51 protein-coding genes and 2 tRNA genes (2 of these 53 running past the window's edge) are annotated in these 56,820 nt (G+C 58.4%); 30 read left to right on the top strand and 23 right to left on the bottom strand.

What is annotated here, in order from left to right:
* The 4 genes from I2E69_RS12070 to I2E69_RS12055 all read left to right on the top strand — a co-directional run.
* Nucleotides 1–2,478, top strand: the 3' portion of a protein-coding gene (locus tag I2E69_RS12070) for a SusC/RagA family TonB-linked outer membrane protein (protein WP_195461473.1). It extends 693 nt beyond the left edge of the window; the window shows 2,478 of its 3,171 coding nt (coding positions 694–3,171); the start codon falls outside the window, past its left edge; the stop codon is at nucleotides 2,476–2,478.
* A 13-nt stretch (nucleotides 2,479–2,491) separates the two neighbouring features.
* A complete protein-coding gene (locus I2E69_RS12065) occupies nucleotides 2,492–4,069 on the top strand; it encodes a RagB/SusD family nutrient uptake outer membrane protein (RefSeq protein ID WP_195461472.1) in 1,578 nt (525 codons plus the stop codon).
* A gap of 191 nt (nucleotides 4,070–4,260) precedes the next feature.
* Nucleotides 4,261–4,333 (top strand) — tRNA-Phe (locus I2E69_RS12060).
* 640 nt (nucleotides 4,334–4,973) lie between these two features.
* Nucleotides 4,974–5,204, top strand: a complete 231-nt coding sequence (locus I2E69_RS12055; RefSeq protein WP_195461471.1) for a helix-turn-helix transcriptional regulator — start codon at nucleotides 4,974–4,976, stop codon at nucleotides 5,202–5,204.
* A 48-nt stretch (nucleotides 5,205–5,252) separates the two neighbouring features.
* On the opposite strand, the gene I2E69_RS12050 is transcribed toward I2E69_RS12055, so the two are convergent.
* Complete coding sequence (locus tag I2E69_RS12050) at nucleotides 5,253–5,777, bottom strand: GNAT family N-acetyltransferase (protein ID WP_195461470.1); 525 nt, start codon at nucleotides 5,775–5,777, stop codon at nucleotides 5,253–5,255.
* A 202-nt stretch (nucleotides 5,778–5,979) separates the two neighbouring features.
* Between I2E69_RS12050 and I2E69_RS12045 the strand changes: the two genes are divergently transcribed.
* From I2E69_RS12045 to I2E69_RS12030, 4 genes are all read left to right on the top strand, one after another.
* Nucleotides 5,980–6,417 (top strand): Hsp20/alpha crystallin family protein, encoded by a 438-nt coding sequence (locus tag I2E69_RS12045; protein WP_195461469.1) that lies wholly within the window; start codon nucleotides 5,980–5,982, stop codon nucleotides 6,415–6,417.
* Nucleotides 6,418–6,567: 150 nt separating this feature from the next.
* Complete coding sequence (locus tag I2E69_RS12040) at nucleotides 6,568–7,308, top strand: (Fe-S)-binding protein (RefSeq protein ID WP_195461468.1); 741 nt, start codon at nucleotides 6,568–6,570, stop codon at nucleotides 7,306–7,308.
* Nucleotides 7,305–8,672: a lactate utilization protein B gene (locus tag I2E69_RS12035; protein ID WP_195461467.1), complete on the top strand. Its 1,368-nt coding sequence runs from the start codon at nucleotides 7,305–7,307 to the stop codon at nucleotides 8,670–8,672. The genes I2E69_RS12040 and I2E69_RS12035 overlap by 4 nt, the downstream gene beginning before the upstream one ends.
* Nucleotides 8,669–9,250, top strand: a complete 582-nt coding sequence (locus I2E69_RS12030) for a lactate utilization protein C (RefSeq protein WP_195461466.1) — start codon at nucleotides 8,669–8,671, stop codon at nucleotides 9,248–9,250. Before I2E69_RS12035 ends, I2E69_RS12030 begins: the two co-directional genes overlap by 4 nt.
* Here I2E69_RS12030 and I2E69_RS12025 read toward each other — a convergent pair.
* A complete protein-coding gene (locus tag I2E69_RS12025; RefSeq protein WP_195461465.1) occupies nucleotides 9,247–9,684 on the bottom strand; it encodes a GNAT family N-acetyltransferase in 438 nt (145 codons plus the stop codon). The genes I2E69_RS12030 and I2E69_RS12025 overlap by 4 nt on opposite strands.
* Before the next feature lie 3 nt (nucleotides 9,685–9,687).
* Nucleotides 9,688–10,542, bottom strand: coding sequence for a 4Fe-4S dicluster domain-containing protein (locus I2E69_RS12020; RefSeq protein ID WP_195461464.1), 855 nt, complete (start codon nucleotides 10,540–10,542; stop codon nucleotides 9,688–9,690).
* Nucleotides 10,543–10,655: 113 nt separating this feature from the next.
* On the opposite strand from I2E69_RS12020, the gene I2E69_RS12015 reads away from it, so the two are divergent.
* On the top strand, nucleotides 10,656–11,126 hold the full coding sequence (locus tag I2E69_RS12015; protein ID WP_195461463.1) for an HRDC domain-containing protein: 471 nt from the start codon (nucleotides 10,656–10,658) through the stop codon (nucleotides 11,124–11,126).
* Nucleotides 11,127–11,216: 90 nt separating this feature from the next.
* Nucleotides 11,217–11,894 (top strand): nitroreductase family protein, encoded by a 678-nt coding sequence (locus I2E69_RS12010; protein ID WP_195461462.1) that lies wholly within the window; start codon nucleotides 11,217–11,219, stop codon nucleotides 11,892–11,894.
* A gap of 56 nt (nucleotides 11,895–11,950) precedes the next feature.
* On the opposite strand, the gene I2E69_RS12005 is transcribed toward I2E69_RS12010, so the two are convergent.
* Nucleotides 11,951–12,625: a DUF421 domain-containing protein gene (locus tag I2E69_RS12005; RefSeq protein WP_195461461.1), complete on the bottom strand. Its 675-nt coding sequence runs from the start codon at nucleotides 12,623–12,625 to the stop codon at nucleotides 11,951–11,953.
* Nucleotides 12,626–12,913: 288 nt separating this feature from the next.
* On the opposite strand from I2E69_RS12005, the gene I2E69_RS12000 reads away from it, so the two are divergent.
* The 6 genes from I2E69_RS12000 to I2E69_RS11975 are packed head-to-tail and all read left to right on the top strand — an operon-like array spanning nucleotide 12,914 to nucleotide 22,661.
* Nucleotides 12,914–14,086: a HEAT repeat domain-containing protein gene (locus tag I2E69_RS12000; RefSeq protein WP_195461460.1), complete on the top strand. Its 1,173-nt coding sequence runs from the start codon at nucleotides 12,914–12,916 to the stop codon at nucleotides 14,084–14,086.
* Nucleotides 14,083–15,576 carry a glycosyltransferase family 2 protein gene (locus tag I2E69_RS11995; RefSeq protein WP_195461459.1) on the top strand — a complete coding sequence of 498 codons (1,494 nt, stop codon included), beginning with the start codon at nucleotides 14,083–14,085 and terminating at the stop codon, nucleotides 15,574–15,576. Before I2E69_RS12000 ends, I2E69_RS11995 begins: the two co-directional genes overlap by 4 nt.
* 16 nt (nucleotides 15,577–15,592) lie before the next feature.
* On the top strand, nucleotides 15,593–18,454 hold the full coding sequence (locus I2E69_RS11990; protein WP_229095493.1) for a tetratricopeptide repeat protein: 2,862 nt from the start codon (nucleotides 15,593–15,595) through the stop codon (nucleotides 18,452–18,454).
* A complete protein-coding gene (locus I2E69_RS11985) occupies nucleotides 18,429–20,588 on the top strand; it encodes a DUF4838 domain-containing protein (RefSeq protein WP_195461458.1) in 2,160 nt (719 codons plus the stop codon). Before I2E69_RS11990 ends, I2E69_RS11985 begins: the two co-directional genes overlap by 26 nt.
* Before the next feature lie 2 nt (nucleotides 20,589–20,590).
* Entirely contained in the window at nucleotides 20,591–21,124 is a 534-nt protein-coding gene (locus I2E69_RS11980; RefSeq protein ID WP_195461457.1) for a DUF1573 domain-containing protein, read from the top strand.
* Nucleotides 21,090–22,661, top strand: coding sequence for a CotH kinase family protein (locus I2E69_RS11975; RefSeq protein WP_195461456.1), 1,572 nt, complete (start codon nucleotides 21,090–21,092; stop codon nucleotides 22,659–22,661). Before I2E69_RS11980 ends, I2E69_RS11975 begins: the two co-directional genes overlap by 35 nt.
* A gap of 10 nt (nucleotides 22,662–22,671) precedes the next feature.
* Here I2E69_RS11975 and I2E69_RS11970 read toward each other — a convergent pair whose 3' ends face one another.
* Nucleotides 22,672–23,229 carry an NUDIX hydrolase gene (locus I2E69_RS11970; protein ID WP_195461455.1) on the bottom strand — a complete coding sequence of 186 codons (558 nt, stop codon included), beginning with the start codon at nucleotides 23,227–23,229 and terminating at the stop codon, nucleotides 22,672–22,674.
* A gap of 71 nt (nucleotides 23,230–23,300) precedes the next feature.
* Here I2E69_RS11970 and I2E69_RS11965 point away from each other — a divergent pair, with 71 nt between their 5' ends.
* From I2E69_RS11965 to I2E69_RS11955, 3 genes are all read left to right on the top strand, one after another.
* The gene (locus I2E69_RS11965) at nucleotides 23,301–24,587 is read left to right on the top strand and encodes a serine dehydratase subunit alpha family protein (protein WP_195461454.1); all 1,287 of its coding nucleotides are present in this window, start codon (nucleotides 23,301–23,303) and stop codon (nucleotides 24,585–24,587) included.
* Entirely contained in the window at nucleotides 24,581–25,858 is a 1,278-nt protein-coding gene (locus I2E69_RS11960; RefSeq protein ID WP_195461453.1) for a histidine-type phosphatase, read from the top strand. The genes I2E69_RS11965 and I2E69_RS11960 overlap by 7 nt, the downstream gene beginning before the upstream one ends.
* 124 nt (nucleotides 25,859–25,982) lie before the next feature.
* Entirely contained in the window at nucleotides 25,983–27,254 is a 1,272-nt protein-coding gene (locus I2E69_RS11955; RefSeq protein WP_195461452.1) for a histidine phosphatase family protein, read from the top strand.
* A 98-nt stretch (nucleotides 27,255–27,352) separates the two neighbouring features.
* Here the strand turns inward: I2E69_RS11955 and I2E69_RS11950 are convergent, their stop codons facing one another.
* The 4 genes from I2E69_RS11950 to pepE form a co-directional block, all read right to left on the bottom strand.
* A complete protein-coding gene (locus I2E69_RS11950; protein WP_195461451.1) occupies nucleotides 27,353–28,579 on the bottom strand; it encodes a 3-deoxy-D-manno-octulosonic acid transferase in 1,227 nt (408 codons plus the stop codon).
* 113 nt (nucleotides 28,580–28,692) lie between these two features.
* The gene (locus I2E69_RS11945; RefSeq protein ID WP_195461450.1) at nucleotides 28,693–29,058 is read right to left on the bottom strand and encodes a YraN family protein; all 366 of its coding nucleotides are present in this window, start codon (nucleotides 29,056–29,058) and stop codon (nucleotides 28,693–28,695) included.
* Nucleotides 29,058–29,900: a prephenate dehydrogenase gene (locus tag I2E69_RS11940; RefSeq protein ID WP_195461449.1), complete on the bottom strand. Its 843-nt coding sequence runs from the start codon at nucleotides 29,898–29,900 to the stop codon at nucleotides 29,058–29,060. Before I2E69_RS11940 ends, I2E69_RS11945 begins: the two co-directional genes overlap by 1 nt.
* 24 nt (nucleotides 29,901–29,924) lie before the next feature.
* Nucleotides 29,925–30,626 (bottom strand): dipeptidase PepE, encoded by a 702-nt coding sequence (pepE, locus tag I2E69_RS11935; protein WP_195461448.1) that lies wholly within the window; start codon nucleotides 30,624–30,626, stop codon nucleotides 29,925–29,927.
* 178 nt (nucleotides 30,627–30,804) lie between these two features.
* Here pepE and I2E69_RS11930 point away from each other — a divergent pair, with 178 nt between their 5' ends.
* The 4 genes from I2E69_RS11930 to I2E69_RS11915 are packed head-to-tail and all read left to right on the top strand — an operon-like array spanning nucleotide 30,805 to nucleotide 33,796.
* Nucleotides 30,805–31,041 carry an acyl carrier protein gene (locus tag I2E69_RS11930; protein ID WP_195461447.1) on the top strand — a complete coding sequence of 79 codons (237 nt, stop codon included), beginning with the start codon at nucleotides 30,805–30,807 and terminating at the stop codon, nucleotides 31,039–31,041.
* A 43-nt stretch (nucleotides 31,042–31,084) separates the two neighbouring features.
* A complete protein-coding gene (fabF, locus tag I2E69_RS11925; RefSeq protein WP_195461446.1) occupies nucleotides 31,085–32,332 on the top strand; it encodes a beta-ketoacyl-ACP synthase II in 1,248 nt (415 codons plus the stop codon).
* Nucleotides 32,333–32,366: 34 nt separating this feature from the next.
* Nucleotides 32,367–33,125: a ribonuclease III gene (gene rnc / locus I2E69_RS11920; RefSeq protein ID WP_195461483.1), complete on the top strand. Its 759-nt coding sequence runs from the start codon at nucleotides 32,367–32,369 to the stop codon at nucleotides 33,123–33,125.
* A gap of 35 nt (nucleotides 33,126–33,160) precedes the next feature.
* Nucleotides 33,161–33,796: a RadC family protein gene (locus tag I2E69_RS11915; protein WP_229095491.1), complete on the top strand. Its 636-nt coding sequence runs from the start codon at nucleotides 33,161–33,163 to the stop codon at nucleotides 33,794–33,796.
* Nucleotides 33,797–33,867: 71 nt separating this feature from the next.
* Here the strand turns inward: I2E69_RS11915 and I2E69_RS11910 are convergent, their stop codons facing one another.
* Nucleotides 33,868–35,169, bottom strand: a complete 1,302-nt coding sequence (locus I2E69_RS11910; protein WP_229095490.1) for a BACON domain-containing protein — start codon at nucleotides 35,167–35,169, stop codon at nucleotides 33,868–33,870.
* Between the two features lie 338 nt (nucleotides 35,170–35,507).
* On the opposite strand from I2E69_RS11910, the gene I2E69_RS11905 reads away from it, so the two are divergent.
* From I2E69_RS11905 to I2E69_RS11885, 5 genes are all read left to right on the top strand, one after another.
* Complete coding sequence (locus I2E69_RS11905) at nucleotides 35,508–37,052, top strand: glycine--tRNA ligase (protein WP_195461445.1); 1,545 nt, start codon at nucleotides 35,508–35,510, stop codon at nucleotides 37,050–37,052.
* A 144-nt stretch (nucleotides 37,053–37,196) separates the two neighbouring features.
* A complete protein-coding gene (gene ruvX, locus I2E69_RS11900) occupies nucleotides 37,197–37,625 on the top strand; it encodes a Holliday junction resolvase RuvX (RefSeq protein WP_195461444.1) in 429 nt (142 codons plus the stop codon).
* Nucleotides 37,626–37,755: 130 nt separating this feature from the next.
* The gene (def, locus tag I2E69_RS11895; RefSeq protein WP_195461443.1) at nucleotides 37,756–38,301 is read left to right on the top strand and encodes a peptide deformylase; all 546 of its coding nucleotides are present in this window, start codon (nucleotides 37,756–37,758) and stop codon (nucleotides 38,299–38,301) included.
* Between the two features lies 1 nt (nucleotide 38,302).
* Entirely contained in the window at nucleotides 38,303–38,605 is a 303-nt protein-coding gene (locus I2E69_RS11890; RefSeq protein WP_195461442.1) for a TRL-like family protein, read from the top strand.
* Nucleotides 38,598–39,119 (top strand): hypothetical protein, encoded by a 522-nt coding sequence (locus tag I2E69_RS11885; protein WP_317191099.1) that lies wholly within the window; start codon nucleotides 38,598–38,600, stop codon nucleotides 39,117–39,119. The genes I2E69_RS11890 and I2E69_RS11885 overlap by 8 nt, the downstream gene beginning before the upstream one ends.
* A gap of 68 nt (nucleotides 39,120–39,187) precedes the next feature.
* Here the strand turns inward: I2E69_RS11885 and I2E69_RS11880 are convergent, their stop codons facing one another.
* The 9 genes from I2E69_RS11880 to I2E69_RS11840 all read right to left on the bottom strand — a co-directional run bounded on the left by I2E69_RS11880 (nucleotide 39,188) and on the right by I2E69_RS11840 (nucleotide 47,966).
* On the bottom strand, nucleotides 39,188–39,649 hold the full coding sequence (locus I2E69_RS11880) for an outer membrane beta-barrel protein (RefSeq protein ID WP_195461441.1): 462 nt from the start codon (nucleotides 39,647–39,649) through the stop codon (nucleotides 39,188–39,190).
* A gap of 186 nt (nucleotides 39,650–39,835) precedes the next feature.
* Nucleotides 39,836–42,559, bottom strand: a complete 2,724-nt coding sequence (gene ppdK / locus I2E69_RS11875) for a pyruvate, phosphate dikinase (protein WP_195461440.1) — start codon at nucleotides 42,557–42,559, stop codon at nucleotides 39,836–39,838.
* A 166-nt stretch (nucleotides 42,560–42,725) separates the two neighbouring features.
* On the bottom strand, nucleotides 42,726–43,541 hold the full coding sequence (locus tag I2E69_RS11870) for a hypothetical protein (RefSeq protein WP_317191098.1): 816 nt from the start codon (nucleotides 43,539–43,541) through the stop codon (nucleotides 42,726–42,728).
* A gap of 150 nt (nucleotides 43,542–43,691) precedes the next feature.
* On the bottom strand, nucleotides 43,692–44,765 hold the full coding sequence (locus tag I2E69_RS11865; RefSeq protein WP_195461439.1) for an SGNH/GDSL hydrolase family protein: 1,074 nt from the start codon (nucleotides 44,763–44,765) through the stop codon (nucleotides 43,692–43,694).
* A gap of 14 nt (nucleotides 44,766–44,779) precedes the next feature.
* Nucleotides 44,780–45,979 carry a tRNA 2-thiouridine(34) synthase MnmA gene (gene mnmA / locus I2E69_RS11860; protein WP_195461438.1) on the bottom strand — a complete coding sequence of 400 codons (1,200 nt, stop codon included), beginning with the start codon at nucleotides 45,977–45,979 and terminating at the stop codon, nucleotides 44,780–44,782.
* 1 nt (nucleotide 45,980) lies between these two features.
* Nucleotides 45,981–46,472: a type II CAAX prenyl endopeptidase Rce1 family protein gene (locus tag I2E69_RS11855; RefSeq protein WP_195461437.1), complete on the bottom strand. Its 492-nt coding sequence runs from the start codon at nucleotides 46,470–46,472 to the stop codon at nucleotides 45,981–45,983.
* The gene (locus I2E69_RS11850; protein ID WP_195461436.1) at nucleotides 46,469–47,026 is read right to left on the bottom strand and encodes a ribosome maturation factor RimM; all 558 of its coding nucleotides are present in this window, start codon (nucleotides 47,024–47,026) and stop codon (nucleotides 46,469–46,471) included. Before I2E69_RS11850 ends, I2E69_RS11855 begins: the two co-directional genes overlap by 4 nt.
* 86 nt (nucleotides 47,027–47,112) lie before the next feature.
* Entirely contained in the window at nucleotides 47,113–47,670 is a 558-nt protein-coding gene (locus I2E69_RS11845) for a 30S ribosomal protein S16 (RefSeq protein WP_195461435.1), read from the bottom strand.
* A 222-nt stretch (nucleotides 47,671–47,892) separates the two neighbouring features.
* Nucleotides 47,893–47,966 (bottom strand) — tRNA-Arg (locus I2E69_RS11840).
* Nucleotides 47,967–48,193: 227 nt separating this feature from the next.
* On the opposite strand from I2E69_RS11840, the gene I2E69_RS11835 reads away from it, so the two are divergent.
* Both I2E69_RS11835 and I2E69_RS11830 read left to right on the top strand, forming a co-directional pair.
* Nucleotides 48,194–50,170 carry a DUF3857 domain-containing protein gene (locus I2E69_RS11835; RefSeq protein ID WP_195461434.1) on the top strand — a complete coding sequence of 659 codons (1,977 nt, stop codon included), beginning with the start codon at nucleotides 48,194–48,196 and terminating at the stop codon, nucleotides 50,168–50,170.
* On the top strand, nucleotides 50,167–52,044 hold the full coding sequence (locus I2E69_RS11830) for a DUF3857 domain-containing protein (protein WP_195461433.1): 1,878 nt from the start codon (nucleotides 50,167–50,169) through the stop codon (nucleotides 52,042–52,044). Before I2E69_RS11835 ends, I2E69_RS11830 begins: the two co-directional genes overlap by 4 nt.
* Before the next feature lie 60 nt (nucleotides 52,045–52,104).
* Here the strand turns inward: I2E69_RS11830 and I2E69_RS11825 are convergent, their stop codons facing one another.
* From I2E69_RS11825 to I2E69_RS11810, 4 genes are all read right to left on the bottom strand, one after another.
* A complete protein-coding gene (locus tag I2E69_RS11825; RefSeq protein WP_195461432.1) occupies nucleotides 52,105–53,433 on the bottom strand; it encodes a sensor histidine kinase in 1,329 nt (442 codons plus the stop codon).
* Nucleotides 53,430–55,478 carry a sensor histidine kinase gene (locus tag I2E69_RS11820; protein WP_195461431.1) on the bottom strand — a complete coding sequence of 683 codons (2,049 nt, stop codon included), beginning with the start codon at nucleotides 55,476–55,478 and terminating at the stop codon, nucleotides 53,430–53,432. The genes I2E69_RS11825 and I2E69_RS11820 overlap by 4 nt, the downstream gene beginning before the upstream one ends.
* A gap of 139 nt (nucleotides 55,479–55,617) precedes the next feature.
* Entirely contained in the window at nucleotides 55,618–56,001 is a 384-nt protein-coding gene (locus I2E69_RS11815) for a response regulator (RefSeq protein WP_195461430.1), read from the bottom strand.
* A 58-nt stretch (nucleotides 56,002–56,059) separates the two neighbouring features.
* Nucleotides 56,060–56,820, bottom strand: partial view of a M23 family metallopeptidase gene (locus I2E69_RS11810; protein WP_317191097.1) — the 3' end only. It continues 871 nt past the right edge of the window; only the last 761 of its 1,632 coding nucleotides appear in the window; its start codon lies off the right edge, out of view; it ends in the stop codon at nucleotides 56,060–56,062.

Below are 56,820 nucleotides of genomic sequence, written 5' to 3'. Positions count from 1 at the left end.
AACAATCCCACGGTCAGCATCGACACCCGGTTCGGTATCAATACCCGCGCCATCCCCGAGTATGACCTGATCACCGATCCCGGGGATTATTTGGAGGCACAGTGGCGCTCGATGCGCGACACGAAGTGGGTTGAAAACGGCGGTGACCTGGCTGCCGCAGCTCTCTATGCTTCGCAGGAGGTGTTGGGCGCACACGGTAATTACAGCCCCTATAAGTATTCGTCGACCTACCTGATCGATCCCGCGACCGGCAAGCTCGACCCGTCGGCCAAGCGTTTGTACAGCGAGCGCCTGCAGGATGAACTGTTCAAGTCGGGATTCCGCAACGAGACGAACGTTTCGGTCAGCGGAGGAAACGAGAAGTCGGACTACTTCATTTCGCTGGGTTACCTCAAGGACGAATCCTATGTGATCGAGTCGGGCTTCGAGCGTTACAGCGCCCGTATAAACGTCAATACCAAACTGCGTAAGTGGCTCAAGGTGGGTGCGAACCTCTCCTATGCCCACACCATCCAGGACAATGTGCTGGAAAGCAGTTCGGCGGCCAGTTCCGCATTCGCCACGGCGCGTTCGTGGGCTCCGGTGTTTCCGGTTTACGCACGCGATGCCGAGGGTAAAATCAAGTACGATGAAAACGGCGACAAGGTTTACGATGTCGGTACGGGACAGACCGACGGCACGACGGCCCGTCCCGGAACGGCCGGACAGAACATCATCGCCACGCTGAAGATGGATACGCGCGACATCAAGCGCAACAATCTTCAGGGCCGGGCGTACGGAGAGATTTATTTTCTGCGCGACTTCACCTTTACGTCGAGCGCGTCGCTGGGCTACCGTGCTTCCGACGAGCTGCTGTTTTACAACCCCTACATCGGCGACGGTGAAGGGACCGATGGCAAAATCAATAAAAAGTCGACGGATGTTTACGACCTCGACCTGATCCAGATGCTCAACTACAAAAAGACGATCGGACGCCACAGCATCAACGCTTTGGTCGGCCACGAGTACAACAGTTGGGTACGCGATTACATGGAAGTGTTGAAGACCAAGATTTACGACCCGAAAAACCCGCAGTTGAACAATGCCGGGGATATGTCGGCAATCGAGGGTTATCAGGACGTGCTGCGCATCCAGGGTTACTTCGGTAAACTGGAGTACAACTACGACAACCGTTACTATTTCTCGGGCGGTATCCGCCGCGACGGAACCTCGCGTTTCAAATACCATCCGTGGGGCACGTTCTGGTCTATCGGCGGTTCGTGGCGCATCGGAGCCGAGAAGTTCATGGAGAAAACGCACAGTTGGCTTTCGGAACTGAAACTCCGCGCTACCTACGGTACGCAGGGCAACGAGGACCTGTCCAACTATTATCCCTACACCGACCAGTATAACGTAACCATTTCCGAGGGTAAGCTGGGTACGGAGATCTACTATTACGGCAATCCCGACCTGACGTGGGAGAAGCAGAAGACGTTCGACGTGGGTCTGGACGTGGGCCTGCTGAAAGACCGCATCAACCTGACGGTGGATTACTTCATCCGTGTGTCGGACGGCCTGCTCTTCAAGCGTACGAAGGATATTTCGACCGGCCGCGCGTACGACTGGTACAACGTCGGCAAACTGCGCAACTCGGGCTTCGAATTCGACGTAAACTTCAAGATCATCCAGAAGAAGGACTGGTACTGGGACGTGTCGGTCAACGGTTACACCTATGCCAACAAGATGCTCAACCTGCCCGACGAGTACAAGGAGTCGGGTATGCCCAACGCCAATCAGCGTATTTACGAGGGTAAGGATATTTACCGCTGGGAGATGCGCCAGTATGCAGGCGTGAACGAAGTGGGTAAGTCGCTCTGGTACATGGATCAGGACATCCTGGATGATGCCGGCAACGTTGTCGGCGTGGAGAAAGTTACCACCGACGATTCCACCAAGGCGACGCAGTATCTGCTGGAGAAGAGCGCTCTTTCCGATTTTACGGGTGGCCTGAACACCTCCCTGCGCTGGAAAAACCTCGACCTGACGATTATGGCCAACTTCCAGTTCGGCGGTTACGGCTACGATTACGACTATTCGATGTTCGCCAGCTCGAACTTTCCGATGAACCGTCTGAAGAGCTATACCGACGCCTGGAACCCCGAAACGGGCAAAGGTTCGGACCCGATCTGGAACACCGCCGATGCCAACATCAACGCATCTTCGGACCGTTTCCTGGTCAGCAATACCTATTTCAACCTGCGTAACATCACGTTGGGCTACACCTTCCCGTCGAACTGGATGAGCAAGATCGGCATTAAGAGCGCGCGTATTTACTTCGCCTGCGACAACGTCTTCTTCGCTTCGAAGCGTAAGGGCTACGATCCCCGTACGAGCATGGGCGGCCAGGGCGTAAGCGTCAACAGCACGGCGGTTAACGTTCAGGGTACGTACTACTCGCCCATTCGCACGACCTCGGTAGGTCTCAATATTAACTTCTAAGATCGATATCGATATGAAAAAAATACTGATATTTTTAATGAGCGCGGCTGTCGCGGTATCTTGCAGCGACAGTATTTTCGACGTGGACCCGTCGGGAAAAGTCTCTTCGGAAACCCGGGATGAGGTGGCCAAGGACGACCCCGATAAGGTGCTCCAGGGAATCGAGGCATCCATCTATGTGCATTATGCCACCTATTATGTCGGCAATCAGTGGATGACCGGTTTCAAAGGCATCGAACTCGCGTTCGGCCAGGCAGCGCAGGATATGACCATGCTGATGCAGCACAGCATGCACTTCTATATGTATGCTAACGACTATTGGCAGGAGGAGTACTCGCCGACCTCAAACCTGTGGAACATGTTCTACATTCCTATCGCCACGGCCAATGAGATTCTCTCCACGGCTACCACCGAGGCTTCGGCTGATTCGGAGACGATGAAAGCCTACCGTGCGCGTGCGCTGACCTCCCGCGCTTTCGGGTACTACCACCTGATCAACTTTTTCCAGTTCCGGTATTCGGATGCGAACAAGGACCTGCTGGGCGTACCCCTCGCTACCGAGGAGACCCTGGGCCAGAACCTGCCGCGCGCCACGATGGAGCAGGTTTACAAGCGAATTACTGACGACCTGGACGAAGCGTTGGACATCTTTGAGGAGATTGGGTATGACGACACCAGTTCCCGGACCGATTTCGATGCCAGCGTAGCCTCCATTCTGCGCGCCCGCGTCGCCCTCGTAATGGAAGACTGGACCACGGCCGCCTCGCTGGCCGATGATATTCTTGCCAAATATACGCTTGTTTCCAAAGAAAACTATAACAATGGTTTCAACCGTATCGAGAATGTTCCGAGCCTGATTTTCGGTTTCAAGATGACGGCCGATAACTGCCAGACCTATGCAACCTGGTGTTCACAGATGGACCCCTATATGTCGATTTATGCGGGAACCTGGGCTGAACGTCCGATCCACTCCTACCTCTACGCGCGTCTGAATCCGACCGATGTGCGCCGCGGCTGGTGGCTCAACAAGACGGACAATCCGGACCCGAACGCTGCGACGAGCGGTTATGCGTGTCTGCTTCCCGCTGGACTGCCCAATACGCTCGCTTCGGGCGTGAAGGCCCGTTCGGAATATGTTTCGGTTAAGTTCCGCGGTTACAACGGTGATTGGAACAACACCGACCTGATCTACATGCGTGCCGAAGAGGCCGTCTTCATCAAGGCCGAGGCCGAGGCGCACAGCAATATCGCCGCCGCCAAGAAGACGCTCAAGGATTATGTGACGACTTACCGCGATCCGGGTTACGACATTACGGCCACTTCGCTCGATGACGTTGTCGAAGAGATTATTCTTCAGAAACGTATTGAGATGTGGATGGAGGGCGCTCTGGAGTGGCTCGACCGCCGTCGCCTGAATATGCCGATCGACCGCAGCGACGATGCCGCGATGGAAGCTGCTGGTTTTGTGAACAACCACATCTACAAGGCAAAATGGGAACAGAACGAACCCGGCATGCGTTTCCAGTTGCCGCGTTCGGTGGTGATCGCCAATCCGGCAATCGGCGAGGCGAACCAGAACAAGGTTGAATAAACGCCGCTGTATAGCATTTATCGGGTCCGCTGTCCGTCGGGACAGCGGACCTTGTTCTGTGTTTTCCCAGCCGAATGATTTTGGCCGCTCCGGAAAAAATTACCGACAAAATTGCATGCAGCATTTGCAGTATTAAATTTTTTGCTTATCTTTGCACCACGATAATACGGAATACCCCGTTTTTCGCGGATGGTGCCATAGCTCAGTTGGTAGAGCAAAGGACTGAAAATCCTTGTGTCCCCGGTTCGATTCCTGGTGGTACCACTTTTAAGATTGAATAGAACGTTGTAAGTGAATAACTTACAACGTTTTTTCTTTGTCTGAGGTAAAACGAAGATGTGATAGAGGGATCTGTAATTGCGAGGCGGCCGTGTCGGTACAGCGGTCTTTCGGTTACACGACCTTTGACCATTAAACTACTGTTTGATGAATTGTCGGGGCGGTATTTGCAGATACCGGCCCCGTTTTTTTATGGAGGCAGTTCGGCATTTCCGCCGGATCGGCAGGGTGGTTTGAAGCCCGGTCGGGGAAACGTTGTGGATCGTCGATTCGTAACGTTTTTGTGTGCTGTGAGGGCGGTTCCTAAGTTTTACGATATTTTTTCGATGGCTTTTCGCTGTTTGTCCGGTTTTCTGTCCGGGGGGGCCGCTTTCTTCCCGATTCATCCGTCATGCTTTGTTCCGTCTGGTCTTCCGAACCGGATTTTTCGTCATTTAACTATTGACCTTTGTTGCAGCGTGCAATAATTTATCTATTTTTGTGTGTTCCAAAACGTTCGAAAAGTAACGCAAACGGTTTAGTATTCGTAGTGCTCCCGGCAACTACACGTTTGAAGGCAGGGTTTTTTGCGCCTAGCTACAAGCGTGTAGTAAAAATTCATTTCATAATTCCGGTAATTTGCACTATGAAACGGCAGCGGCGTAATGATATTTTGGTAGAACAGGTCGTGGAGAGACTGAAGATGGTCCGCCGTGAACGAGGTTTAACCCAAGAAAATGTCCGGTTCGATACCGACTTGAATATCGGTCGGATCGAAAGCGGAAAACATAGCATTTCGCTGACGACGCTGGCTGATTTGTGTGACTATTACAATGTTCCGCTGGAGGATTTCTTCAAAAAGATAGTGACGCGTTAGTGAAATGAAAGAACCCGGGGAGTGGAGCCCCGGGTTCTGTTTTTTCGTTCAGAGTTGTTTCTCGTAAGCCAGCCGTTCGCCGCTCCGGTAGATGACTTTTCCGCAGTAAGTGAACCCGGCGCGTTCGATCAGGCGCAGCATAGTGTGGTTGTCGAAGTTGGTGTCGATACGAAATGCCCGGACTCCCTGTTCGAGTGCCAGCGCCTCCGTGCGGTGGAGGAATTCCGCCGCTACGCCCCGTCCTCGCTCTCCGTCTGCGACGGCCAGGCGGTGTACCAGTACGTACGGTTCATCGGTGAGCCATTGGCCCTCGATGGCGTCGTATGCCGGTTCGCCGCCGAAAACCACTGCCCCGTAGGCGATTACCGCATGGGGGCCTTCCATGCCGGATTTACAGAGCACATAGCCGCGGCCGCGGCCGATGTCCGCCGAAATGTGCCCCGGAGCGGGGTATCCGTCCTGCCATTGGCGGCTGCCTGCCGCATGCATCCGGGCCTGAGCCTGGCGGATGATCTGCATGATGCGGTCTGCTTCGCAGGACTTTGCCTGCCGGAAAGTCAATTCGTTGTCCATGTTGCAAATATATAAAAATATTTAAAATATCTTCCCGTCCGGACATTTTTTCTGGTTTTTTGTTTTTGTTGTGTCAATTTGTGACATTTTATCAGTTTTTGCTGACTGGCACAGGATTTGACCGTATTGGATATGAACGTGCCGGGAGGCGCGGGAATGGAACGAAACGTTAAACCAAAATAAAACCAAGGAGGACAAAACTATGGTACCTGTAAGACGTAATCAGAATTGGCTGCCGGGCATTTTCAACGATTTCCTGGGCAGCGAATGGCTCACCGAACGCCACAACTCCACGGCTCCCGCCGTCAACATCCTCGAGGATGAGAACGAATATAAAGTGGAAGTCGCCGCTCCGGGTATGACGCGCGACGATTTCAAGGTGCATGTCAACAAGGACAATGAACTGATCATCACGATGGAAAAGCGGGCCGAGCAGAAGGAGGAGGACAAAAAGCACAAGGGGACCTACCTGCGGCGCGAGTTTTCCTACACGCAATTTCAGCAGAGCCTGCTGTTGCCCGACAATGTCGAGCGCGAGAAAATTGCGGCGCGGGTCGAAAACGGCGTGCTGACCATCGGGATTCCGAAAAAGAAAGAGGCTGAAGCTGCCGTTGCAGCCCGCCAGATCGAAGTTAAGTAGGAAAATATTCCCGGAATCGGGAGGGTCCGGAGCACCGGACTCTCTTTTTTTTGTAATTTAGCAGACGGAAAGATCCCCGACATGCACGAGTCTCGGAAAAAATCCCTATCTTTGGTGTGGTTTAGTTTGGTGCAAAAAAATGGAAAACAGATGAAAGTCGGATTATTCATTCCTTGTTATATCAATGCGGTGTATCCCGATGTGGGGCGGGCGTCGTATGAACTGCTCCGCAAGGTCGGGTGCGACGTGGACTATCCGCTCGACCAGACCTGCTGCGGCCAGCCGATGGCCAATGCGGGCTTCGAGAAAGATGCCCGGGCGTTGGCCGAGCGCATGGATGCGCTTTTCGAGAAGTACGATTATGTGGTCGGCCCGTCGGCCAGTTGCGTGGTCTTCGTGCGCGAAGGCTATCCGCGGTTGCTTGACAATTATAAAGAGCATGCGTGCATCGATGCGCGCATCTGGGAGATTTGCGAGTTCCTCCACGACGTGGTGAAGCCTGCGCGGCTCGACGCCCGTTTTCCGCACAAGGTCAGCCTGCACAACTCCTGCCACGGGGTGCGCAAGATGGACCTCTCGTCGCCCAGCGAAATGAACGTTCCCTACCATTCGAAACTGCGCGACCTGCTGTCGCTGGTCGAAGGCGTCGAGGTTGCCGAGCCGGAACGGCGCGACGAGTGCTGCGGCTTCGGCGGCATGTTCTCCGTCGAGGAGAATGCCGTGTCGGTAGCCATGGGACGCGCCAAGGTGGATCGCCACATCGCGACCGGGGCCGAATATGTCACCGGGGCCGACTCGTCGTGCCTGATGCACATGCAGGGGATCATCGACCGCGAAAAACTGCCGGTGAAGACCATTCATATCGTTGAAATCCTCAATTCGAAGTTATGAGCACGCATTCCAAAGCCGCGAAGCGGTTCGTCGCCGATGCCGAACGCATGGCCTGGCACGACAAGGCGTTGTACGCCGTGCGTGAAAAACGCGACCGGATGATGATGACCGTTCCCGAGTGGGAAGGGCTGCGGCAACTCTCTTCTCAGATCAAACGCCACACCCTGAGCCGTCTGGGGCACTATCTCTGCGAATTCGAACGCCACGCCACGGCCAACGGCATGACGGTCCATTGGGCGAAGGATGCCGCCGAGATGAACGAAACGGTCTGGCAACTGATCCGGGAGCACGGAGGTTCGAACCTCGTCAAGAGCAAGTCGATGCTTTCCGAGGAGTGCGCCCTGACGCCTTACCTGCATGAACGGGGCGTCGATGCCGTCGAAAGCGACCTCGGCGAACGGATCATGCAACTGCTGCACGAGCCGCCCAGCCACATCGTCCTGCCGGCGATCGGCGTGCGGCGCGAGGAGGTCGGCGCGCTGTTCGAACGCGAAATGCACACCGAACCGGGCAACAGCGACCCTACCTACCTGACCCATGCCGCACGAAAGGCCCTGCGTCCCAAGTTTCTCGGGGCCGATGTCTCGATGACGGGCGTCAATTTCGCGGTGGCCTCGACCGGGGCGCTGGCCGTCTGCACCAACGAGGGCAATGCCGACCTGGGAACCTCGTTCGCCGACCTGCACATCGCCATCATGGGGCTGGAAAAGGTGATTCCCGACATGGAGGCGCTGGCGGTTTTCACGCGCCTTTTGGCCCGCTCGGGCACGGGGCAGCCCGTCACGACCTATACGTCGCTCTACCGCAAGCCTGCGCCGGGCAAGCGGATTCACGTCATCCTGGTCGACAACGGCCGTTCGGAGTGGTTGGCCGACGCTGCGCACCGCAACATGCTCAAATGCCTGCGCTGCGGGGCCTGCATGAACACCTGCCCGGTCTATCGCCGTTCGGGCGGTTACTCCTATTCGTATTTCATTCCCGGGCCGCTGGGCATCAACCTCGGGATGCTCCGTTCGCCGAAGCTCTACCACGGCAACGTCTCGGCCTGCTCGCTGTGCTACTCCTGCTCGGATGTCTGCCCGGCGCGGATCGACCTCGGGGAGCAGATCTACATGTGGCGGCAGCAACTCGACGGGTTGCGCCTGGCCGATCCGGTGAAGAAACTTTCGGTCAGGGGAATGGATTTTGTCATGGGTGGACGGCGGCGCTTTTACGGCGGTATCGCCCTGGCCCGCGTCGCCGAAAAATTGCCGCGTTTCGTGCTCGAAAACGGGCTGAATCCGTGGAGCGCTCCCGGCCGCGCTATGCCGCCCTTTGCGCCGCAAACGTTCAATGCCTGGTGGAAAAAAACAAAAAAGAGATGAGTAGTAAAGACGAAATACTGAAAAAATTATCCGCCGACGGGATGCCTGAATATCCGCGTCCCGAGGCGGATTTCACGCCCCAGCGGTTCGACGATCCCGCGGCGGCGTTTGCCGAGCGGCTTGAAGCTGCCGGAGGCAAAGCCGTGCGGATGCAGCCCGGCGAAACCCTCGACGAGGTGGTTCGCCGCTGTTATCCCGATGCACGGACGATCGCTTCGGTTCTGCCGGAGCTGACCCTTGCCACGCTCGATCCCGATTCGGTGGAAGACCCGCGCTGCCTGGTAGATGTCGACCTGGGCGTCGTGGCGGGAGCATTTGGCGTTGCGGAGAACGGTGCGGTGTGGATCGCGCAGGACATCCGCCACAAAGCCCTCTATTTCGGAGCTACGGCGCTGGTGATCGTCGTTCCGAAAGATGCCGTTGTCGACACGATGCACGAGGCCGTCGTGCGGCCCGAAGTCGACGATTTCGGCTACGGCTGTTTCGTGTCGGGACCTTCGAAGACCGCCGACATCGAGCAGGCGTTGGTTTTCGGCGCCCACGGACCGATGTCCGTGACGGTGGTAATCCGGTCCTAAAGTGTGAGGTGGAGAATGGGGTAGGGTCTGCCCGAGGGGTCCAGCGCATCGCGCGATGCAACGCGAAAGCCCATGCGGGCATAAAATCCCACAGCCTGCGTATTCTGCTCGTTGACATCCACCCGCCGGATTCCGCGGTGGACGACGAGGTATTCTATGAGTTTGCGCCCCAATCCCTTTCCGCGTACGGAGGGTGCGACGAATAACATTTCGAGCATATCGGCTTCGACGCCTGCAAAGGCCGCGAAGCCGTTTTCGTTATCCCGTATTACATAGAGTTCCACGGCCTGAAGCGCCTCTTCGCGCACCATGCGGCGGTAAAATTCGATGTCCTCCGGGACAAGGAATCGGTGCGTGGCGCGTACCGAACTCTCCCACAGGCTGGTAAGGGCGTCGAGTTCGTGCGGAGCTGGAGACGGTAGTCGTTCGATCACTGTCTATAAGAGCATTACGGGAGGTTTGCGCCGGGTGAAACTGCGTGCGAGGGCTGCGGCGAAGGGAGTTTCGAAGGTACGTGCGCCTACCGGACACCCTTTGACGCAGGCGCAGCAGCGGATGCAGCGGGCCGGGGCCGTGTGCACTTCGTCGCCGCGTGCGATGGCCTGCGTCGGGCAGATCGCGGCACAGCGGCCGCAATGGGTGCAGCGGCCGGCATCGCCTGCGGGCAGGTAGACGACGGGGTTTTTCTTCTGGCGGCGACGGTAGCCCACGACGAAGCGGATAAATCGCAGCATCGGCAGCAGGGGTGTATGCAGGTCCTTCAGCTTTGCAGCGTCGATTGGCGCCGGCGTCTCTGCCGCGAGTTTTTGGCGGACTGCGGCGCCGAACGCCGCAGCCTGGGCGAGGTCCTGCGCATCGGGCCGCCCTGCGGCAATGGGTGCGGCGTCGGTGCTGTACGAGTGTTCCCCGACGAATGCGGCGGCGGCCACGGGGACGAATCCCTGCCGGGAGGCCAGTTCCGCCAACTCCGCCGCGGCCTTTTCGAAGGCCCGGTTGCCGTAGACGGCGATGATGACGGCGGGCGTTCCCGCGCCGCGGAGCGTTTCGAGCCGTTTTACGGCCGTCGGGGCGACGTGTCCTCCGTAGACGGGGGCGGCGATGACGGCCACTGTGTCCGCCGGCAGCGTCGCGGACTGTGCCGCTGCATGCGTCAGATCGATGGTTTTCAGGGTGGCGGCTTCCGCGGGATCTTCCCCGGCTCGGGAGGCGATGCCCCGGGCCACTGCCGCGGCGATTTTTTTCGAAGTCCCCGTCGGTGAAAAAACGACGGTACAGACGGTTTCCGGTTTCATATTTCGGTGTTGGCTTTTTGCAAAGGTAATCAAAAATCCCGGGCTCCGGACCAAATGTTGCATATTCCGCCTCTTTCGTCTATATTTGGCTCCGCAACTTTAAACGACAGATTATGAGGATCAAAACTTTTGAAATCCGCGTAGACCCGGCTCTGCGCGAGCATGACGAGCGGACGGTGAACGAATTTCTTTCGGCTGTCCGCGTATCGCGCATGCACTGCGGATGCCTGCGAAGCCGCAATTCGTGGACGCTTATTATTTTCTACAACGAAGAGGCTTCCGACGCGCCTGCATTGCAGGCGGCGCTCGTCCGGGAATTTCTGCCTGTAACATCGGACCTTACGCCGCAGGAGTGCGAGCGTTTCGAGGCGCTCCGCCGGTGGCGCGACGCGCGTGCGGCGAATATGGGGCACAAACCCTTTGTGATCGCCTCGAACCGCGACCTGCTCAATGTGGCCCGGGGCGATGTCAGCTCGCCCGGCGACCTGCTCACGATCGCGGGCTTCGGGGCCCGCAAAGCCGAACTTTACGGCGAGGAGATCGTCACCGTGCTCGATTCCGTTTCGGAATCTGTTTTCGATTAAGGGGGCGGAATCGGATTTGTGTTGATAAACATGCGCGCGAATCGGAATTTTTTTTATCTTAGCTGCGACACAACTAATTACATGGGAAAAATGAAAACGAATCTGATTGCCTGCGCGGCGCTGCTGATGACGGCGTGCTGCGGGAGTCCGTCGGCCGAGAAGGCCGCGGCGACGAAAACCGAAGTGAAATACGGACCGGAGATCGCCCTCGTGATGCCCGACACCGTGGGTGGAACGAGTGTGAACGAGGCGCTGGCAAACCGCCGCTCGTGGCGTGAATATGCGGCTGCGCCGCTGACGCTCGAAGAGCTTTCGGGTGTAATGTGGGCTGCCGCCGGCATCAACCGCCCCGGACCGGACCGCCTGACGGCCCCTTCGGCGCTGGCGCTCTATCCGATCCGTGTCTATGCGTTCTTCGCCGAAGGCGTCTATTCCTACGATGCCAAGGGGCAAAAACTGGTGCGTGTGCTGGAGGGCGACCGCCGCAAACTGGCCGGAATGCAGGACTTTGTCTATACCGCTCCGCTGAACCTGGTTTACCTGGCCGACCTGACGGCTTACGAGGGTAAGAACATCCCGGCGGAGCATGTCCGTTACCTCTGCGGGCAGGACGCCGCGGGTTATGCCGAAAACGTGAATATCTATACGGCGGGTCACGGCCTGCGTTCGATCACACGCGGCAGCGCTCCCGAGGCCGAACTGCTGGCAGCCCTCGGGCTGGAGCCAGCGCGTTACTTCGTGGCGCTGGCGCAGACCGTCGGCAAATAACCGTATCGGCCGATGATCCGGGCGACCCATTCGTGGGCCGCCCTTTTTTTGCGTCGTCAGTCGGCCGACGGGGCGTTCTGTCCGGATCGGGAGCCCCGCCCGCGTTCCTCCATCGGGGCGATGTAGAACCCCTTGCCGGGCGTCCATTCGACGCAGAACAGTTTTTCCACATCGGGGCAGCCCTCCTCCCGGAGGCGGCGTGTGAGCCAGTGTCGGGTTTTGCCGCAGCGCAGGAGCGAGTCGTCGAGGATTTTGCCGCCGTTGACCAGCAGGTAGGACTCGGGCGGTTCGTTGCGCCGCGAGACGGTGATGCGGCCGTTGGTCTCGAAACGCACGTCGTCCACGTCGAACATCGAAAAAATGCCGTTTTCGCGCAGCAGGGTCCGGAACTGTTCCATTTCGAGGCCGTTGCGGCGGAACTCGCGCAGCACCAACTTGCGGTCGCGGACGAGCATCGCTGTGTCGCCCTTGATCGCTTTGCGGATGCGGCGGAAGCGCATCAGGTAGCGCAGGGCGACGTTCACGGCGGTCCAGACGACGAACGTGAAGACCAACTGCCAGACCGAGGTGTCGGGATTGTAGATGACCCCGCCGACCAGGGCGCCGAGTACGAAGGCGTTGACCGAATCGAGCGGCGTGAGTTGCGCCATTTGGGTTTTGCCCGAGACGCGCAGGAAGAAGATGATTCCCAGCATGCCGACGAGCAGTTTGACGGTGATCGAAAGGTACATAGACGGAGTTTTTGAGGTGGAATTGCAAATTACGGGCAAAAGAATCGCCGTGCCGCAGGCCGCTGCCGGCGATTCTGAATGTCTGTTCGGGCGTTATTGGTTTGTTTTTAGGCGGATATGTTTGGTTTTTGCGGGGTGTTTTCGGGGTGTTGTGTGTTATTATGAATGATGTGGTAAATAAAAAAGTGCACATTGTTGTTCGGTTTTCCCAAAAAATCCCTAACTTTGTGACCTGTACGGGTCTTATCCGCAGTTGTGCGGCGGAAAGGACGATTTGAACGAGAGCCGATGGATGAAGTTTTGTCCGGGTTTGATTACCTGACATATTATTTTTACCTGCTGTACTATAAGTTTATCGGCTATCCGGTCGTGCTGCGCATCTGTATCGCTGTCGTTACGTTGTGCGTGGTTTTCTACCTGTTCCTCGCTCTCTACCTGGCCTATGGCATCTACCGCCGCCAGCGGGAAAAGAATCTTTTCGCCCGCATCTACAAGCGGTTTTACGATCCCCTGAAATCGGTCTTGGCCGACCGCGAGAACCGCACCATCGGCGAGATCGCCGACCTGGTGAATCATGACATCAAAAAGAGCCTCAAGCGCCAGGAGATGCGTTTTTTGGTCCAGGTGCTCATCAAGATCAAGAGCGAGCTGGGCGACAAGGCGATCAACAACTACAACATGCAGAATGTGCAGGGCGTATTCAAGGTAGGCAGTTTCTTCGAGCGCGAAATCCAGTTCGGGCGGCCGCGGCATAAGATTCAGGCCCTGCTGTCGATCCAGTCGGTCAACGGATACGTCTCCGAGGCCGTGCTGGTGCGTTTCCTCTACCACCGCCGCATCGAATTGCGCCACGCTGCGCGTTTCGCCTACATGTGGCTGAGCCAGAGCAACCCGTTCCGCTTCTTCGACGAGGATACCACGATGAAACTCAGCAAGTGGGACATGGCCGAAATCCATATGATCGTGCAGCACCGCCAGAAGATGGGATTCGTGGTTCCGAGTTTCCTCAAGTGGGTTAACAGTTCGGTCGAGGACAATGTGAAGGCTTTCTTCGTGAGCGAGATCAAGCTCTTCGAACAGACCGACAACTGTCCGCCGCTGCTCGACATGCTCAACACGAAAACCTGGACGCTGCGCAACGAGATCATCCGCACGCTCGGCGGCATGCAATACGTCGAGTCCGAGCCGAAGATGGTCGAAATCTACGACGTGCAGCCCGAATACATCAAGCGGAACATCCTCGCCTCCGTGGCCGGTTTGCGGACCGGGCGGGCGCTCGGATTCCTTCACGAAGCCTTTGAGCGTGCCGACGACCAGGGTACGAAACTCTGTGCGCTGACCTGCCTCTACGATTACGGAGAGTCGGGCCGCAGCCTTTTCGGGCAGCTCGAAGCCCTGACGACGGGGTATGCCTCGCAACTTTTCGCCCACGTCAAGAACCCCTTAACGAACCGGGCATGAAAGAGTTTCTTTTCGATTTTTTCAATTATTTCGTATTCTTCTATACGAGTTTCCTGGCGATCAGCTTTATCGTCATGATGTTCCTGTCGTTCATCTCGCTGAAACTCCGCAGGAACTATTACGACGACAACTACGTGCGCAAGGTGCTGAGCGAATCGCCCTATACGCCCGGCGTGTCGGTGATCGCGCCGGCCTACAACGAGGAGAAGACCATCATCGACAACGTCGACTCGATGCTTGGCCTGGACTATCCGCTTTTCGAGGTGATCATCGTGAACGACGGCAGCAAGGATTCGACGCTCGACAAGCTGATCGAGCACTATGAACTGATCGAGGTCCCCTTCGCCTATATCGAGCGCATCAAGACCCAGCCGTTCCGGCGCGTGCTCAAGTCGACGAACCCCGAGTATCACCGGCTGATCGTCGTCGACAAGGAGAACGGCGGTACGAAGGCCGACGCTTCGAATGCGGGCATCAACGCCGCATCGTATCCCTATTTCATCTGTACCGACGTGGACTGCATCCTGCGCCGCGACGCCCTCTACCGCTGCATCTGGCCCGTGCTCTCGTCGTCGAAGCATGTGATTGCCGTGAGCGGCACGATGCGCATGGCCAACGGCTGCCGGATCAAGGACGGGCAGGTGGTCGAGGTCCGGCCGCCCCATACGCCGATTCCGCTGTTCCAGAACCTGGAGTACATGCGTTCCTACCTGGTGGGCAAGATGGGCTGGTCGGCGATCAACGCCATGCCCAACGTCTCGGGCGGCTTCGGGCTTTTCGACCGCCAGGTGGCCATTGCGGCGGGCGGTTACGACCCGATGTCCTTCGCCGAGGACATGGACCTGCTGGCCCGCATGGTGGGCTACATGTGCGACTTCTCGCGTCCCTACAAGGTCGTGCAGGTCCCCGAGACCTGCTGCTGGACGGAGGGACCCCCGAACCTCGTGGTGCTCTACCGCCAGCGTACGCGCTGGGGCCGCGGACTGATGCAGGCGCTGATGATCCACCGCAAGATGATTTTCAACAAGACCTACCGCCAGACGGGCCTCATCACGCTGCCCTACATGGTCATCTTCGAATTCCTGGCCCCGATTATCGAGGCCACGGGATTTCTCGTGTTCCTCTTCCTGGCTATCACCGGGGCCGTCAACTGGAGTACGATGTGGGTGATTTTCCTGGCCATTTACCTTTTCTGTCAGTTCCTTTCGCTGGTCGTCGTCGCCTACGACTATTACCTGGGCACGCTCTACCGGCGGGGCTATGAATACATATGGATCATTGCAGCATCCATCCTCGAGCCGTTTATCTACCATCCGCTGATCACCTTTTTTTCGCTGAAGGGGTATCTCAACCACCTCATGTCCCGCGACTACAAGTGGGGCCAGATGACGCGCAAGGGTTTCAGCCAGCGTGATGAGGCCGTAGCCGTGGACAGGCCGAACGTTCCCCCCCCCTCGGTTGGTGGGACTACTCCTGGTAATGATCATTAAATATCCTGTAAGCAGTATGAAAAATCCGATACGAATTCTCGCAAGGCTCCTGTTTACGGCCGTTCTTCTTTTCTCAGTCCTGGCTCCCCTGCACGTTTCCGCGCGGGACATGACGCCGGAGGAGTATGCCGAGAAGGTGCAGGGCTATTTCGCCGAAGAACAGTGGGAAGAGGGCAAGCGGCTGCTCGACGAAGGTGTGGAGAAGTATTCGTTTGCCTCGAACCTGCAATTCCTGCTGGGAAAATACTGGTTCAATGCGAAGGACTACGACAAGTCGCGCTACTACCTGCTCAAGGCCGTCGATATCAATTACGACAACGTCGAGGCCAAACAACTGCTGGTCGATGTCGAGGACATCACGCAGAACTACTCCAGCGCCATCTGTTTCGTCAACGAACTGCTGGAGGTGAATCCCTACTGGCGGGGGCTGTGGCGGCGTAAGATCGACCTCTACCGCAAGCAGGGCAACCACGTCGAAGCCGACCGCCTGCTGAAGCGCATCAACCAGATCTATCCGCAGGACACCGTATTGCACAAGGACATGGTCTACTCGATGGAACTGAACTACCAGCGCCAGAAACGCGCCGGGGACCGAAAAACAGCCATCCTGACGCTCGAAGAACTGCTGAAAAGCGTTCCCGACAACGAACAGTATTACCTCGACATCATCAACCTGCATTTGCAGGAGGGCGAACAGGAGCAGGCGCTGGCCTGGACCTCGCGCGGACTGGCCGCCCTGCCGGGCAGCGTGACGCTGGTGTATAAAAAGGTGGGCATCCTGAGTGAGATGAACCGCCACCCCGAGGCGCTGGCCTTCATGCGCGACCGCATGCGGGGGCGGACTACGCCCGAATTGCAGCGGCTTTATAACACCTTGGTGCTCGATGCCGCGCGCGCCGAGCGCCAGCGTGACCCGTATGTGCTCTACGGCACGGCTTTCGAACGCGGCGACCACAGCCGCGAAGTGCTCGACTACCTGCTCAACACTTCGATGATGCGCAGTTATAACGACGACGCGCTCTTCTACCTGCGCGAGACGAAACGTTACTACGGCGACGATAAATCGGTGCTTTACAAGGAATACCTGATTTACCGCAACATGGGCGAGGAGCGCCAGGCCTTCAACCGGCTGATGCAGTTGTGCGAACGCTATCCGGGCGATGAGGAGCTGACCGATGCGCTCTGCCGCATGCAGTTGCAGCGTGCCGACCGCCTGATGGAACAGGAACTCTTCACCGAAGCGCTGCCTGCCGCGATGTTCGTCACCCGGCAGCCGACCGACGCGGAGACGCTCCGTGCCGCCTGGGAGAAGGTGTTCTCGTGCCGCATCCGGATGAAGCGTTACGCCGATGCCATGGCTACGCTCGATACCTTGGCGACGCGTTTCCCGGATACGGAAAACCTGATCGGCAAACGGGCCCTCGTGCTCGACCGCATGGGCCGCACGTCCGAGGCGATGTATCTCTACCTGGGCGCTATCGAACGGGCCGATCCCCAGATGCGCGATTTTTATGTGGCGGGTTATGCCGACATCGCTATTCCCTACATCAAGCAGTGCCTGGAGGAGGGAGCCATGGCCCACGCCTTCGCCGAGGCCGACCAACTGCTGACGCTGGACCCGTCTAACGATCAGGCGTTGCGCTACGCCATCAATGCCGCTTCGCAGATGGGACGCGACGACGTTTTCCGCGAATATACCGACCGGGGACTGGCGCGCCATCCCCGCGAACCGTTCTACCTGGCCAAGAAGGCCGCCTCGCTCGATGCCGAAGGGCAGTACGAGGCTTCGATCGAACTGGTCCGGCCCGTGCTGTGGGACTATCCCGGCAACCGCCAGCTGACGGGGGCGCTCTCGCAGAGCAGCGAGTACCGGGCGCTGGACCTGACCCGCCGGGGGCGTGCCGACGAGGCGTTGGCGGTCCTCGATACGGCGCTCTACTACGATGCCAGAAACAAGTCGCTGCTCTATGCCAAGGGCCTCGCCTACGAGAAGAAAAAGGAGTACGGGCTGGCTTATTTCTACCAGCAGAACTACGAGCCTTCGGCTGCCGAGTTCTACTCTTTCAACCGCCACCTCAAGGGGCTGCGTTACGGGATGCTCCAAAACGAAATAGGGCTGGAATACCTGCAGTCGCGCTACGGCGACGATTACGCCATCCAGTCCGTCGCCACGCTCCAGTATACGCGCAAACAGCCGAAGAATACCTATACGGGCCGGGTCAACTATGCGGGCCGCAACGGCGAGCGCGAGGAGGATATCAATGCCAACGCCACGTCATTCGACGGCGGCGGCGTGGGCGTCCAGTTGCAGGGCGAATGGATTCACAAATTCCCGCGCGACTGGCAGACGATGGTGAATTTCGCCTGGGCCGACCAGTATTTCCCCAGGTGGATGGGCAATGCCTCGGTGACCAAGTTCTTCCGCCGCGACTGGGAAGCCGAAGCCCGCGTCGGCTATCGCCGGCTCGAAGGCCGCAACCTCTGGTCCGCAGGTCCGGGTGTCGCGAAGTTCATCGGTCCGGTGTGGCTGAACGGCAAATGCGATTTCTTTGTCATCGACTCGAAATTCTACTACAACGCAATGGCCCAGGTGCGCTATTATCCGGTGGACGACGGACGTTCGTACGTGGTGGGCATGGCGGGCATCGGTTCGGCTCCCGAACTGTCGGTGCTCGACCGGGCGCTGCCGGGAGCCTTCGACCATGCCAATACGATGGTGGGCATGGGCGGACAGTATATGTTTGCGCCCAATATCACGATGGGCCTGCTCGGCACGTGGTATACCTATTATACGGAGAAACGCATGGGATACGATGCGGTCCAGACCCGATACAGAAATATGTACAATATTTATGTCCAGTTGTATATCTCGTTCTAAGCGGATTCCGGCGCTCCTTTGCGCGACCCTGTGCCTGCTTCTTGCCGGGGCGGGCTGCTCCGCTGCGGGCCTGTCGCCCGCCGACTGCGCGGGTTATGCGGTCGCGCCTGCCGACGACGGTTCGCGGGAAGATGTCCGCTGGGCCGATTACCTGCGCGACCACCTGCGCCGGCGCGCTGACGGCGGCAGCCGGACGGTTTCGGACGAAGCCGCAGGCGACCGGAAGCTGTTCGGGCTTACGGTACGCGTCGACTCGCTGCTGAAGGGCGATTTCTGCGTGCAACGCGACCGCCGGGGCATACGCATTACAGCCCGCGACGGGCGGACGATGCTCTGGTTGCAATACCAGTTGATGAAGTCGCTTTCCGGGGAGGATGCGCGCATCGAGGCTGCCGACCTGCCGCCTGCGGCAGTCGGCCTGCGCGATACGGTGGGACGCTTTGCATTCGGCTACCGGGGCCTCTACACCCCTGCGGCGCAGGATGTGGATCTCGCGGGAATCCTCTCGACGGACAACGTCGAAACAGGGTGGGGGCTTTGGGGCCACCAACTGGATCGTGTGCTGGCCGGGGATGCTCCGCAGGAGGTCTTCGCTACGGTCGGCGGCGAGGCCTACGACGGGCAGTTCTGTTTTTCGTCCGACGAGACGTTCCGCCGCATCGAAGCATACGTCGTGGATAACTTCGGCGAGGGCGACTCCATTCCGGAGCGGTTCGTGATCGCTCCGGCCGACGACGATGCCGTCTGTACCTGCAAAGCCTGTTCGGCCGTAGGCAATACGCCGAAGAGCGCGACTCCGGCCGTGATGCAGATGATCGGGCGGCTCGCCGGGCGTTTTCCCCGCCACACGTTCTTCACGCTGGGTTACCTCTCGGTGCAGGAACCTCCCGCCGTGGAGATGCCTGCCAATGCGGGAGTTATCGTCAGCGCCATGGAACTGCCCTTGTCGGCCGATGCGCTGAAATCCGCCCGGGGGAAGAAGTTCGCCGCGCGGCTCGACCGCTGGAAGAACGTCACCGGCAAGGTTTACATCTGGGACTACATCCAGAATTACGACGACTACCTGACGCCGTTTCCCGTGTTGGAACGAATGGGCGAGCGGCTGCGCTTCTACCGTGACAAGGGAGTGGAAGGAGTTTTTCTCAACGGCAGCGGCTACGACTACGTGCCTTTTGACGACATGCGGACCTATGTGCTGGCGTCGTTGATGCGCGATCCCGCCCAGCCCGTCGAGGGGCTGATACGACGTTATTTTGCGGCGAATTATCCGAAGTCGGGCGATTTGCTGGCCGATTTCTGTGTGCAGGCCGAACGGCGGGCCGCAGCTTCCGGAACGGGGCTGAACCTTTACGGCAGTATCCGCGATGCAGAGGCCTCGTGGCTCGACGCCGGGGAGTTCGTCGCCTTCTACGACGCATTGGGGCGCGTACTGCCCACGGCGAAGGATGCCGAACGCCGGCACCTGCATGAACTGCTGACGGCCCTGAGCTATACGCGGCTCGAAGTGGCCCGCCGCCATGCCGCCGGTCCGTTCGGATTTGCGGAGCGGACGGGCGACCGGCTCCGGGTGAAGCCGCAGGCCGAAAAATGGCTCGCAGCATTGGAGGAGTCCGCCTCCTTCGCCGCGATGAAACACATCAGCGAATCGGGGCTTCCCGTCGGGGAGTACCTCGACGCATGGCGCAGCCGCATTGCCCGGGCCGAAACGGTTTCGGACCTGTTGCTGGGCGCCGGGCTGAAAGCCGTGTCGAAGCCCGATGAACGCTATGCTGACCTCGGGGTGCTGACCGACGGCGTGCGCGGACTTTCCGCCGGATACCACTACGGCTGGCACATCAGTTCGGCCGACCTGGAGGTCGGAATCCCTGCCGGGGCGGCTTCCCGGGCGCACCGGTTCGAAATGTCGTTCCTCGACCTGCCCCGCCACCGCCTCCGTGCGCCGCAGAGCGTAGCGATTTACAAGGACGGCGTGTTGTACAAAACGTTCGAACCGGCGTCCGATGCCGAAGGACGAATTTTTACGGTTTCCGGTCCCGTGGACCTTTCGGGAGCGGAACGGATTACGGTCAAAGCGCTGCGTCCCGAAGGCGGCCGCGTGCAGCTTGCCGCCGATGAAATTTACTTAATTCCGTAGTTATGCGAAAAAGCGGATTGACATACGCCGTGCTGCTCGTTGCAGCCGTGTTATTTTCCTCCTGCAGCAAGCGCGTGCGGCCGACCTCCGTCGAGGCCAAGGACCCCGTACGGCACTATTTCCCGATTTTGCAGGGGCAGACGCTCGACCTGGTATTCCCGGTGACCAATACGGGCGACAACCCGCTGGTGATCCACGAGATACAGACTTCGTGCGGATGTATCATCGCCGACCGCAAGTCGCGCATCATCGTACCCCCGGGACGTACGCAGCACATCCGCCTGACGTACAATAGCAACAAGAACGTCGGCGCGGTCGACCACACCGTCTGGGTTTACGGCAACATCCTCCCGGCGGGGGTGCTGAAACTCCGCTTCGATGTCAATGTCGTGCCCGATGCGGCCTATACACGCGATTACGAGGAACTCTTCCGCGAATACAACCTCCGGAACGGCATCGTGAAGGAGCTGGTCGACGGTAAAGAGTCGGAAAAAGGTTATTATGTCGATGGAAGTTATGAAGATGCACGTCAATAGGATATTCCGGATTTTAGCGGCCTTGCTGCCGCTGTTCGCCGCCGGCTGTTCGGACTCGGACGAGGGTCCCGGCAAGCCGCTCGAAATCACGCTCGCATCGCAGACGCTCGAATTGGAGCGCAGCGAGACGGGCTGTTTGCGCTTTTCGCTCTCGCCCTGGAAATCGGCGTGGACTCTCTCCCGCGCTGAACTCACGGCTGCGCCCGGCGGATCGTTCTCGTCGGGGTGTACGGTGACGGGCTGGAGCGGCCCGGTAAACGGCGTGTTCTCGATTTATATCACCGATCCGGCTGCGGGGCGGGCCTACGACGAGCAGGTTTGCCTCTCGGTGGAGGTCGGGGGACAGCGGATGACCTCCGAGCCGTTTACGCTCAGGAGTTCGGCAGCGTCGGCTGCGGGCCTGCCCGTGGTCTACGTTACGGCGTCGTCCCCGGTCGTGGATACCGATACGTGGGTCGCCGGGACGATCCGCATCGAAGGCAACGGCGGTTTCGACGACCTGCCGACGATGGCAACCGAAGTCAAGGGGCGCGGCAACTCGACGTGGAAATGGGAGAAGAAGCCCTATGCGCTGAAACTCTCGAAGAAGACCGGGATACTGGGTATGCCGAAGCACAAACGCTGGTGTCTGATCGCCAACTATATGGACCGGACGCTGATGCGCAACCGCATCGCCCATTACGTGGCTTCGCACACTTCGCTGCAATGGACGCCCCGCACGCGCTATGCGGAGGTCTGGTTCAACGGCGAATACCTGGGCAACTACCTCGTCGTCGAGCAGATCAAGATCGATGAAAACCGCCTCGACATCGACGAACTGACCACCGACGACAACGCGGGCGACGCCCTGACGGGCGGCTACCTGCTCGAAATGGACACCTACTTCGACGAAATGAATAAATTCCGGTCGTCGTATTCCGACATGCCGGTCAACATCAAGTCGCCCGATGAGTCGATTACCGGGGCGCAGTTCCAGTATATCCGGAACTATTTCAACGAAGCGGACAACCTGCTCTTCGACAAGGATTACCGCGATCCGGCGGCGATGTTCGACATCACCTCGTTCGTCGATTACTGGATCGTCAACGAACTGATGGGCAACCAGGAGATCAAGCATCCCAAGAGTTTCTATATCCACAAGCCCCGCGGGGGTAAACTGACGGCGGGTCCCGTCTGGGATTTCGACTACGGCACGCTGACGCTGGCCGACGCCGAGCGGTGGATGGTCAGGGAGACTAGCATGTGGTATTCGCGGCTGTTCCTGAGCCGTGCGGTCCGCAAGCAGGCGCGCGAACGCTGGGAAGCGCTCTACCCGTTCTTAGCGACCGTGCCCGACTACATTGAGGCGCAGCGCGACTATATCTCTGATTCAGCCCGGCGCAACCAGGACCGCTGGCCCGAGATCGACATCTCCGGCGAGGAGGTTCTGATGCCCAACGGCGATGAACTGCTCGCGTTCGACGAGGCCATTGACCGCCTGAAGGCCAGCTATTCGATGCGCCTGGCCTGGCTCGATGCCCAGATACGGAGTTGGTAGCGCGGGCTTTCTATTCGTTGTTTTCCGAGAAATAACGCCACAGCGGTGCGGCCATCAGGGCCTGCCGGATGCGGTCGGTGCGGAGCAGTTCGAACACCTCTTCGCGCGTCATCAGGTGCACGCGCAGGTCTTCCGTCGGGTCGAGGTGTTGTTCACCGAGCTTTTCGACGCCTGTTGCAAGGAAGCAGTAGGTGAGGTTGGTGTGTGTGGCCGGGTTGGGCGAAAGCGTCGTCAGCAGACGCCACTCGCCGCCGCCGTAACCCGTCTCCTCGGCCAGTTCGCGCTGCGCTGCGGCAACCATCGACTCGTCGGACGGTTCCGTCACGCCGGCGGGAATCTCGTACGACGTTTCACCCAGTGCGTGGCGGTACTGGTCGACCAGGACGAACTGCCCGTCGCGGGTGATGGCGATCACGTTGATCCAGTCGGGGTATTCGAGCACGTAGTAGTCCGGAACACGGCGCCCGTCGGGTAGTTCGAGGCTTTCGTGGCGTACCGTGAACCACGGTTTGCGGGCCAGGTATTCGCTCGTGAGGACTTTCCACTTGCGGTTTTTGGGGTTTTCCATGGCGGGAGTCTGTTTTGATGCTGCAAAAATAGCGAAAAAATTTATATCTTTGCCTCTCAACCTGGAACCGCATGATATCCCAAACGGAACGCAAACGAATCATTGACCTTATCAACCGGGAGGTGGTCCCTGCTATCGGATGTACCGAGCCGATAGCCGTGGCCCTCTGTACGGCGCGTGCGGCGGAGACGCTGGGCGCGGAGCCCGGGAAAATCACGGTGCGCCTGAGCGCCAACATCCTCAAGAATGCCATGGGCGTCGGAATCCCCGGTACGGGGATGATCGGCCTGCCGATCGCCGTAGCCCTCGGGGCGCTGGTCGGGCGTTCGGAGTACCTGTTGGAGGTGCTGCGCGACGTGACGCCGGAGGCTGTTGAGCGCGGCCGCCGCATGATCGACGAGCGGCGGATCGCAATCTGCCTGAAAGAAGACATCGACGACAAGCTCTATATCGAAGTGGAGGCGGAAGCTGCCGGCCGCAAGGCCGTGGCCGTCATCGCGGGAGGACATACTTCGTTTGTCTTCGTCAGCCGCGACGGCGAAGTGCTGCTCGACAAGCGTACTCCCGCAGCCGGCGACTGCCAGGAGGGCGACGTGCCCCTGACCCTCGGCCGCGTGTGGGACTTCGCTACGACTTCACCCCTGGACGAACTGCGTTTCATTCTCGAAACCCGCCGCCTGAACAAGGCTGCCGCCGAACGCTCCTTTGCCGGTGAGTTCGGTCATTGCGTGGGCCGCACGCTGTGCTGCGACCGCGAACGGCAGGTGATGGGCGACAGCATCTTCACCCGGATACTTTCCTACACTTCGGCCGCCTGCGACGCCCGCATGGCCGGGGCGATGATCCCTGTGATGAGCAATTCGGGAAGCGGCAACCAGGGTATCGCCGCGACGCTGCCCGTGGTGGTCTATGCCGACGAAACACACGCTTCGGAGGAGCAGACGATCCGGGCGCTCGCTCTGAGCCACCTTACGGTCATCTACATCAAGCAGAGCCTCGGCCGCCTTTCGGCGCTGTGCGGCTGTGTGGTTGCGGCGACGGGATCGAGCTGCGGTATTACCTACCTGATGGGCGGCGGCTACGACCAGGCTGCTGCTGCGGTGAAGAACATGATAGCCAACCTGACTGGCATGATCTGCGACGGGGCGAAGCCCAGTTGTGCGATGAAACTTACGAGCGGCGTTTCGACGGCCGTCCTGTCGGCGATGATGGCCATGGACGGCCATTGCGTCAGCCCTGTCGAGGGCATTATCGAGGAGAATGTCGACAAATGTATCCGCAACCTCACGTCCATAGGCCGCGACGGTATGAATGAAACCGACCGACTCGTACTCCGAATAATGACCAACAAATGCTGACTATGAGATACTTTACACTGAAAACCCGCCTGCTGGCGCTCCTGCTGCTGGCCGCGACCTGCGCCGTTGCGCAGCCCACCCCTGCCGAACTTGCGGCTCGTCCCGAGCGTTCCGCGAGTATTTACCACTCCTACGAGTTTTTGCCCGGTCCGGCCGCTCCGGTTCCCGCCGGTTACAAACCGTTTTACATCAGCCATTACGGCCGTCACGGCAGCCGTTACCATTCCACCGAGGCCGCGTATGCCGAGCCGCTCGCCGCGTTGCGCAAAGCCGCCGAGGCCGGTAAGCTGACCCCTAAGGGCCGCGAGGTACTGGCCAAAGTCGAGGCGTTGGCCGCGGATGCCGAAAAACGTTACGGCGACCTTTCGCCCCGCGGCGTGCAGGAACACCGGGGTATCGCCGAGCGTATGTATGCGGCTTATCCCGAAGTTTTCTCGACGGCCAAAGGCCGCGTGTGCCGCATCGAGAGCCGCTCGACGCAGGTTCCGCGCTGTATCCTGAGCATGGCGGCATTCAACGAGCGCCTCAAGGAACTGAATCCGGCGATCAGCGCTACGCGTGACGCGAGTGCCCGCGATATGGGTTATCTGGCCAACGGTCCTTCGCTCAAGGCGAGCCGCAAGGCGGCCGGAGAGGTCGCCGACAGCCTTACCCGGATGCGGGTGAATCCCGACAGGCTGATGAAATCGCTCGTTACCGATCCTTCGTGCATCGACGAGCCGCTCGAACTGATGAACGAGCTCTTCATGCTGGCCTCTATTACGCAGGATGTCAGCCATCTGGGCATCGATCCGTTCTATGAAATCTTTACCGAGGAGGAACTCTATAAGCTCTGGGAGTGCGAGAATGCCCGCCGCTACCTGATCATGGGCCCGTCGGCACGCTTCGGCGATCCGATCGTTGCTGACGCCGGACCGTTGCTGCGCAACATCGTTGAGACGGCCGACAAGGTTGTCGAGGGGAAATCCGACCTTTCGGCCTCGCTGCGTTTCGGGCACGATACCTATGTGGTTCCCTTGCTGGCCCTGCTGCGTGCCGAAGGGACCGCAAACCGGGTGGAGTTGCTCGACGACATTGCCGCGGCGTGGAATGCCCAGACGGTGACGCCGATGGGAACCAATGTTCAGTTCATCTTCTTCCGCAACGCCAAAACGGGCGACGTGCGTGTTCGTGTGATGCACAACGAGCGCGACGCCAACCTGCCTGTTGCCGGAGGCCCTTATTATCCGTGGAAGGAACTGAAAAAATACTGCGAATCCCGCTACCGATAATCCGGCGGATTCAGGATTGAAAATGTGCATCGGGGCAGGCATTGGCCTGGCCGGTGCGCATTTTTTCGATAAACCACGCCTGCGGTACGCGGCCGCCCGTGTCCCGGCAACTACCGTATTCCATATGACGAACCGCTTTACCTTGAAAGTCCGCTTGCTGGCGCTCCTGCTGCTGACTGCCGCCTGTGCCGCCGCGCAGACCACGCCTGCCGAAATCGCTGAAAATCCCGAACGTGCGGCCGGCATTTACCACTCCTACGAGTACCTGCCCGGTCCGGCCGCTCCGGTCCCGGCCGGTTATACGCCTTTCTATATCAGCCATTACAGCCGTCACGGGAGCCGCTACCACGCTTCTGCATCGACCTATACCGAACCCCTCGAAATACTTCGCAAAGCCGCCGGTGAAGGTATTCTGACCCCGAAGGGCCGCGAAGTGCTGGCCAAAGCCGAATCGCTGGCCGCAGGCGCCGAGGGCCGTTACGGCGACCTTTCGCCCCGCGGCGTCGCGGAACACCGTGCCATTGCCGGACGCATGTATGCCGCTTATCCTGCGGTGTTCTCGACCCGGAAGGGCCGTGTGTGCCGCATCGAGAGCCGTTCGACGCAGGTTCCGCGCTGCATGCTGAGCATGGCGGCTTTCAACGAACGCCTCAAGGAACTGAACCCGGCGATTCGGATTACCCGCGACGCAAGCGTCCGCGATTTCGGTTACATGGCTTACGGGCCTTCGATGTCGGCCTCCAGCGCTGCGGCCCTGAAGGTGGCCGACAGTCTTTTCGGGGCGCGCATGAATCCCGGGCGGGTGATGAAATCGCTCTTTACCGATCCCGCAGGCATCGGCGATCCGGTGAAACTGATGCGGCAGCTATATATCCTCACTTCGGTCATCCAGGATGCCGATCATCTGGGGATAGAGCCTTTCTACGACATCTTTACCGACCGGGATCTCTACGACCTGTGGGCGTGTGAGAATGTCCGCCGTTACCTCCAGATGGGGCCTTCGGCGCGCTTCGGCGACCCGATTGTCGCCGATGCCAAATCGTTGCTGCGCAATATTGTCGAAACGGCCCGGGAGGTCGTCGAGGGGCGGTCCGACCTCGCGGCGTCACTTCGTTTCGGCCACGATGTTTTTGTCATTCCGCTGGTGGCTTTGCTGGGCGTCGAAGGTGCTTCGGCCCGGGTGGAGTCGCTCGATGACGTTGCTTCGGCGTGGAGCGTCGAGAAGGTTTCCCCGATGGCTGCCAACGTCCAGTTCGTCTTTTTCCGCAACGCCAAAACGGGCGACGTGCGTGTCCGTGTGCTGCTCAACGAGCGCGACGCGCGCCTGCCTGTTGCCGGAGGTCCGTACTATCCGTGGAAGGACCTGGAGCAATACTGCGAATCGCTGTACGAATAACAGGGCGGGGACTATCCTTCGTTCCCTAATCTGCCGGTTGTTCGATAACGAAAAAATCCCCTCGGAAGAGGGGATTTTTCAGAATATGGTTTTCGGGTTTAGTGAAAGATCGTCTTGACGATGATTCCCGTGGCTCCCTGATGGCGGGTGGTGTAGTCCTTGGCGATGCGGCTGGTTTTCAGGAGGAACTCCTCGTTGTCGCGCAGGGGAACGAACCATGCGCGCAGTTGTTCGTAGTCGGCCACCGAACGGGCTGCGCCGAGCGTTACCAGGTCGCGGGCCTCCTTGAATTTCTGGTAGTTGGGGCCGAAGGCCACCGGAAGCCCGAACGTTGCCGCTTCGAGCGTGTTGTGGATGCCGACGCCGAATCCGCCGCCGATGTAGCTCCACGTCGCATAACCGTAGACCGAGGCGAGAATGCCGACCGTGTCGAGGATCAGCAGTTGCCGCGAACCGTATGTCGTGCGGGGGGTGCATTGCGTATAACGAAGTGCACCGCCCTTGGTTTCGTTCATCAGCCGTGCGATGCGGGATTCGTCCATTTCGTGGGGTGCGACGACGAATTTTACGTCGGGGTTGTCGTTGATCAGCCGGATCAGCAGGTCTTCGTCGGGTCCCCAGGTCGAACCGGCGACGAACAGGCGGCTGTCGCCCTTGAAACGGTCGATAATGTCGATGTGCTTGGCCGCACGGGCGATTTCCGCCACGCGGTCGAAACGCGTATCTCCGGCTACCAGCACGTTGTCGAAGCCCAGTGTCGCCAACAGTTTCTTCGACTCCTCGTTCTGCACGAACATCACGTCGAACGACTCCAGCGCCTGCCGCCACATGCCGCCGTAGGGGCGGAAGAAGACCGAGTTGCGGCGGAAGATAGCCGACACGACGTAGGTGCGGATTTTCCGGCGCCGCAGTTCGCGGAGCAGGTTGAGCCAGTATTCGTATTTGACGAAGATCGCGATTTCGGGATGCGCGGCGTCGAGGAAACGACGGGCGTTGCGCGGCGTGTCGATCGGAAGGTAGAAGATGTAGTCGACGCCCTTGTAATCCTTGCGGATCTCGTAGCCCGAAGGCGAGAAGAAGGTCAGGAGGATTTTGTATTCGGGGTGCGTCTTGCGGAGCTGTTCGATGATGGGACGGCCCTGTTCGAACTCCCCGAGCGATGCGACGTGTATCCAGATGATCCTGTCCGAGGGATCGATAGCCTCGCGCATGCGGCGGAAGAGGTCTTTGCGGCCTTCGATCCAGAGGCGGGCCTTCGGATGGCGCGGAGCCACGAGACGGATGGCCCAAACGTAAAGAATCAGACCGAAATTATAGAACCACATCGGTATTTAACGGTGTTGAGTTTTTCAGTTTTAACGCCTGCGCCCGCTAACCCAGCGTCAGGCAGTTCTTTTTCAGTCCGGCAAAGATAGTACAATTTGTCGGAACTGCAAAATTACCAGTTGTATTCCAGCGCATTTTCAATCAACTCCACGCGTACGCTCCCGTCGGGAGCGGCTTCGGCGGCCGCCAGGTCGAACTGCACTTCGCCTTCCCAGCCCACTGCGCGCAGGTAGCAGGCCGCAGCCCGGGACAAGGCCCGGAACTTGCGCTGTGTGGCTGCCGCTTCGGGCGGCGTGAGCGATCCGGTGCTCCGGGTCTTGACCTCCACGAAGTGCAGTACCTCCTCCCTGCGGGCTACGATGTCCAGCTCGTAACGGCCCTGACGCCAGTTGAGGGCGCAGATTTCATACCCTGCACGGCGGAGGTATTCCGCCGCGGCGCGCTCGCCGGCCCGGCCCGTTTCGGCTGCCGCGGTCATCAGTGGATGATGCGTTGGATGGTGTTGGCGCGCTCCATAGCGTTTTTCAGCCCCTCGGCGTCGTCGCGTTCGAGCATCCGGCGCATGATCTGCAACTGGTGGATGTGCTCGCGCAGTACGTCCAGCACGTTGTATTTGTTGCGCAGCAGGATCGGAACCCATGTCGCCGCCGAACTCTTGGCCAGGCGCACCGTGCTTTCGAAACCGCCGCCCGCCAGGTCGAAGATGTGGCGTTCCTCGCGCTCCTTTTCGAGCACCGTAAGCGCCAGTGCGAACGAGGTGACGTGGGAGATGTGCGAGACGTAAGCGGCATGCAGGTCGTGTTCCTCGGGGTCCATGTAGACGGCCGGACTGCCCAGCGTGCGGAAGATGCCTTCGACCGTTGCCAGGGCGTCCTTGTCGCTGCGCACCGTATCGCACAGCACGACGCTGCGGCCCGTGAACGCGCCCCGCTGGGCGGCCTTCGGTCCGCTGTATTCGGTTCCCCACATGGGGTGTGCGGCGACGAAGCGTCCGCGGTGTGCATGCATCGAGACCACCTCGCACAACTCGCCCTTGATCGAACCCATGTCCATCACGACCTGGTTGTCTTTCACGCGGTTCAGCGCCTTGACGGCCATCAGCGGAATGGTGTCGACAGGGGTTGCCAGCACTACGAGGTCGGCTTCGGCTATGCCCTCTTCGAACGTCACGATCCGGTCCGCAAGGCCCAGTTGCAACGCTTCGGTGGCGTGTTCTTCAGAGCCTTCGACCCCGAGTATCTCCTCCGCGATGCCGTGGTCGCGCAGGGCTAAAGCGAATGAGCCTCCGATGAGGCCCAGACCCGCAATCAATACTTTCATACCTATTTATATAATAAAAAAGCGTTACAACAGAAACGACAGGTCGCCGCCCGGTTCGACCTCGAACGTTTCGACACCTTTGCGGAACATCCGCATCGGACGCCGGCCGATCAGCTCCAGTTTCCCGTTTTCGCAGCGCAGCATGCACCCCTCGCGCAGGCCGGCCACCCAACGGCGCGGATTGGCCTCGATATATTCGAGAATGCGCTGCTCGCGGGTCTCCCCGGCGTGTCCCTCGGGGTTGGCGTCGAGGTAGTGGGGATTGATCTGGAATTTGACCGCTCCGATGGCCTTGAATGATTCGGGTTCCACGATGGGCATGTCATTTGTTGTGCAGATCGTCGGGCAGCAGACGTTGCTGCCTGCCGACCATCCTACGTAGGGCGTTCCGGCCTTGATTTTGCGCAGGATAGCCGTCATCAGCCCTTGCTGCTGCATCTTTTTGGCCAGCGCGAACGTATTGCCGCCTCCGACGCAGATCGCCTCCGCCCCGCGGATCAGGGCGGCAGGGTCTTTGGCCCGGTGTACCGAACGCACGCGGATGCCCAGTTCTGCGAAACGCGCCTGTACCTTCTTCTCGTAGTCGGCATAGGAAAACGTGACGGCGGCATAGGGAACAAAGACGATTTCCCGCACCCCGCCGAGGAAATTCCCTATCTCAGGCAGCGGATAACGCAGGTATTCCTCGCCGGCATTGGTAGAATTCGAGATCAGAAGCAATTTCATAAGGCTATGGTTTTGAATGTATTAATTTAAATTTTGTGCTAAATGTCGAAAAAGTTGTGAATAAAAAATCACGCCGTTTTGTCAAAAGTAATAAAAAAAGTGTTACTTTTGCGCAAAATTGCTCTGGAAATGTAAAAGAACTATTTCCAAATAATTGTTTAACTAAAAAATTAAAATTATGTCAGAAGTTCAATCAAAAGTTGTCGAGATCATCGTCGACAAGCTGGGTGTTAAGGAGTCGGAGGTAGTCCCCGAAGCAAGCTTCACCAACCACCTGGGCGCAGACTCGCTCGACACTGTAGAGCTGATCATGGAGTTCGAGAAGGCTTTCGATATCCAGATCCCGGATGAGGACGCTGAGAAGATCGCTACCGTCGGCGACGCGATCACCTACATCGAGGAACACAAGAAATAATTTTCTTTTAACAACGTTTCACGGCTAATAAAGCCTTAAATTTATGACAGGAAGAAGAGTAGTTGTTACGGGCATCGGTACGATTAACCCGCTCGGTAATAATATAGAGGAGTATTTTTCGAATCTGGAGAAGGGAGTCAGCGGAGCCGCACCCATTACTCATTTCGATGCCGAAAAATTTAAGACCAAGTTCGCTTGTGAAGTAAAAAATTACGACCCGAACCAGTATTTCGACCGTAAGGAGGTTCGAAAATACGACCTTTTCACGCAGTACGCTCTGATCGCGGCCACACAGGCCGTGGAAGATTCGGCTCTCGATCTCGAGACGATCGACAAGGAGCAGGTAGGCGTTATCTGGAGTTCGGGCATCGGAGGAATCAAATCTTTCTTCGATGAATGTCTGGGCTGGGCCGCAGGGGATGGAACCCCGCGGTTTAGCCCGTTTTTTATTCCCCGCATGATTTCCGACATTGCAGCAGGTTTCATCTCCATCAAGTATGGCTTCATGGGACCGAACTACTGCACCGTGTCGGCCTGCGCTTCGTCGAACCACGGCATCACCGCCGCCATGGAGGCCATCCGCTACGGCAAGGCCGACGTTATGGTTACGGGCGGTTCGGAGGCTGCGGTCAACGAACCTTCGGTCGGCGGATTCAACTCCATGCAGGCGCTTTCGACGCGCAACGACGATCCCCAGCACGCTTCGCGTCCTTTCGATAAGGACCGCGATGGCTTCGTGATGGGCGAGGGCGCCGGAGCGCTGATTCTGGAGGAGTACGAGCATGCCAAGGCTCGCGGTGCGAAAATCTATTGCGAGGTTATCGGCGGCGGCGCTTCGGCCGACGCTTACCACTTCACGGCTCCCCACCCCGAGGGCAAGGGCGCTATGAAGGCGATGCGCGACGCCATCAAGGACGCGGGCATCAAACCCGAGGATATCGATTATGTGAATGTGCACGGAACTTCGACCCCTGCGGGCGATGGTCCTGAGCTGAAGGCTGTTGCCGGCGTTTTGGGCGACCATGTTTACAATGTCAATATCTCTGCTACCAAGTCGATGACGGGACACCTGCTGGGTGCTGCCGGTGCTGTCGAAGCCCTGGCGTGCATCTTCGCGATGACGCACGGCGTAGTGCCCCCCACGATCAACTGCGAGAACCTCGACCCCGAGATCGACACGAAACTGAACCTGACGCTCAATGTAGCGCAGAAGCGCGACGTGAAGTGCGCGCTGAGCAATACGTTCGGATTCGGCGGTCACAACTCGACGGTTATTTTCCGCAAACTCTAACACCTGTAACGTCCGCGCCGTGATTGACTTTTTGCTGCGTCCTTTCCGACGGAATTTCGGGCGAGACCGGGAGTATTACAAAATTGTCGATGATTTGTTCGGGTTCATTCCGCACAACATCGAACTTTACAAGCTGGCTTTGATACACAAGTCAGCTTCTTTAGTTTTGGAGGACGGCCGTGCGATCAACAACGAACGCCTGGAATATTTGGGCGACGCTGTGATCGAGGCCGTGACTTCGGACTACCTCTTTATCGAATACCCCGACCGGGACGAGGGTTTTATGACCCAGTTGCGGTCGAAAATCGTATCGCGGCAGTCGCTCAATGCGCTGGCCGTGAAGCTGGGACTGGATGCCCATGTGATTTCGAACGGCGGTACGGGCATTGCCCAGAAGCATATCTACGGCGACGCCTTCGAGGCGATGATGGGAGCTGTTTACCTCGACCAGGGCTATGAATTCGTCAACCGGCTGCTGATCAACAATATCTATTTCCGGCATCTGGACCTGGAAGAGTTGACCGAGTCGGAGAACGATTTCAAGAGCCGCCTGATCGAATGGAGCCAGAAGAACCGCCATCGGATCGAATTCCGTACGGAGCACGACAAGGAGTATGCCTCGAACCACCCGGTTTTCTACTGCACGGTGCTGGTCGACGGCATGGAGGTGGGCCACGGCGCCGGGGATTCGAAGAAAGAGGCCGAACAACGTGCGGCATTCTCCGTGTCGCAGTATATGAGCGACGAACAGTGCGCCACGCTGCTGGATAAAGTCGATAAACTCGCACAATAGCTTGTCCGGGGCAGTCCGGGCAGAATGTCTTGCCGATGAATAATATCACCGATAAAATGGCGGCCCGGGGCGTGGAAGCCCTGAGCGACCGTGAACTGTTGACCCTGCTCACCGAGGACGACCAATTGGCCGAGGTGGTGCTTTCGGCCTACGACGGTTCGCTGGCGCGTATCGGCGACCAGCCCGAAGCCCGCCTGCGCATGGTCGGAGGATTGGGGCTGAAACGCGCACGGATGCTGCTGGCTGCGGCTGAATTCGGGCGGCGGGCTGCCGCTGCCGGGGTTTCAGGGGCCGACTTCATCAATACGGGCGACGATGTCGTGCGGCTGTTCCGGCCGCAGTTGGAACGCCTTTCCTACGAAGAGTGCTGGGTAGTTTACCTTACGTCGTCGAACCGTGTCATCGAGCGCCTCCGCATCAGCCAGGGCGGGGTGACGGGTACGGTGGTCGATCACCGGCTGATCGTTAAGCGGGCGTTGGAACTGCTCGCTACGCAGCTTATTCTCGTGCACAACCATCCTTCGGGTACTCCCGAGGCGAGCGGGCAGGACAAGGCCCTGACCGAACGGGTTGCGCGCGCCGCAGCCTTGTTCGACATCCGGCTGCTGGACCACATCATTATCGCCCGCGATGGGGATTTTTCGTTCCTGCGCGAAGGACTGATGGGGTAGAGCGGTGCGGATAAAAAGAGAAACGGACGGTTCCCGGGAAGGGAACCGTCCGTTTCTTTGGAGTGGAGCGATCAATAGAAGATCTTGTAGGTTTCGTGTCGTGTGTAGCTTTTGTCGGAGATCATCTCTTTCTCGCCGTCCGGAGTCTGTTTGATATATTGGACTCTGGCGGTGCAGAATGCCCGCGTAACGCGTCCTTCGTTGTCCTGTTCCCATTCGATGACCTCGTTCTCGGGCCGGATTTCGTAATAATAGCGGGTATGGGGACCTTCGGGTTTATCGGGGTCTACGGGAGTCGCCTCGACTGCAAATTCTTCCTCTATTAGATTTGTTTTGGTCAGGTTGGCGCTGTGGACGCCCAGACGGTTGATCGAGGCCAGCAGGATGCCGATCGTGTCGTATTCGGAGATGAACCCGGGATTGACGTTGAACAGCAGGGCGTTCAGGTCGAGGCTCATGGACAGGAACCGGTTCGTGGTGTTGGTATCGTAGGCGATTGTGTGGCTGTACTCCGGTGCTTTGTCGCCGTTTGCCTTGAACGAGTTGAATGCTACGAGATTGCCGTTCGACCAGTCGAACGCCGAACGGGGGCAATCGGTCGATTGGTCCGTCCCGGTTTGGCGGCATTCTGTACAACGGTTGTTTGAATCGTAGGAGACTGTCCAGCGTTCGGAACCTCCGTCGCGGCGTATTTCGGTCGCGTAGCCGGAACTGTTGAGCGTAACGGTGAACGCTTCATCCTCGTCATCCTCCGTCGATTTGATTTTCAGCGTTTTGGAGTCGGGGTAGGTGAGTGTGATCACCTGCTCGTCGCCGTCGGACGGGCTTTCCAGGTCCTCGAAACTGCATTTCGTGACGCGGTTCTGGTCGTCATACTCGAAATGGTAGTTGGCTGTCTGCCGGTTCTTTTCGGGATGCTCTTCCTCCTCGTAATAACATTCGATCTTCGAAATCTGGGAATTCAGTGTCGGAGTGATCGGGTTATCCGTACCCTCCTGCGTGACGGTGATTTCGATTTTTGACGTGCCGCACGTGATGACGATCTTTGCCGTACGGGTTTCTTCCGAACTGTTGGAATCCAGGGTGATTTTGATCGTGTAGCTGCCTGCGGCATCGCCGTGATCGGGCGAGATCGTGATCCAGTCGGGGGCTTCGGCGCGCGTTTGGGTGATTGTCGAGGTCCAGGCTCCTTCGGTGGTGAACGTTACGCCCTGAGCCGCCTGCGTTTCGTCGGCGGTGACGGTTTGCTCCAGTTGGCGGGTGTCCGGGACCTTGATCTGCCCGAAATCGCCCGAATAATCGTTGTCCTTGTCGTTGCACGACGCGAGCAGCGCGGTGGCGATGAACGCCATGAAGAATTTTGCTGTTTTCATTTTTATTTTGTTTAAAGGATGTTTCCGTCCCGGCAAACAAAAGGCGCAGGCAAAATTCCATATCCACAAGTGAGGTATTGGACGACCCGAACAGTAGAATAATAGAATATGCCCACGCTGAAAAACAGCGAGAGCATCACCTTAATTCCTTACTGTTCTGCGAAAGTGTCCAATTTTCACCTGTAAGAAAAAAGCCGATGCGCTTTTTATCGTCGTATGTCGGCGGCCCTCGCAGGCTGCCGATACAAATATAGAAATAAAATCCGTATCAAAAGCCTTCGTTACCATTTATTTTGTATTTTTGTAGCTTAGAAAATCAGTAAACAATAGAGAATACGATGACTCAGGAAGAACTTTTCAAAAAGCTGGTAGCCCATTGCAAGGAGTACGGATTCGTGTTTCCTTCGAGCGAAATCTACGACGGCCTGGGAGCTGTGTACGATTACGGCCAGAACGGCGTGGAGCTGAAGAACAATATCAAGCGTTATTGGTGGGATTCGATGGTCAAGCTGCACGAGAATATCGTCGGTATCGACGCTGCGATCTTCATGCATCCCAAGACGTGGGAGGCTTCGGGACACGTGTCGGCCTTCAACGACCCGCTGATCGACAACAAGGATTCGAAGAAGCGTTACCGTGCCGACGTACTGATCGAGGATTGGCTCGCCAAGCAGGATGAAAAGATCGGTAAGGAGATTGAGAAGGCCCGCAAACGCTTCGGGGCCGATTTCGACGAGGCCAAATACCGCGAGACTTCGCCCCGTGTCGTGGAAACACAGGCCAAACGCGACGAGGTGCACAAGCGTTTCGCCGATGCGCTGAACGCCAACGACCTCGCGGAACTCCGCCAGATCATCGTCGACTGCGAGGTCGTATGCCCGATTTCGGGTACGCGCAACTGGACCGACGTGCGTCAGTTCAACCTGATGTTCTCGACCCAGATGGGTTCGACCTCCGAAGGCGCCAATACGATCTTCCTGCGTCCCGAGACGGCGCAGGGCATCTTCGTCAACTTCCTGAATGTCCAGAAAACGGGCCGCATGAAAATCCCGTTCGGTATTGCGCAGATCGGTAAGGCTTTCCGCAACGAGATCGTCGCCCGCCAGTTCATTTTCCGCATGCGCGAGTTCGAGCAGATGGAGATGCAGTTCTTCGTACGCCCCGGGACCGAGATGGGGTGGTGGAACGAGTGGAAGAACACCCGCATGGCCTGGCATCGCGCCCTGGGTTTCGGCGACGACAACTACCGTTTCCACGACCACGACAAACTGGCCCACTACGCCAATGCTGCGACGGACATCGAATATAACTTCCCGTTCGGCTTCAAGGAGGTCGAGGGTATCCACTCGCGTACGGATTTCGACCTGGGCAGCCACCAGAAGTTCTCGGGCAAGAAACTCCAGTACTTCGATCCGGAGACGGGCGAAAGCTATGTTCCCTATGTGGTCGAGACCTCGATCGGCGTGGACCGCATGTTCCTGCAGGTGATGTCGGCGGCCTATACCGAAGAGACGCTCGAGGGCGGCGATTCGCGTGTCGTGCTGAGATTCCCGCCTGCGCTGGCTCCGATCAAGGTCGCCGTGCTGCCGCTGGTCAAGAAAGACGGCATGCCCGAAGTGGCCCGGAAGATCGTCGACGAACTCAAATACGACTACAATGTTGTGTATGATGAAAAAGATTCGGTCGGCAAGCGTTACCGTCGTCAGGATGCCATCGGTACGCCGTTCTGCGTGACGGTCGACGGCCAGACGCTCGAAGACGGAACCGTTACGGTCCGCCACCGCGATACGATGGCCCAGGAGCGCGTCAAGATCGAGGCCCTGCACGCCATGGTCGACGAGGAGTGCTCCTACCGCAAGCTGTTCAAGAAACAAAATCAGTAGATGTAGTATATGGAGGAGCAAAAGAAAAAATGGTATGCGACTTGGAAGTTCGCGTTACTTGTATTTTTGATCGTACTGCTCCTCGTCTGGCTGCTGTTACCGGATGAGGTGTTGGACGCTCAATCTGGGCTAAACCTCTGACAAGTGAGACGCATCCTTGCCATAGATTACGGCACGAAGCGTACGGGAATTGCCGTGAGCGATCCCCTGCGCCTGATCGCCGGAGGATTGGAGACCGTCGAGACGAAGGGGCTCGAAGCGTGGCTGGCAAAATATTTCGTCGCCGAGGACGTTAGTACGATAGTCGTGGGGAAGCCCTCGCGCATGGACGGAACGCCGTCGGAAACATGGCGGTTTATCGAGCCGCTGGCCGGGCGTCTGCGGAAAGCCTATCCTGATAAGACGGTGGTCTTTTACGACGAGCGTTTTACCTCGGTGATGGCCCATCGTACGATGCTCGAAAGCGGCATCGGCAAGATGGCCCGCCGCGACAAAGCCCTGGTGGATAAGATTTCGGCGACGATTATACTCCAGTCCTATATGGAATCTGTCGTTTTCCGTGATAACGGTTGAATTTCGCACTTCCCTTGCGTGCCCCGAATGGGAGGTACTGTTTGTACATCCCATCCGTGTCCCGCGGCACGAAGCCCGAAATTCAACTCGTTCTGACGAAAAGCGTAAAAAAAGAAAGGAATTTTAGTTTATGATATACCCGATTGTTATTTACGGTGACGAGGTGCTTCGCAAACGCTGTGCGGAGATCGCACCCGATTACCCCGAAGTGAAAAAACTCGTCGAGGATATGTTCCTCACGCTCGAAGAGGCCGAAGGCGTCGGACTGGCCGCACCCCAGATCGGCAAGGACATCCGCCTGTTCATCGTCGACTGCACGCCGTGGGCCGAGGAAGATCCGTCGTGTGTCGATTACAAACGCGCTTTCATCAACCCCGAAATTTACGCTTTCTCCGAGGAGAAAAAGACCTACAACGAAGGCTGTCTCTCGTTCCCCGGCATCCATGCCGACGTGGCGCGGTCGTTGTCGATCCGTATGCGCTACCTGGATACCGATTTCGTCGAGCACGACGAAGAGTTCACGGGACTCAAGGCGTGGGTGATCCAGCACGAGTACGACCACATCGAAGGGGTAGTTTTCACCGACCGCATCGCACCGCTTCGCCGTCAACTGCTCAAAGGCAAGTTGTTGAACCTGGCGAAGGGCAAATACCGTTGTGCCTATAAAACCAAATAATATGAAAAAACTTTTCGCATGTGCATTCGCTGCAATGATGTTTGCCGGATGCGTCAAATCGCCCCTCGTAGGCGGAATCTATACCGACGTGAAGGACGGACTGGCCGTGACGGGTAACGCCGGATCGAGCAAGGTCGGCACGGCCGAGGCCAAAGGTTATGTGGGTGTCGTCGCTATGGGCGATGCGAGCATCCAGGCCGCAGCCCGCGAGGCCGGCATCACGCGCATCCACCACGTGGACTACCAGGCCAAGTCCTATGTAGGCGTCTATACGATCTACACGATCATCGTTTACGGTGACTAAACGCCTCCTGCTGGCTGTCGCATGCATCGCCGGAGCCTCGATGGTTTCGGCGCAGAACATCCGCAGTCATTATGTGTCGAAGGCCGAGGCCGACGGGGTGATTTATCACACCTTTCCCGTAACGCTGTTCGAGAACCGCGAGACAGGCGACCTGACGTTCGACATTACCTACAAGGAGAACCGCGGCGGGCGTGCCACGATCAATTTCACCTGCCGCATGCCCGATGCCGTTCCGGCCGATTCCGTGCGTTTTGCGGCTGGCGCCGTGACGATGTCCGGCCCGGTCGGAAAACTCTACCTCGAACCCGGGAAAAAAGACTGGAAGCACCGCTATACGTTCGATGCCGACGGATCGAAACTCTGCGGTTTTTTCGACGAGCGGGCTTTGCCCGAAGTGACGGTCTATGTCGGGGGACGGGCTTCTGTTTACAGCGTCAAACGCTCCGCATGGCGCAGTTACGCGCCGATCGGGTATAAGATATTCGAGATGGTATATGTGAACGAAAAGCGCTGAGCGGTCGTTTTAAATGCAAAAAATCCGGAAACCTTAGGGTTTCCGGATTTTTCGTTGCATATCGGAGCTTAGAACTTGTAAGCCGCGCCGATGCTGATGACTACGGGGTTTTTACGCCAGTCGTCGAACATGGGCTGCCATTTCAGGCCGGCCGAAAGGTCCCAGTCGCGGGCGATCGAGAAGTCGAAACCGCCGCCGATGTTCAGGCCCGCAGCCCACTTGCCGATGTCGTTGGCCGTGAAACCCACTGCGGGGTAAACGCTCCAGCCTTCGCCCAAGTGGAAAACATACTGGGCGTCGACGCTCAGGTCGATCGAGCAGCCGCTGTGGAGCAATGCCATGAGCGACGGTTCGATACGCCAGTTATCCGTAAAACTGTAACGCCCGAATGCACCCAGACCGACCACGGCGTCACCCGTGTTGGTGTAGATGTTCATGCGGGGTCCCAGCGCCCAGTTGCCTTTGTCCTGCGCCGATACCGTTGTTACTGCGAAGAGTGCGACAATCGCCGTTAAAAGAATCTTTTTCATTTTTCCGTTTTTTTATATTGAATAAACGTTATTCAAACTGTTTGCCAAAACAAATATAGAAATTTTCCCGTTGGCGGCCAAATAAATTCAACGAACCGGACTTTTTTCCCAATGAAAAAAGAGGTCTGCGACAATCGTGCGCAGACCTCCGGGTCGTATCGGCCCCGGCCGGAGCCGGGATCGTGTTTAGTTGAGCGCTGCGTGTGCGGCGGCCAGGCGTGCGATGGGCACGCGGAAGGGCGAGCAGCTCACGTAGTTCAGGCCTGCATAGTGGCAGAACTCTACCGACGAAGGTTCGCCGCCGTGCTCGCCGCAGATACCGCACTTGAGGTTTTCGCGAACGCCGCGTCCCTTGAGTACGGCTTCGCGGATCAACTGGCCTACGCCGTTGCGGTCGAGGATCTGGAAGGGGTCGTTTTTCAGGATCCCCTTCTCCAGGTATACGGGCAGGAACTTGCCGATGTCGTCGCGCGAGAAGCCCAGCGTCATCTGCGTCAGGTCGTTGGTTCCGAACGAGAAGAACTCGGCGACCTCGGCGATCTGGTTGGCCGTCACGGCGGCGCGCGGAACCTCGATCATCGTGCCGACCATGTAGTCGATCTTGTCGTTACGCTCCGAGAATACCTCGTTTGCCGTAGCGTCGATGATCTTCTTCTGGTAGCGCAGTTCCTTGTGGTTGCCTACCAGCGGAACCATGATCTCCACGTGAACGGGCATGCCCGCAGCGCGGACGTTCATCGCAGCCTCGATGATGGCGCGTGCCTGCATCTCGGTGATTTCGGGGTAGGTGTTGCCCAAACGGCAGCCGCGGTGTCCCAGCATGGGGTTGAACTCGGCCAGCGACTCGACTTTGGCGACGATCTTCTGAAGGGGTACGCCCATTTCGGCGGCCATCTCTTTCTGGCCCTTCTCGTCGTGGGGTACGAACTCGTGCAGAGGGGGATCCAGAAGGCGCACCGTCACGGGGAATCCGTTCATGGCCTTGAAGAGGCCTTCGAAGTCACCGCGCTGAATCGGCAGCAGCTTGGCCAGCGCCACGCGGCGTCCGGCTTCGTCGTCGGCGAGGATCATTTCGCGGAAAGCTTTGATGCGGTCGCCCTCGAAGAACATGTGCTCCGTGCGGCAGAGGCCGATGCCTTCGGCGCCGAACGAGAATGCCTGTGCGGCATCCTTCGGGGTGTCGGCGTTGGCGCGAACCTTCAGCACCGAGTATTTGCCGGCGAGGTCCATCAACTGGCCGAAGTCGCCGCTCACGTCGGCGGCCATGGTGGCTACCTGTCCGAGGTAAACCTCGCCCGTCGAGCCGTTGAGCGAAATCCAGTCGCCCTCCTTCACGGTGAATCCGTTCACCTGGATCGTACGCGCCTTGTAGTCGATCTGCAACTCGCCTGCACCCGATACGCAGCACTTGCCCATGCCGCGGGCTACGACGGCTGCGTGCGAGGTCATACCGCCGCGTGCGGTCAGGATGCCTGCTGCGTCGAGCATGCCCTTCAGGTCTTCGGGCGAAGTCTCGATGCGGACCAGGATGGCGCGCTTGCCGGTCTTTTCCAGTGTCTTCTCGGCGTCCTCGGCGAAGAATACGACGGGACCCGTGGCAGCGCCCGGCGATGCGGGAAGGCCCTTGGTGATGACCTGTGCGTTGGAGATAGCCTTCTTGTCGAATACCGGGTGGAGCAGCTCATCGAGCTTTGCGGGCTCGCAGCGCAGTACGGCGGTCTTCTCGTCGATCAGACCTTCGCGCAGCATGTCCATCGCGATCTTGACCATCGCGGCGCCCGTACGCTTGCCGCTGCGGCACTGGAGCATCCAGAGCTTGCCGTCCTGGATCGTGAACTCGATGTCCTGCATATCCTTGAAATACTGCTCCAGGTGGTGCTGGATGTCGAACAGTTCCTTGTAGACTTCGGGCATCACCTCCTCGAGCGAGGGGAATTTGGTCTTGCGGTCCTGCTCCGAAACCTTCTGGGCAACGGCCCAGCGCTTCGAACCCTCGATGGTGATCTGCTGCGGGGTGCGGATGCCGGCAACCACGTCCTCGCCCTGGGCGTTGATCAGGTATTCGCCGTTGAAGAGGTTCTCACCCGTTGCGGCGTCGCGCGAGAAGGCTACGCCCGTCGCGGAATTTTCGCCCATGTTGCCGAATACCATGGCCTGTACCGATACGGCCGTGCCCCACTCGGCGGGGATGTTGTTGAGTTTGCGGTAGAGGATGGCGCGGTCGTTCATCCACGAGCCGAATACGGCGCAAACGGCGCCCCAGAGCTGCTCCCACGGGCAGGCGGGGAAATCCTCGCCTGTCTGCTTCTTCACGGCGGCCTTGAAGTTCTTCACCAGCTCCTTCAGGTCGTCGGTGGTCAGGTCGGTGTCGTTCTTCACGCCCTTCTTGGCCTTCTGCTCCTCGATGATCACCTCGAACGGATCGTGGTCCTCTTTCGATACGGGTTTCATGCCCAGCACCACGTCGCCGTACATCTGTACGAAACGGCGGTACGAGTCCCAGGCGAAACGCGGGTTGCCCGTACGCTTGGCTACAGCCTCTACGGCCTGGTCGTTCATGCCCAGGTTGAGGATGGTGTCCATCATGCCGGGCATCGACGCGCGTGCTCCCGAGCGGACGGAAACGAGCAGCGGCATCTCTTTGTCGCCGAATTTCATGCCGGTCAGGTTCTCGATGTTCTGCATTGCCTTCTCGACTTCGGGGCGGAGCATATTGATCACGGCCTCTTTGCCGTGTTTATAGAATTCCGCACATACTTCCGTGGTGATGGTGAATCCCGGAGGTACGGGGATGCCGATAAGGTTCATCTCCGCAAGGTTCGCACCTTTGCCGCCGAGCAGTTCACGCATTTTGCCGTTTCCTTCGGCCTCTTTGTTACCGAAGGTATAGACCCGTTTTACGTCTGCCATAACTTTTTTTGGTTTTGAATTGTTCTATAAATATAAAAATTTTTTCTTATTCCTGTCCCGTGAAGCCGAAAAATTGCGGTGACGTTTCCGTTACCGCATCCATAAAATGCATTTCCGTTGAAGGGATTGCGAAAATACGAAAACTTTTCGAAAATTCCAAAAAAATCTACCGGATGTATACAAATACCGGCAGTGAATACCCGTAGCCGCCCCGATAAGCCCCGCGGGAGTAGGTTGTGAAGGGGTTACCGGTCTTTTGGTCAACCAGATAGCGGCGCGCAAAAACATCGCCTTCCGAGGTTTTTAGGGCCGTATCGGCGAGTATCCGGTCGCGCATCTGCCACCGTCCGCCGCGGCGTACCGTGCCCCGCCCGGCCTGTTCGGCGCGCCGGGTCGCATCGTGCAATCCCCAGGTTTCGGGGGCCGGGAAATCCGAGCGTCCCATTACGATCAGTTTGGCGTGCGGACGCTCTTCGCGCAGGTCCTTCACGACCCATCGGGCCATGCGCGCATCGCCGCACAGCACCAGTCCCACGGTATCGCGCCCCAGTTCGCCCTCGATGTAGAGGTAGCGGCGCCCCGGTTCGTCGTAGGTTGGGAAAAAGAGGTCTCCGTAATAGAGCAACGCAAAATCCATTCCGTCGAGCGAATTAAGCGTGCGGTGGAGGTAGGAGTATTCGCCTTCGCAGGCTGCCGCGATGTCACGCACGACCTGTTCGTTCTCCACGCCCCACAGGGCGACCAGAGGCAGGGCCATCGAGTCGATCACGGCTGCCGTGTTGTGGATTTTGCGTGTATAGCGTTCCGATGTCCAGCGCAGGCGGCCTTCGGGTGTGTAATCCGCATCGTCGTAGAAAAGGGCCGGAAGGGTGTCGTAAATCCGGTCCACGTCGTAGAAGGCGATGCCGACAGGTCGTTGTCCGAGGGCGGCGCAGCATCCCGCGCAGAGCAGGACAGACGTTATCAGGCGGCGAATCTTCACGATCGGGGTTTAAAGGGAATTTTCGGGGAGGAAATCACGCGGCGAACAGCCGGGGAACCTGGCGATTTCGCTGATATGGTTTACATTGTATTTGATGTCGTACTTCGGACTTTCAGCCATGCCGGCCGGGGTGTAACGATGCGGGAAAGGCTATTTGATCCCGTATTTACGCAGGATTTTCGCGATGCGGGGCAGCCGCTCGGCGATCATGCGGTCGAATCCCAGGTCGGAACCGTGGTCGCAGTCGATGGTCCCTTCGGCGTCTTTGCCGAGAAACCACTCGCCGTCGAGGAAATAGACGTTGTTGTATTGTTTCGCCAGCCGCCGCATCATTTCGTCGACGGTGTCGATCCGCTCGCGGTGGAATTTCGCAGCCTCTTGGTCGAGGTTGCCCGCGGTGTGCCAGTGGGTCTGCATGAAGATCAGCGGTTTGTCGGGATGGGCTTTGACGAGCGTTGCGACAAACCCGTCGAGCCGTTCGCGTATTTGGGCCGGGCCGGGGTTCGAGAAAGCGTCGAACAGGAATGCGTCGGCATCGGTTTCGGCGAGCAGCCGCGCGAATTCGGGTTGGAGTTTGCAACTGCCGCTGTAACCCAGGTTGACGAACTCGATGCCTGTCATACGGCTCATGCGCGCCGGGTAAGCCATACCCGGGCGGCTGGCCGAGGCGCCGTGGGTGACGCTCGATCCGAAGACGACGACACGGTGTTTGTAGGGCGATTCGAGCGGAGAAACCGAAGCGTCGTTGTCCACGCCGATCTCCAGCGTCAGCAACTCGCTCCACGCCGGCAGGTAGAGCATGCACTCTTTGGGCTGTCCGTCCATGTGGTCGACGATCGTGCCGGCGTGTTTGTCCTGCAATCCGGGACGCGCCGCCCCGGCCATTGTCCACACGCCGTTTTCCCAGACGTAGAGGTCCATGCCGCGTTGCAGGACCGGGGTCATGTTCCAGCCGTAGTTACGCGGGGCCGTGGTCCAGCGGGCCTCGATCCGGCGGCTGTCGGTGGTGAAAAGCACGGCCATGCCCGCGGGGTAGCCGCAGTAGGTGCGTATGATCTTTTCGTCGAAATGGTAGCGTGTCGTATCGACCCGGTAATAGGGATGTCCTTCCATCGGACAGGTGCGGCCGATGATGGTCAGCGTCGAGGCGTCGACGTACTTCTGGGCCGTTGCAGTGTGCAGAAACAGCGCTCCGGCGGCGATAAGTGCAAGGTGTTTTATCATGGTTTCAGGTTTGGTCAGTTCTCGATCACGCCCGATCCGACCAGCTCGTCGCCGTCGTACCACGCAGCGAACTGCCCCGGGGTGATGCCGCGCTGGGGCTCGTCGAACAGGATATACAGTCCTTCCGGACGCATGTGGAGCGTTGCCCCCTGTAAGGGTTGGCGGTAGCGGATGCGGACCGAAAAACGGCGGCTCGTGAGCGCTTGCATGGCATGCAAGGGGTCTACCCAATGTATTTCTTCCGGGGCGATGTGCAGCGCGGGCCTCCACAATCCGGGGTGTGCGTCGCCCTCGCCGACGTAGATCACGTTTTGCGCCACGTCCGTCGCGAGGATGAACAGCGACTCCTTGCGGCCCCCGATGCCGAGTCCTTTGCGCTGGCCGATGGTGTAGTAGTGGGCGCCGTTGTGCTCGCCGATCTTCTTGCCGTCGCGCACGGTGTAGCGCCACGGCTCGGCCAGGGCGGCCAACTGTTCGCTCGTCGGGTCTCCCTGCGCCGGAACGGCCTCGCGTACGTATTTGGGCCACGTGGGGAGTATTTCGTGTACGTTGCCCTTCTTAGGGGCGAGTTTCTGCTGGAGGAAGGTCGGCAGGTCGACCTTGCCCACGAAGCAGATACCCTGCGAATCCTTCCGTTTGGCTGTGGCCAGCCCCTGCTCCTCGGCGATGCGCCGCACCTCGGGTTTCAGCAGGCCGCCGACGGGAAACAACGCCCGGCTCAACTGTTCCTGCGAAAGCTGGCAGAGGAAATAGCTCTGGTCCTTGTTGGGGTCGCTGCCCGCAAGAAGTTTGTAAACCGTGCGCCCGTCGGGCAGCGTCTCCTCCGCTTTGCGGCAGTAGTGGCCCGTGGCGACGTAGTCGGCGCCCAGTTTCAGCGCTTCCCGCAGGAAAACGTCGAATTTGATTTCGCGGTTGCACAACACGTCGGGATTGGGCGTGCGGCCCTTCTCGTATTCGGCGAACATGTAATCCACGACACGCGTGCGGTAGTCTGCCGAGAGGTCGACCACATGCAGGGCGATGTCGAGTTTCTTGGCCACGAGTTCGGCGAACACCCGGTCGTCGTACCACGGACAGTCGCCTTCGAGCGTTCCCGTCGTATCGTGCCAGTTGATCATGAAAAGTCCCACGACCTCGTGCCCCTGCTGTTTGAGGAGCCAGGCCGCCACCGACGAATCCACACCGCCGGAAAGTCCGATTACCACCCGTGCCATATCAGAGAATAAAAGCTATTGCGTTGTTCGATGCGTGTATGAGGAAGATGAGCCAGAATGCCTGGCCGAACCCCTGCCGTTCGAAACGGCTCTGGTAGGCGAACGCCCATACCAGCCCTACGAAAAGCATGCAGACCAGGTAAACCGGGCTCTGTTGGTGTCCGCCGCCGAAAACCGCCGCGGAGAAGATGACCGGCCACCAGAACGATTTGGGCAGCGCCTTGTGCACGAGCCAGATGACCAGCGCCTGGGCGATGAGCGTTTCCAGCAGCGGTACGACGACGACGGCTATGAACCAGCCGATGCGCCGGGCGCGTTCGGGGTCTACGTCCTCGTCCTCGATTCCCGTCGTGATGCCGAACAGCAGGATGGCGATCGTCTTGACCGCGAACGTGGCGACGAATACCAGCGCGGCGAATTTCCACCACGGCATGCAGCCCAACGCGATTCGCCACCTTTTCAGCAGGCGTCCTGTCGTGAATTTTCCTTTCATCGTTCCAGGTCGATTAACCCCTCGGGGAGTACCAGGTGCATCGTGCGCTTTTCGAAATCGATGTGCGCGATGAACTCCTCGACGGCGGGGACCAGTACCTGCCGGCCGCCGAGTTCCAGTTCGAATAGCGGATTGGCGTCGCTGTCGTAATAATCCGTGACTGTGCCGTGCAGCTTTTCCGGGGCCTGTGCCGCACCCTTGCTTTCGGCCGTCCGGGGTATGGCCCCGGCCTCCTCGGCCTCGACAGCGAAACCGATCAGGTCTTCGAGGTAAAACTCATCGTCGTCTTCGTCTTCTCCCAGCTCGATGCGGAATTCCAGTCCCAGGAGTTCCTGCGCCCGGCGCTGGGTGTCGAAGTCGGCGAAAGCAGCCGTGGCTCCCGAGATGCCGCGGCGTTCGAAGCGCTCGCACCAGAGCGGAACCTCCAGTGCGTCGATGGTGACGCGCAAGGGGGTGTCTAAGTCGAAATCCTCCGGAAAAGCGGGGTAGAGCGAGAGCATCACTCCGCCCTCCGTGCCGAAAAGTTTGTTGATTCTGCCTGCGGGAACGATCATGTCGGTTGAATTATGGCGTAAAAATACAAAAAAAACGGTAATCCCCCTTGCGGAAGTTTACCGTTTTTATCGGAACAAGAACCTGCTTATTCAGCGGCGGGTGCTTCCGGAGCAGCCTCTTCGGCGGGAGCTTCCGTAGCCTCGGCTGCTGCGGCAGCAGCGGCCTCGCGGGCAGCGGCGTCTGCGGCAGCCTTCTTCTCGGCGATTGCGGCAGCGCGCTCCTCCTTGATCTTGGCCTCGGCAGCCATACGAGCCTTCTCGGCCGACTTGGCGTCGGTCGCCAGCTTGTTGGTCTTGGCCTCGATCTTACCCGACTTGGCTTCCATCCACTTGTTGAAGCGGGCTTCGGCCTCGGTCTCGGTGAACGCGCCCTTGGCTACGCCACCCAGCAGGTGTTTCTTGTACATTACGCCCTTGTACGAGAGGATAGCCCGACAAGTATCCGTAGGTTGTGCGCCTTTCTGTAACCAATCCAGGGCTTTCACGAAGTCCAGATCAATCGTAGCAGGATTCGTGTTGGGGTTGTAGGTTCCCAACTTCTCGATGAATTTACCATCACGTGGCGCTCTGCTATCTGCGGCAACGATGTGATAGAAGGCATAACCCTTCTTACCGTGACGTGCCAGACGAATTTTAACAGCCATTTGCTATAAAATTTTGTGTAATTAATAAAAAACGCTAACCCCTTCGGGCTTTTAAGCCTGCAAATGTAGGGAAAATATTCCGCCCGGCAAAATAAATGTCGTAAAAAACTGCATTTTACACTGCCGCAGGAGCCGCCCGGATGGCAAAATCTGCCGGTTGCATAGCTGGTTAAAATAAAAAGCGGATTGATTTTAATCGCTTAAAAACCAATCCGTTTGCTGTGATCCCGGCGGGATTCGAACCCACGACCGACAGCTTAGAAGGCTGTTGCTCTATCCAACTGAGCTACGAGACCATCGTTTGATAAACGCTGCAAAAGTAAGAAATTTCGGACTAACTGCAAACTTATCGTTCGATTTCTTGTGTTCTGCAGCCTGTCTGAAGCCGCTGCCTTTTGCCGGACCCGGAACAGCCGGAGCGGGTGAATTGGGAAAAATGATCCGGAAAATGAAAATTTTGGGCTTTAAATTGTTCAAATTGAGAAAATTTGCTTAATTTAACAAACCCAAACGCTCACCCATCATGCAAAAACTGACCCTTCTGTCGCTTCTGGCGATAATCTCCTGCGCATCCGTCTGTGCGCAGGAGCACGACTATCGTTTCGGAAAGGTCTCTCTCGACGAACTCCGCATGGAGAGTTACGAGAAAGACCCCGATGCCGATGCAGTCATCCTCTATGAGGATAATTACCTCAGTTACCAGTTCACCACGACGGTCAGCCTGGTCCAGGAGTACCGGGCTCGCGTCAAAATTCTCAAACCCGAGGGCGTCGGCAATGCCGATGTCAGCGTCTATTATTACGACCGTCCGGCGAGTCGCGAAAACATCACGGGTATCGATGCGGCGGCTTACAACCTGGTGGACGGGAAAATCGTGAAAACCCCGCTCAAACGACAGTATATCTTTACCGAGGCGATCGGCGAGTACGGGCGTCTCATCAAATTCTCGATCCCCGAGGTGCGCGAAGGCACGGTCATCGAGTACAGATACCGCAAGACTTCGGCCAACATCACCGACATTCCTTCGTTCGTCTTCCAGCACGATATTCCCGTGGCATTTAGCCGTATGCAGGCCAATATCCCCGAGTTTTTCAACTTCAACTCCGAGAGCACGGGATATGTGCGGATCAATGTCACCCGGGATAGTGCGACGGAGTCGCTCGGTTCGGGGGCCAACACCTTGAATTATACCGTTACCAAACTGAAGGCGGAAGGGACCGACATCCCCGCCCTCAAGAAGGAACCTTACGTGTGGTGTCTCGACGATTTCCGGTCGATGCTCAAATTCGAACTGGCGCAGATCGCATTGCCCTATTCGATAGTCCAGAATTTCGCGACTTCGTGGAGGGCTGTCAACGAGGTTTTGCAGAAGAGTTCGTTCGACTCCCATACCCGTATCAACAACCCCTTCAAGGACGAGGTTGCCGCGATCAAAGCCGCTGACGGCACGCCGGTCGAAAAAGCCCGCGCCGTCTTGCGCCTCGTGCAGTCGAAGATGAAGTGGAACGGCGATTACCGGCTCTTCTCCGACGGCCCGCGTGCAGCCGCCGGCAAAGGGACCGGGTCGAGCGCCGACATCAATTTCGTGCTGATGGCAGCCCTGAAGGACGCCGGATTCAGCGTTGTCCCGGTGATGCTCAGCCCCCGCCACCTGGGGCGCCTCTCCTATACGCATCCGACTATCGACGGCATCCACGCCTTTGTGCTGCGCGTCGGCGGGTGCGATGCTTCGAATGCCGATAAATATGTTTATGTCGACGGTACGGATATCAATTCCGATATTGACCTGCTGCCTGTCGAACTGTCGGTGGACCGCGCGCGCCTTTACGGCGCGGACGGCGAAGCCGGGTGGTGCAACCTCACCCATCTGGCGCCGAACCGCGTGGGCATCAGCATGATCGTCCGGGTCGAACCCGACGGTACGCTGAAGGGGAAGATTATGGAGTCCTATTTCAACCAGCCGGCGATGACCCTCAGCAAAAGGTACGCCGCCAAGTCGAAGGAGGAGTACATCGAGTCGCTGGAAAAGGAGCACGGGATCCAGATCGAAGAACTGGAGGTCAGGGATGCCGGGACGGCTCAGGTCGCCCAGGACTATGAAATATCCCGCCAGCTCGACTGTACGGACGAATTCATCTACGTCAATTCGACGGTAATTCCCTTTATGTCGACGAACGAACTCAACGCCCAGTCGCGTACGCTGCCCATCGAGTTCCCGCAGCCGATTACCTACGACATCCGTTGCTCGCTGGAGCTGCCCGAGGGCTACGCTGTCGAGGAACTGCCTAAGGATATCAATATGACGGCCTGTGAAAAGGGTCTCAGTTGCAAATACCTCTCGCAGCTTACGCATCAATATCTCCAGTTCAATTTCACCTTCCGGCAGCCGCGCATCCTCTTCCTGCCCTCGGAATTTCAGGATGTGAATGCCTTCTACGGCATGGTTGCCGACCTGAGCAACAGTCGGATCGTGCTCCGTAAAACCAATGCCGCGCAATGATGGGACGAATGCTTTCCCTGATTCTCGGATGCGCCTGTGCGGTTGCCGCGCAGGCGCAGGCTCCTGTCATTGCCGAGGAGCTGCTCCGGCATAGCGATGCCGTCGTGCGGCTCTGCACCGTCGATTTCGTCTACTCTTCGCCGGTCTCGGCGACGGCCGGCTACGTCGAGGAGATCACCGTCCTGAAGGGTTCGGCGGCCGAAAAGGGCAATTTCTCCTGCTATGTCGATCCGACGCGCACGCTGAAGAGTTTCAGCGGAACGATCCGTGATGCGCAGGGGAAAACGGTCCGTAAGTTGAAACGCTCGGAACTCAGGTATTCCGAATTTTCGGCCCAGAGCCTTGCCTCCGACGGTGCTGTCTATTACCTGGAGGTTCATTCGCCGTCGTATCCCTACACGGTCCGCTACGAATACGAGATCGGCTATAAGAACGGCCTGCTCACCTTTCCGGCTTTTGCGCCCGTCGGCTGGTCGGGGGTGTCGCTCGAAAAGGGCGTCTATACGGTCTCGGTTCCCGCCGGGCTGCAATTCGGCTATAAGGGGGCCAATATCGGCGATCCTGTCAAAACCACCGCCGACGGACGCGACGTTTACCGCTGGACGCTGGAGAACTTCCCCGCCGTGAAACCCGAACCCGCAGCGCCCTCGTCCGTCGACCTTGTGCCGGTCGTGCTCGCGGCTCCCTACGATTTCGAGTACGGAAAGACGCGGGGCAGCATGTGCGACTGGGCTTCCTACGGAGTCTGGCAGTGCGGGCTGCTCGAAGGGCGCGACGTGCTGCCCGATGCCCTCAAACAGGAGGTGCACCGCCGTACGGACGCGCTGCCGACGCCGCGCGAGAAGGTGCGCGCGCTGTACGATTACCTGGGTGAGTCGACCCGTTACGTGAGCATCCAGCTCGGCATCGGGGGACAGCAGCCGATGTCTGCCGCAGAGGTCTTCAAAACGAAGTTCGGCGACTGCAAGGCGTTGTCTAACTACCTCGGCGCGATGCTTCACGAATGCGGCATCGGGTCGCATTACGTGATTATCCATACGGACCGCCGCAGGATGTATCCCGATTTTGCATCACCTGCCCAGGCCAACCACGCGATCCTCTGCGTGCCGCTCGAAGACGAAACCCTGTGGCTCGAATGTACCAATACGGACGTTCCGTTCGGTTATGTCCACAAAGACATTGCAGGGCACGACGCCGTTCTTTTCCGCAACGGCACAGGCGAATTCGTGACTTTGCCGCAGTATGCCGACACGCTGAACCGGATGGTCCGGCGTGTCGAAGTAACGCTTGCCGCGGACGGCTCGGCGACGGGACATGTCGCCGAATGTTATGCCGTGGGGCAGTATGAATCGTTGATGAGTTTCCCGAAGAAGGATGCGAAGAAGCAGGCCGACCTCCTGCTCGGCGACCTCAAAATCCCCTTGATCCGGGTCGAAAACATTGCCTGCGAGGAGGTGAAAGAGGCTTTGCCGTCGATTACCGTCACCTACGACATCGCTTCGGAGAAATACGTCACCAGTACGGGCAGCCGTTGTTTCCTCGCGCAGACGCCGTTCCGCGACGCTTCGCAGTACCGGGACAAGGAGCGGTTGTACGACATTTACCGCGCCGTGGGTTACGAAGATATTACGACCGTCGAAATCCGCCTTCCCGCGAATATGCACGTCGAGACACGGCCCCGTCCGTGCAGCGTCACGACGCCTTTCGGGACCTATTCGTTGCGCATGGAGGTGCAGGACAAGGTGATCACGATCGAACAGCGCACTTGCATGCACGCCGGGACTTACTCCCGCGACCTGTTCGAGGAGTACCGCGACTTCATCTCCGGGCGCGCTAAAATCTTCAATGCCAATATTGTGCTTAAAAAAGAGTAGGGTAGCCTGCGATTGAAAAACGGGGTCCCGTCGGGATCCCGTTTTTTTAGCTGATTCCGCCTATTTTCGCGGCAGGACGACTACGACGCGCGTCCCTTCGGTGTATTGCGGGTCGATGCGGATTTCGCCGCCCAGGTGGCGGACGATCAGGCGGCAGAGGTAAAGCCCCAGTCCGTTGCCCTGGCTGAAGGGATCGAGCTTGGTGAAGCGTTCGAATACCTCGTCGTATTTTTCGGGCGGGATTCCGCATCCGGTGTCCGTTACGGCGATGTATACCCGTTCGTCTCCTTCACGACCGCATTCGAGGCGGATTTCGCCTTGTCGGGTAAACTTGTAGGCGTTTCCGAGCAGCGCCGCGAGCAGGATGCCGAGGCATTTTTCGCTGGTGACCATGGCGATCTGTTCGGCGGGGATGCCGTCGGTGTAGACCAGCCCGATTTTCGGGCAGCGGATTTTCATGGCGCGCAGTTGCGAGCGGCACAGGGCGCAGAGGTCGAGGTAACTGCGCGGCAGCGGTTCGGACAGGTTTTCGAGTTGCGCCACTTCGAGCATGTCGTCGAACAGGTAGCGCAGTTGCCGGCGGCTTTCGTGGATGATTTCGCAGTATTGGCCGTGTGCTTCGGGCGACACCTCCTCCGTGCACAGCAGTTCCGAGAATCCGGCGATGCTGTTGAGCGGCGTGCGGACTTCGTGGCAGATCGAGTTGATGAAGGCCGTCTTCTTCTCCTCGCTTTTGTGTCCCTGCTCCATTTGTCGCAGCAATTCCTGCTGGAGCCGTTTCGTGCGGCGGTTGCTTGCGTAGACGAACGCCACGGCTACGGCTACGGCCATAAGCAGGAGAAGCAGTGAAATGAGGGCTATCTTGTGGTGGCGGGCCGTCAGCAGCGCTTTGTCCAGGGCCAGCCGGTCCAGTTCGTACGAAGCCTGCATTTCGCGCAGGGCCTCGGTCTGTTCGAGGTGCATGGCCGAATTGCGGACCTTCACGGCTCGTTCGTAAGCCGCTGAGGCCTCTTCGTTACGGTTGAGGTTGTGGAGCATCCAGGCGCGTTTCTGGTAGCATACCGTGGGGCGGACGCCGGGAATAGGGCGGTGCTCGGCAAGGTAGATCAGCGAATCGGTGTAGGCCAGCGCGCGGATGTATTCGCCGCGGTTGACCGCTTTGCGGTAGGCGGCCTGGAAGTAGCGGGTGCGGGCCATGGTCAGCCGGTCCTCGCGAATCGACTTGATGAATCGGCTGGGCAGGAAGAGGTGCATGCCGGGTTTGCCGCCGAATCCGTTGTCGTTGTCTTCGGGAAGCCACGGCTGCGCCGCAGCCCTGTGCGGACAGGCCGTCAGGGTCAGCAGGGCCAGCACCGCTGACGCAATTAAGGATCGGATGCAGCTCGTCATGGCTTCAGGGGGATTGTGAAGATGAACCGTGCTCCTGCGGTATAGGCTGAGTCGAGACGTATCGAGCCGCGGAGGTGTTCGGCGATGATGCGGCAGAGCGAGAGGCTCAGGCCGCGCGACGCCACCGGTCCGTCGGCCAGTGGACGGAAAATCTCCGCCTGCCGTTCGGGGGCGATTCCGCAGCCCGTATCGGTCACCGAGACCTGGAGCATATTGGCGGCAGGGTCGGTTTCGTAACGGAGCGTGATGCTGCCTGAGGAAGTGAATTTTGCGGCGTTGTCGAGCAGTGCGCGGACTACGAATGAAAAGTACTGGGCGTGCGTGCGTACGATGCACCGTGTTCCCGGCGTTTCGATCCGGTACTCGACTTCGCTGCCGTGTTGCAGGCGCGAGGCCGTGAGCAGTTCTGCGCGGCACAATTCGTCGATGTCGGTCTCTTCGAGCTGCAGTCGGTCGGTCAGGCTGTCGAGGTTGGCGGCTTCGAGCATGTTGTCGAGCGTCGAGAGCAGCAGGTCGGTGTTTTCGCGGATAGAGCCGAGCATCTCCAGCCGCGTTTCCATCCCGGTGTCGGCGAGCATCAGTTTCTGCGCCGTCTGGTCGAGGGTGTCCAGCGGTTGCCCGATGCCCCGGCAAATCGTGCTGATGAAGATCGATTTCATGTGCTCGCTCTCCTTTGCTTTGCGGTTGTGCCGTGCGATGTCGGCTTGCAGGCGGCGGTTGCGGCGCAGTGCGACGGTGAAGTAGACGCCCGTGCCGATCAGCAGGATGCCGATGGCGACAAATGAGAAGATTACCGCCGCACGGTTGCGAATCAGGGCATGGGTCTCGGCGAGCTTGAGCCGGTCCATGTCGTGACGACGGCGGATGGTCTCGCTCCGCTCGCGGCGTTCGGCGCTGAAAATCGAATCCTGCACCGCAGCCGTACGTTCGTAGGAATCGTATGATTCGTCGTAACGTCCTGCGCGGTATAGCATTACGCTGCGGTCGCGGTTGACCTGGTAGATTTTCGAGGGGTTCATCCGAAAATAGCCTTTGCCCTGGTCGATCATCGTGAGCAGCGAGTCGCAGTAGAGGATGCTCTGGTCGTAGTGGCCCCGGATTCCGTTCCAGAGGTAGCCCAGTTCGTAAACATAGGTCTTGTTCCGCACGAGGTTTTCGCCTTCGGCGTTGAGCATACGGTCCCGGAACTCGGCGAAATTTTTTTCCAGCAGGTCGTCGCGCTCGATGTTGATCGAGCAGCGGATAAGCTGCCGGTAGGGGTTCACGTAGCTGTTGTCGCGGTAGAGATAGGGGCGGCGCTGCAACTGGTCCTCCATGGCGTAGTAGGAGTCTATCAGGGCGATGTAATCCGTGGTCAGCCTTACTTGGTTGTCGTAGTCGCGGGCCTGGTTGTAGGCCCCGCTGAGCAGGAAATATACCAGGTTGGCGAAATTCTTGCGCACGAGCAGTTCGGGCATTTGCTGCGTCAGTTCGTAAGCCTCCTCCCAGATTTTCGTCTGGGGGATATAGGCTGACTTGATTCCCTTTTCGTAATAGCCGATCGTGATTCCCGCATGGCCCTTGAGCAAGAGCCTCTTGACCCGGTGGTAAATGTTATCCCGATGTGCGGAGTCGTCGTTGCACCATGCGTCGATCTCGTGGGCCAGCCGAAGCGCTTTCTCCTCGTCGTATTCGCTGTTCAGCCGGTAATAGGAGATCGACATTTCGGCATAGGCGTCCATGCCCTCTTCCGGCGTTCCGGGTGTCAACTCCCGCAATTCGCGGACATAATAGTTGAGCGAATCGGTTTTTTCGGGATAGGGGGCATACTGCACCAGGATAGGCACGGTTGCAGCTGTCATGGCATAGGTGTCGCGGATGGCTGCCGCTTCGCGGAAAAGTTGGATCGAATAGGCCAGGTTGAGGTTCGAATCTTCGTTGAGGTCTTTCAGATCGAGCAGCAACTCCACCCGTTTCCCGGGATCGGCCGTATAGGCGAGCACATGCTGGAGGCTGTCCGACACCTGCTGGTAGGTAGTTGCATTCAGACAAGTGCCCGACAGCATGCCGATTGCAAGGAGTATTTTCCGGAGACGGGGCATTTATAAAACAGCCGTAACGGCCGATACGCAACTTTTGGGTGGTGAATAAAACGGACCGGACAAACTTTCCGGCCCGCAGTATGCTTTGAATAGGATCGTGACCCTATTTCGTGAGGTACTTGTCGAGGTACATTTTCAGTTCGCGCGGCATGACGGGCTTGGTGATAAATCCGTTGCAGCCGGCCTCTTCGGCGATGCGCCGGTCGGTGTCGAAAGCATACGCCGTCTGCATGATGACGGGCAGCTTGTCCGTGTGGGTACGAATCTCCTTCAGGGCTTCGATACCGTCCATAACGGGCATTTTAATATCCATCAGCACGGCGTCCGGATTTTGTGAGAGAGCATACTCCACAGCCTCCTTACCGTTCTTCGCCCAAATCAGGTCGTACTCTTTCTTGAGAATTATTTCCAGCAATTTGTAATTGCTTTCCACGTCTTCTGCAATCAGGATCAGCGGCTTGCGCTCGGTTGTGTTATTGTCTGTCATTATACGCTACATTGCAATCAGTGCAAATATAGGAAATATTTCCCGAAAACTTCGTTCGTCAGCGGTAAAATGTTCCTTCAAAATGCGTTGTATTTCCGCATCCGTCGGCGACTGAAAGCCGCACGGTGTGCGTACGCCGCTGTGCCGGGGCGTCGAAAAGGTGAACCAGCGTTCCTTTCATCGGGAATCGGTCGCAGGGAACCCACTCGCCGTCGATTTGCAGCGTCCACGAAGCGATGCCCGAGAAGTTGTCCGAAGCCCGGAACCGCACTCCGTCGGCTTTGGTGAGGTCTGCGCCTTCGGCGAAGAGCGGACAGGCCACGGGCCGGAGCGTATCGGCCACGACCACCAGGTCGCCGGCCGTGCGTACCGGGGCGGTTACGGCGTTGTCGGCGTATCTGCCCCCGGCGGACACCAGCGTTCCTTTGCGTGTGCGCACAGCCAACTGGGCCTGCAACTGGAACTGCCGCGGTATGCGGGTGCGCACGCTGACCTCCACCGACCGGAACAGGGGCGTAGTGTGATCGAAAAGGTGGTAGGCGGGCGAGAGGACCACCAAACCCGATACTGCCTGCGGGGCCTCCCCGAGCCCGGGGCGGACAAAGATCGGTTCGTAGATCGCTCCTGCGGGAATGCGGACCTCCGCTTCGCCGCTGATACGCACGGTCGACGCCCGGCCGGGCCATACCGTTACGGCTGTTGTGTCGGCTCCGGCGCGGAACTCCCCGGCGCGTCCGCGGACGGAAAATTCCAGCGTCGAGCAGTTGCCGCAGTCGTCTTCGGCCTCGATGCGGATGCGGCGCACCTCGCCTTCGGCCG

Origin of the sequence: Alistipes sp. D31t1_170403_E11, assembly GCF_015553985.1 — a bacterium.
GTDB classification, from domain to species: Bacteria; Bacteroidota; Bacteroidia; order Bacteroidales; family Rikenellaceae; genus Alistipes; species Alistipes montrealensis.
Note: the sequence above shows the minus strand (reverse complement) of the source record. Positions and strands in the feature narration are given on the sequence as shown.

What these genes read in the sequence shown, in the direction of transcription:
- I2E69_RS12065 (WP_195461472.1), top strand. Translation starts at nt 2,492, where the DNA reads ATGAAAAAAATACTGATATTTTTAATGAGCGCGGCTGTCGCGGTATCT.
- I2E69_RS12055 (WP_195461471.1), top strand. Translation starts at nt 4,974, where the DNA reads ATGAAACGGCAGCGGCGTAATGATATTTTGGTAGAACAGGTCGTGGAG.
- I2E69_RS12050 (WP_195461470.1), bottom strand. Translation starts at nt 5,777, where the DNA reads ATGGACAACGAATTGACTTTCCGGCAGGCAAAGTCCTGCGAAGCAGAC.
- I2E69_RS12045 (WP_195461469.1), top strand. Translation starts at nt 5,980, where the DNA reads ATGGTACCTGTAAGACGTAATCAGAATTGGCTGCCGGGCATTTTCAAC.
- I2E69_RS12040 (WP_195461468.1), top strand. Translation starts at nt 6,568, where the DNA reads ATGAAAGTCGGATTATTCATTCCTTGTTATATCAATGCGGTGTATCCC.
- I2E69_RS12035 (WP_195461467.1), top strand. Translation starts at nt 7,305, where the DNA reads ATGAGCACGCATTCCAAAGCCGCGAAGCGGTTCGTCGCCGATGCCGAA.
- I2E69_RS12030 (WP_195461466.1), top strand. Translation starts at nt 8,669, where the DNA reads ATGAGTAGTAAAGACGAAATACTGAAAAAATTATCCGCCGACGGGATG.
- I2E69_RS12020 (WP_195461464.1), bottom strand. Translation starts at nt 10,542, where the DNA reads ATGAAACCGGAAACCGTCTGTACCGTCGTTTTTTCACCGACGGGGACT.
- I2E69_RS12015 (WP_195461463.1), top strand. Translation starts at nt 10,656, where the DNA reads ATGAGGATCAAAACTTTTGAAATCCGCGTAGACCCGGCTCTGCGCGAG.
- I2E69_RS12010 (WP_195461462.1), top strand. Translation starts at nt 11,217, where the DNA reads ATGAAAACGAATCTGATTGCCTGCGCGGCGCTGCTGATGACGGCGTGC.
- I2E69_RS12005 (WP_195461461.1), bottom strand. Translation starts at nt 12,625, where the DNA reads ATGTACCTTTCGATCACCGTCAAACTGCTCGTCGGCATGCTGGGAATC.
- I2E69_RS12000 (WP_195461460.1), top strand. Translation starts at nt 12,914, where the DNA reads ATGGATGAAGTTTTGTCCGGGTTTGATTACCTGACATATTATTTTTAC.
- I2E69_RS11995 (WP_195461459.1), top strand. Translation starts at nt 14,083, where the DNA reads ATGAAAGAGTTTCTTTTCGATTTTTTCAATTATTTCGTATTCTTCTAT.
- I2E69_RS11990 (WP_229095493.1), top strand. Translation starts at nt 15,593, where the DNA reads ATGAAAAATCCGATACGAATTCTCGCAAGGCTCCTGTTTACGGCCGTT.
- I2E69_RS11985 (WP_195461458.1), top strand. Translation starts at nt 18,429, where the DNA reads ATGTCCAGTTGTATATCTCGTTCTAAGCGGATTCCGGCGCTCCTTTGC.
- I2E69_RS11980 (WP_195461457.1), top strand. Translation starts at nt 20,591, where the DNA reads ATGCGAAAAAGCGGATTGACATACGCCGTGCTGCTCGTTGCAGCCGTG.
- I2E69_RS11975 (WP_195461456.1), top strand. Translation starts at nt 21,090, where the DNA reads ATGTCGATGGAAGTTATGAAGATGCACGTCAATAGGATATTCCGGATT.
- I2E69_RS11970 (WP_195461455.1), bottom strand. Translation starts at nt 23,229, where the DNA reads ATGGAAAACCCCAAAAACCGCAAGTGGAAAGTCCTCACGAGCGAATAC.
- I2E69_RS11965 (WP_195461454.1), top strand. Translation starts at nt 23,301, where the DNA reads ATGATATCCCAAACGGAACGCAAACGAATCATTGACCTTATCAACCGG.
- I2E69_RS11960 (WP_195461453.1), top strand. Translation starts at nt 24,581, where the DNA reads ATGCTGACTATGAGATACTTTACACTGAAAACCCGCCTGCTGGCGCTC.
- I2E69_RS11955 (WP_195461452.1), top strand. Translation starts at nt 25,983, where the DNA reads ATGACGAACCGCTTTACCTTGAAAGTCCGCTTGCTGGCGCTCCTGCTG.
- I2E69_RS11950 (WP_195461451.1), bottom strand. Translation starts at nt 28,579, where the DNA reads ATGTGGTTCTATAATTTCGGTCTGATTCTTTACGTTTGGGCCATCCGT.
- I2E69_RS11945 (WP_195461450.1), bottom strand. Translation starts at nt 29,058, where the DNA reads ATGACCGCGGCAGCCGAAACGGGCCGGGCCGGCGAGCGCGCCGCGGCG.
- I2E69_RS11940 (WP_195461449.1), bottom strand. Translation starts at nt 29,900, where the DNA reads ATGAAAGTATTGATTGCGGGTCTGGGCCTCATCGGAGGCTCATTCGCT.
- pepE (WP_195461448.1), bottom strand. Translation starts at nt 30,626, where the DNA reads ATGAAATTGCTTCTGATCTCGAATTCTACCAATGCCGGCGAGGAATAC.
- I2E69_RS11930 (WP_195461447.1), top strand. Translation starts at nt 30,805, where the DNA reads ATGTCAGAAGTTCAATCAAAAGTTGTCGAGATCATCGTCGACAAGCTG.
- fabF (WP_195461446.1), top strand. Translation starts at nt 31,085, where the DNA reads ATGACAGGAAGAAGAGTAGTTGTTACGGGCATCGGTACGATTAACCCG.
- I2E69_RS11915 (WP_229095491.1), top strand. Translation starts at nt 33,161, where the DNA reads ATGAATAATATCACCGATAAAATGGCGGCCCGGGGCGTGGAAGCCCTG.
- I2E69_RS11910 (WP_229095490.1), bottom strand. Translation starts at nt 35,169, where the DNA reads ATGAAAACAGCAAAATTCTTCATGGCGTTCATCGCCACCGCGCTGCTC.
- I2E69_RS11905 (WP_195461445.1), top strand. Translation starts at nt 35,508, where the DNA reads ATGACTCAGGAAGAACTTTTCAAAAAGCTGGTAGCCCATTGCAAGGAG.
- def (WP_195461443.1), top strand. Translation starts at nt 37,756, where the DNA reads ATGATATACCCGATTGTTATTTACGGTGACGAGGTGCTTCGCAAACGC.
- I2E69_RS11890 (WP_195461442.1), top strand. Translation starts at nt 38,303, where the DNA reads ATGAAAAAACTTTTCGCATGTGCATTCGCTGCAATGATGTTTGCCGGA.
- I2E69_RS11880 (WP_195461441.1), bottom strand. Translation starts at nt 39,649, where the DNA reads ATGAAAAAGATTCTTTTAACGGCGATTGTCGCACTCTTCGCAGTAACA.
- ppdK (WP_195461440.1), bottom strand. Translation starts at nt 42,559, where the DNA reads ATGGCAGACGTAAAACGGGTCTATACCTTCGGTAACAAAGAGGCCGAA.
- I2E69_RS11865 (WP_195461439.1), bottom strand. Translation starts at nt 44,765, where the DNA reads ATGATAAAACACCTTGCACTTATCGCCGCCGGAGCGCTGTTTCTGCAC.
- mnmA (WP_195461438.1), bottom strand. Translation starts at nt 45,979, where the DNA reads ATGGCACGGGTGGTAATCGGACTTTCCGGCGGTGTGGATTCGTCGGTG.
- I2E69_RS11855 (WP_195461437.1), bottom strand. Translation starts at nt 46,472, where the DNA reads ATGAAAGGAAAATTCACGACAGGACGCCTGCTGAAAAGGTGGCGAATC.
- I2E69_RS11850 (WP_195461436.1), bottom strand. Translation starts at nt 47,026, where the DNA reads ATGATCGTTCCCGCAGGCAGAATCAACAAACTTTTCGGCACGGAGGGC.
- I2E69_RS11845 (WP_195461435.1), bottom strand. Translation starts at nt 47,670, where the DNA reads ATGGCTGTTAAAATTCGTCTGGCACGTCACGGTAAGAAGGGTTATGCC.
- I2E69_RS11835 (WP_195461434.1), top strand. Translation starts at nt 48,194, where the DNA reads ATGCAAAAACTGACCCTTCTGTCGCTTCTGGCGATAATCTCCTGCGCA.
- I2E69_RS11830 (WP_195461433.1), top strand. Translation starts at nt 50,167, where the DNA reads ATGATGGGACGAATGCTTTCCCTGATTCTCGGATGCGCCTGTGCGGTT.
- I2E69_RS11825 (WP_195461432.1), bottom strand. Translation starts at nt 53,433, where the DNA reads ATGACGAGCTGCATCCGATCCTTAATTGCGTCAGCGGTGCTGGCCCTG.
- I2E69_RS11820 (WP_195461431.1), bottom strand. Translation starts at nt 55,478, where the DNA reads ATGCTGTCGGGCACTTGTCTGAATGCAACTACCTACCAGCAGGTGTCG.
- I2E69_RS11815 (WP_195461430.1), bottom strand. Translation starts at nt 56,001, where the DNA reads ATGACAGACAATAACACAACCGAGCGCAAGCCGCTGATCCTGATTGCA.